The sequence below is a fragment of the Microbacterium wangyouchuni genome (genome assembly GCF_051546305.1).
GTDB lineage: Bacteria > Actinomycetota > Actinomycetes > Actinomycetales > Microbacteriaceae > Microbacterium.
In genome coordinates, this window is record NZ_JBPTMA010000001.1 from 449,249 (window position 1) to 503,766 (window position 54,518).

General features: G+C 65.6%; 58 protein-coding genes (2 of these 58 running past the window's edge). 27 read left to right on the forward strand and 31 right to left on the reverse strand.

From position 1 onward, the window contains the following. The 5 genes from ACSS7Z_RS02200 to ACSS7Z_RS02220 form a co-directional block, all read right to left on the reverse strand. Nucleotides 1-660, reverse strand: the 5' portion of a protein-coding gene (locus ACSS7Z_RS02200; protein ID WP_438252801.1) for a M23 family metallopeptidase. The gene continues 195 nt to the left of window position 1, outside the view; the window shows 660 of its 855 coding nt (coding positions 1-660); the start codon lies at nt 658-660; the stop codon falls past the left edge of the window. Beyond that, nucleotides 657-1,190, reverse strand: a complete 534-nt coding sequence (locus tag ACSS7Z_RS02205; protein WP_438252802.1) for an ArsR/SmtB family transcription factor — start codon at nt 1,188-1,190, stop codon at nt 657-659. Before ACSS7Z_RS02205 ends, ACSS7Z_RS02200 begins: the two co-directional genes overlap by 4 nt. Before the next feature lie 24 nt (nt 1,191-1,214). Continuing rightward, entirely contained in the window at nt 1,215-1,628 is a 414-nt protein-coding gene (locus tag ACSS7Z_RS02210) for an MmcQ/YjbR family DNA-binding protein (protein ID WP_438252803.1), read from the reverse strand. After that, the gene (locus tag ACSS7Z_RS02215; protein WP_438252804.1) at nt 1,628-2,341 is read right to left on the reverse strand and encodes a phosphotransferase; all 714 of its coding nucleotides are present in this window, start codon (nt 2,339-2,341) and stop codon (nt 1,628-1,630) included. The genes ACSS7Z_RS02210 and ACSS7Z_RS02215 overlap by 1 nt, the downstream gene beginning before the upstream one ends. Before the next feature lie 115 nt (nt 2,342-2,456). Continuing rightward, the gene (locus tag ACSS7Z_RS02220) at nt 2,457-2,816 is read right to left on the reverse strand and encodes a DUF488 domain-containing protein (RefSeq protein WP_438252805.1); all 360 of its coding nucleotides are present in this window, start codon (nt 2,814-2,816) and stop codon (nt 2,457-2,459) included. Nucleotides 2,817-2,912: 96 nt separating this feature from the next. Between ACSS7Z_RS02220 and ACSS7Z_RS02225 the strand changes: the two genes are divergently transcribed. Next, a complete protein-coding gene (locus tag ACSS7Z_RS02225) occupies nt 2,913-3,704 on the forward strand; it encodes an SDR family NAD(P)-dependent oxidoreductase (RefSeq protein WP_438252806.1) in 792 nt (263 codons plus the stop codon). Between the two features lie 98 nt (nt 3,705-3,802). Continuing rightward, nucleotides 3,803-4,633: an SDR family oxidoreductase gene (locus ACSS7Z_RS02230; protein ID WP_438252807.1), complete on the forward strand. Its 831-nt coding sequence runs from the start codon at nt 3,803-3,805 to the stop codon at nt 4,631-4,633. 141 nt (nt 4,634-4,774) lie between these two features. Here the strand turns inward: ACSS7Z_RS02230 and ACSS7Z_RS02235 are convergent, their stop codons facing one another. The 5 genes from ACSS7Z_RS02235 to ACSS7Z_RS02255 form a co-directional block, all read right to left on the reverse strand. Next, nucleotides 4,775-5,524, reverse strand: a complete 750-nt coding sequence (locus tag ACSS7Z_RS02235) for a sulfite exporter TauE/SafE family protein (protein ID WP_438252808.1) — start codon at nt 5,522-5,524, stop codon at nt 4,775-4,777. Nucleotides 5,525-5,536: 12 nt separating this feature from the next. Then, nucleotides 5,537-6,175 (reverse strand): bifunctional 4-hydroxy-2-oxoglutarate aldolase/2-dehydro-3-deoxy-phosphogluconate aldolase, encoded by a 639-nt coding sequence (locus ACSS7Z_RS02240; RefSeq protein WP_438252809.1) that lies wholly within the window; start codon nt 6,173-6,175, stop codon nt 5,537-5,539. Between the two features lie 64 nt (nt 6,176-6,239). Then, nucleotides 6,240-7,322: a Gfo/Idh/MocA family protein gene (locus ACSS7Z_RS02245; RefSeq protein WP_438252810.1), complete on the reverse strand. Its 1,083-nt coding sequence runs from the start codon at nt 7,320-7,322 to the stop codon at nt 6,240-6,242. Further along, nucleotides 7,295-8,002 carry a ThuA domain-containing protein gene (locus tag ACSS7Z_RS02250; RefSeq protein WP_438252811.1) on the reverse strand — a complete coding sequence of 236 codons (708 nt, stop codon included), beginning with the start codon at nt 8,000-8,002 and terminating at the stop codon, nt 7,295-7,297. Before ACSS7Z_RS02250 ends, ACSS7Z_RS02245 begins: the two co-directional genes overlap by 28 nt. Continuing rightward, entirely contained in the window at nt 7,999-9,180 is a 1,182-nt protein-coding gene (locus ACSS7Z_RS02255; protein ID WP_438252812.1) for a Gfo/Idh/MocA family protein, read from the reverse strand. Before ACSS7Z_RS02255 ends, ACSS7Z_RS02250 begins: the two co-directional genes overlap by 4 nt. Before the next feature lie 85 nt (nt 9,181-9,265). Between ACSS7Z_RS02255 and ACSS7Z_RS02260 the strand changes: the two genes are divergently transcribed. Both ACSS7Z_RS02260 and rlmN read left to right on the forward strand, forming a co-directional pair. Next, nucleotides 9,266-10,318 (forward strand): LacI family DNA-binding transcriptional regulator, encoded by a 1,053-nt coding sequence (locus ACSS7Z_RS02260; protein WP_438252813.1) that lies wholly within the window; start codon nt 9,266-9,268, stop codon nt 10,316-10,318. After that, complete coding sequence (gene rlmN / locus ACSS7Z_RS02265; RefSeq protein WP_438252814.1) at nt 10,315-11,556, forward strand: dual-specificity RNA methyltransferase RlmN; 1,242 nt, start codon at nt 10,315-10,317, stop codon at nt 11,554-11,556. Before ACSS7Z_RS02260 ends, rlmN begins: the two co-directional genes overlap by 4 nt. Nucleotides 11,557-11,674: 118 nt before the next feature. Here the strand turns inward: rlmN and ACSS7Z_RS02270 are convergent, their stop codons facing one another. The 4 genes from ACSS7Z_RS02270 to ACSS7Z_RS02285 are packed head-to-tail and all read right to left on the reverse strand — an operon-like array spanning nt 11,675 to nt 16,087. After that, complete coding sequence (locus tag ACSS7Z_RS02270; protein WP_438252815.1) at nt 11,675-12,565, reverse strand: carbohydrate ABC transporter permease; 891 nt, start codon at nt 12,563-12,565, stop codon at nt 11,675-11,677. Further along, nucleotides 12,562-13,512, reverse strand: coding sequence for a carbohydrate ABC transporter permease (locus ACSS7Z_RS02275; RefSeq protein ID WP_438252816.1), 951 nt, complete (start codon nt 13,510-13,512; stop codon nt 12,562-12,564). The genes ACSS7Z_RS02270 and ACSS7Z_RS02275 overlap by 4 nt, the downstream gene beginning before the upstream one ends. 3 nt (nt 13,513-13,515) lie before the next feature. After that, on the reverse strand, nt 13,516-14,832 hold the full coding sequence (locus ACSS7Z_RS02280; RefSeq protein ID WP_438252817.1) for an ABC transporter substrate-binding protein: 1,317 nt from the start codon (nt 14,830-14,832) through the stop codon (nt 13,516-13,518). Between the two features lie 37 nt (nt 14,833-14,869). Continuing rightward, on the reverse strand, nt 14,870-16,087 hold the full coding sequence (locus ACSS7Z_RS02285) for an aminotransferase class V-fold PLP-dependent enzyme (protein WP_438252818.1): 1,218 nt from the start codon (nt 16,085-16,087) through the stop codon (nt 14,870-14,872). 127 nt (nt 16,088-16,214) lie between these two features. On the opposite strand from ACSS7Z_RS02285, the gene ACSS7Z_RS02290 reads away from it, so the two are divergent. Beyond that, the gene (locus ACSS7Z_RS02290; RefSeq protein WP_438252819.1) at nt 16,215-16,898 is read left to right on the forward strand and encodes a FadR/GntR family transcriptional regulator; all 684 of its coding nucleotides are present in this window, start codon (nt 16,215-16,217) and stop codon (nt 16,896-16,898) included. 113 nt (nt 16,899-17,011) lie between these two features. After that, nucleotides 17,012-18,025: an aldo/keto reductase family protein gene (locus ACSS7Z_RS02295; protein WP_438252820.1), complete on the forward strand. Its 1,014-nt coding sequence runs from the start codon at nt 17,012-17,014 to the stop codon at nt 18,023-18,025. 33 nt (nt 18,026-18,058) lie between these two features. Here the strand turns inward: ACSS7Z_RS02295 and ACSS7Z_RS02300 are convergent, their stop codons facing one another. From ACSS7Z_RS02300 to ACSS7Z_RS02325, 6 genes are read right to left on the reverse strand one after another with little or no spacing between them, the layout of a single operon-like run. Then, a complete protein-coding gene (locus tag ACSS7Z_RS02300) occupies nt 18,059-18,565 on the reverse strand; it encodes a glycine cleavage system transcriptional repressor (protein WP_438252821.1) in 507 nt (168 codons plus the stop codon). 23 nt (nt 18,566-18,588) lie between these two features. Beyond that, nucleotides 18,589-19,650, reverse strand: coding sequence for an L-cysteine desulfhydrase Cds1 (gene cds1 / locus ACSS7Z_RS02305; protein WP_438252822.1), 1,062 nt, complete (start codon nt 19,648-19,650; stop codon nt 18,589-18,591). Continuing rightward, on the reverse strand, nt 19,647-19,859 hold the full coding sequence (locus tag ACSS7Z_RS02310; RefSeq protein ID WP_438252823.1) for a hypothetical protein: 213 nt from the start codon (nt 19,857-19,859) through the stop codon (nt 19,647-19,649). The genes cds1 and ACSS7Z_RS02310 overlap by 4 nt, the downstream gene beginning before the upstream one ends. Nucleotides 19,860-19,889: 30 nt before the next feature. Further along, complete coding sequence (locus ACSS7Z_RS02315; RefSeq protein ID WP_438252824.1) at nt 19,890-20,714, reverse strand: GntR family transcriptional regulator; 825 nt, start codon at nt 20,712-20,714, stop codon at nt 19,890-19,892. Next, nucleotides 20,715-21,113 carry a D-ribose pyranase gene (gene rbsD, locus ACSS7Z_RS02320; protein WP_438252825.1) on the reverse strand — a complete coding sequence of 133 codons (399 nt, stop codon included), beginning with the start codon at nt 21,111-21,113 and terminating at the stop codon, nt 20,715-20,717. It abuts the gene before it with no gap. A 12-nt stretch (nt 21,114-21,125) separates the two neighbouring features. Further along, nucleotides 21,126-22,082, reverse strand: coding sequence for a ribokinase (locus tag ACSS7Z_RS02325; protein ID WP_438252826.1), 957 nt, complete (start codon nt 22,080-22,082; stop codon nt 21,126-21,128). Between the two features lie 95 nt (nt 22,083-22,177). Between ACSS7Z_RS02325 and ACSS7Z_RS02330 the strand changes: the two genes are divergently transcribed. After that, nucleotides 22,178-22,849 (forward strand): transaldolase family protein, encoded by a 672-nt coding sequence (locus tag ACSS7Z_RS02330; RefSeq protein WP_438252827.1) that lies wholly within the window; start codon nt 22,178-22,180, stop codon nt 22,847-22,849. 144 nt (nt 22,850-22,993) lie between these two features. Here ACSS7Z_RS02330 and ACSS7Z_RS02335 read toward each other — a convergent pair whose 3' ends face one another. Further along, nucleotides 22,994-23,674 carry a FadR/GntR family transcriptional regulator gene (locus ACSS7Z_RS02335; RefSeq protein WP_438252828.1) on the reverse strand — a complete coding sequence of 227 codons (681 nt, stop codon included), beginning with the start codon at nt 23,672-23,674 and terminating at the stop codon, nt 22,994-22,996. 48 nt (nt 23,675-23,722) lie between these two features. Between ACSS7Z_RS02335 and ACSS7Z_RS02340 the strand changes: the two genes are divergently transcribed. Continuing rightward, nucleotides 23,723-24,589 (forward strand): amidohydrolase family protein, encoded by an 867-nt coding sequence (locus ACSS7Z_RS02340; RefSeq protein ID WP_438252829.1) that lies wholly within the window; start codon nt 23,723-23,725, stop codon nt 24,587-24,589. A 133-nt stretch (nt 24,590-24,722) separates the two neighbouring features. Here the strand turns inward: ACSS7Z_RS02340 and ACSS7Z_RS02345 are convergent, their stop codons facing one another. Next, entirely contained in the window at nt 24,723-25,487 is a 765-nt protein-coding gene (locus tag ACSS7Z_RS02345; RefSeq protein WP_438252830.1) for an SDR family NAD(P)-dependent oxidoreductase, read from the reverse strand. Beyond that, the gene (locus tag ACSS7Z_RS02350) at nt 25,484-26,344 is read right to left on the reverse strand and encodes a fumarylacetoacetate hydrolase family protein (protein ID WP_438252831.1); all 861 of its coding nucleotides are present in this window, start codon (nt 26,342-26,344) and stop codon (nt 25,484-25,486) included. The genes ACSS7Z_RS02345 and ACSS7Z_RS02350 overlap by 4 nt, the downstream gene beginning before the upstream one ends. A gap of 126 nt (nt 26,345-26,470) precedes the next feature. On the opposite strand from ACSS7Z_RS02350, the gene ACSS7Z_RS02355 reads away from it, so the two are divergent. From ACSS7Z_RS02355 to ACSS7Z_RS02365, 3 genes are all read left to right on the forward strand, one after another. Then, nucleotides 26,471-27,766, forward strand: coding sequence for an L-fuconate dehydratase (locus ACSS7Z_RS02355; RefSeq protein WP_438252832.1), 1,296 nt, complete (start codon nt 26,471-26,473; stop codon nt 27,764-27,766). Continuing rightward, entirely contained in the window at nt 27,753-28,715 is a 963-nt protein-coding gene (locus ACSS7Z_RS02360; protein ID WP_438252833.1) for an aldo/keto reductase, read from the forward strand. The genes ACSS7Z_RS02355 and ACSS7Z_RS02360 overlap by 14 nt, the downstream gene beginning before the upstream one ends. A gap of 107 nt (nt 28,716-28,822) precedes the next feature. Next, entirely contained in the window at nt 28,823-29,242 is a 420-nt protein-coding gene (locus tag ACSS7Z_RS02365; RefSeq protein ID WP_438252834.1) for an RbsD/FucU family protein, read from the forward strand. 92 nt (nt 29,243-29,334) lie between these two features. Here ACSS7Z_RS02365 and ACSS7Z_RS02370 read toward each other — a convergent pair whose 3' ends face one another. After that, entirely contained in the window at nt 29,335-30,207 is an 873-nt protein-coding gene (locus ACSS7Z_RS02370; RefSeq protein ID WP_438252835.1) for a sugar phosphate isomerase/epimerase family protein, read from the reverse strand. Between the two features lie 202 nt (nt 30,208-30,409). On the opposite strand from ACSS7Z_RS02370, the gene ACSS7Z_RS02375 reads away from it, so the two are divergent. The 3 genes from ACSS7Z_RS02375 (at nt 30,410) to ACSS7Z_RS02385 (ending at nt 34,024) form a co-directional block, all read left to right on the forward strand. Continuing rightward, nucleotides 30,410-31,912: a sugar ABC transporter ATP-binding protein gene (locus ACSS7Z_RS02375; protein ID WP_438252836.1), complete on the forward strand. Its 1,503-nt coding sequence runs from the start codon at nt 30,410-30,412 to the stop codon at nt 31,910-31,912. Beyond that, entirely contained in the window at nt 31,912-32,943 is a 1,032-nt protein-coding gene (locus tag ACSS7Z_RS02380) for an ABC transporter permease (protein ID WP_438252837.1), read from the forward strand. Before ACSS7Z_RS02375 ends, ACSS7Z_RS02380 begins: the two co-directional genes overlap by 1 nt. Before the next feature lie 76 nt (nt 32,944-33,019). Further along, on the forward strand, nt 33,020-34,024 hold the full coding sequence (locus ACSS7Z_RS02385) for an ABC transporter substrate-binding protein (protein WP_438252838.1): 1,005 nt from the start codon (nt 33,020-33,022) through the stop codon (nt 34,022-34,024). Nucleotides 34,025-34,110: 86 nt separating this feature from the next. Here the strand turns inward: ACSS7Z_RS02385 and ACSS7Z_RS02390 are convergent, their stop codons facing one another. After that, complete coding sequence (locus ACSS7Z_RS02390) at nt 34,111-34,641, reverse strand: adenine phosphoribosyltransferase (protein WP_438252839.1); 531 nt, start codon at nt 34,639-34,641, stop codon at nt 34,111-34,113. 143 nt (nt 34,642-34,784) lie between these two features. On the opposite strand from ACSS7Z_RS02390, the gene ACSS7Z_RS02395 reads away from it, so the two are divergent. The 6 genes from ACSS7Z_RS02395 (at nt 34,785) to ACSS7Z_RS02420 (ending at nt 41,449) form a co-directional block, all read left to right on the forward strand. Then, nucleotides 34,785-36,104, forward strand: a complete 1,320-nt coding sequence (locus ACSS7Z_RS02395) for an ABC transporter substrate-binding protein (RefSeq protein WP_438252840.1) — start codon at nt 34,785-34,787, stop codon at nt 36,102-36,104. 100 nt (nt 36,105-36,204) lie between these two features. Continuing rightward, entirely contained in the window at nt 36,205-37,245 is a 1,041-nt protein-coding gene (locus ACSS7Z_RS02400; RefSeq protein WP_438252841.1) for a carbohydrate ABC transporter permease, read from the forward strand. Then, nucleotides 37,242-38,132, forward strand: coding sequence for a carbohydrate ABC transporter permease (locus tag ACSS7Z_RS02405; RefSeq protein WP_438252842.1), 891 nt, complete (start codon nt 37,242-37,244; stop codon nt 38,130-38,132). The genes ACSS7Z_RS02400 and ACSS7Z_RS02405 overlap by 4 nt, the downstream gene beginning before the upstream one ends. Further along, nucleotides 38,129-39,571, forward strand: coding sequence for a GH1 family beta-glucosidase (locus ACSS7Z_RS02410; RefSeq protein WP_438252843.1), 1,443 nt, complete (start codon nt 38,129-38,131; stop codon nt 39,569-39,571). Before ACSS7Z_RS02405 ends, ACSS7Z_RS02410 begins: the two co-directional genes overlap by 4 nt. A 21-nt stretch (nt 39,572-39,592) precedes the next feature. Further along, nucleotides 39,593-40,588: a LacI family DNA-binding transcriptional regulator gene (locus tag ACSS7Z_RS02415; RefSeq protein WP_438252844.1), complete on the forward strand. Its 996-nt coding sequence runs from the start codon at nt 39,593-39,595 to the stop codon at nt 40,586-40,588. A gap of 189 nt (nt 40,589-40,777) precedes the next feature. Beyond that, nucleotides 40,778-41,449 carry an HAD family hydrolase gene (locus ACSS7Z_RS02420; protein WP_438252845.1) on the forward strand — a complete coding sequence of 224 codons (672 nt, stop codon included), beginning with the start codon at nt 40,778-40,780 and terminating at the stop codon, nt 41,447-41,449. A 5-nt stretch (nt 41,450-41,454) separates the two neighbouring features. Here the strand turns inward: ACSS7Z_RS02420 and ACSS7Z_RS02425 are convergent, their stop codons facing one another. Next, entirely contained in the window at nt 41,455-42,309 is an 855-nt protein-coding gene (locus ACSS7Z_RS02425; RefSeq protein ID WP_438252846.1) for a VOC family protein, read from the reverse strand. A 91-nt stretch (nt 42,310-42,400) separates the two neighbouring features. On the opposite strand from ACSS7Z_RS02425, the gene ACSS7Z_RS02430 reads away from it, so the two are divergent. Next, nucleotides 42,401-43,159: a LamB/YcsF family protein gene (locus ACSS7Z_RS02430; protein ID WP_438252847.1), complete on the forward strand. Its 759-nt coding sequence runs from the start codon at nt 42,401-42,403 to the stop codon at nt 43,157-43,159. After that, complete coding sequence (locus ACSS7Z_RS02435; RefSeq protein WP_438252848.1) at nt 43,159-44,703, forward strand: 5-oxoprolinase subunit B/C family protein; 1,545 nt, start codon at nt 43,159-43,161, stop codon at nt 44,701-44,703. Before ACSS7Z_RS02430 ends, ACSS7Z_RS02435 begins: the two co-directional genes overlap by 1 nt. Before the next feature lie 100 nt (nt 44,704-44,803). On the opposite strand, the gene ACSS7Z_RS02440 is transcribed toward ACSS7Z_RS02435, so the two are convergent. Beyond that, entirely contained in the window at nt 44,804-46,144 is a 1,341-nt protein-coding gene (locus ACSS7Z_RS02440; RefSeq protein ID WP_438252849.1) for a uracil-xanthine permease family protein, read from the reverse strand. A gap of 161 nt (nt 46,145-46,305) precedes the next feature. On the opposite strand from ACSS7Z_RS02440, the gene ACSS7Z_RS02445 reads away from it, so the two are divergent. Both ACSS7Z_RS02445 and ACSS7Z_RS02450 read left to right on the forward strand, forming a co-directional pair. Continuing rightward, the gene (locus tag ACSS7Z_RS02445) at nt 46,306-46,569 is read left to right on the forward strand and encodes a type II toxin-antitoxin system VapB family antitoxin (protein ID WP_438252850.1); all 264 of its coding nucleotides are present in this window, start codon (nt 46,306-46,308) and stop codon (nt 46,567-46,569) included. Then, the gene (locus ACSS7Z_RS02450) at nt 46,566-46,958 is read left to right on the forward strand and encodes a type II toxin-antitoxin system VapC family toxin (protein WP_438252851.1); all 393 of its coding nucleotides are present in this window, start codon (nt 46,566-46,568) and stop codon (nt 46,956-46,958) included. Before ACSS7Z_RS02445 ends, ACSS7Z_RS02450 begins: the two co-directional genes overlap by 4 nt. On the opposite strand, the gene ACSS7Z_RS02455 is transcribed toward ACSS7Z_RS02450, so the two are convergent. Beyond that, nucleotides 46,959-47,819 carry a phosphoribosylaminoimidazolesuccinocarboxamide synthase gene (locus ACSS7Z_RS02455; protein ID WP_438252853.1) on the reverse strand — a complete coding sequence of 287 codons (861 nt, stop codon included), beginning with the start codon at nt 47,817-47,819 and terminating at the stop codon, nt 46,959-46,961. Nucleotides 47,820-47,886: 67 nt separating this feature from the next. Here ACSS7Z_RS02455 and ACSS7Z_RS02460 point away from each other — a divergent pair, with 67 nt between their 5' ends. Together ACSS7Z_RS02460 and ACSS7Z_RS02465 are read left to right on the forward strand one after the other, a co-directional pair. Next, entirely contained in the window at nt 47,887-49,434 is a 1,548-nt protein-coding gene (locus ACSS7Z_RS02460; protein ID WP_438252854.1) for an MFS transporter, read from the forward strand. Nucleotides 49,435-49,442: 8 nt separating this feature from the next. Next, entirely contained in the window at nt 49,443-49,502 is a 60-nt protein-coding gene (locus ACSS7Z_RS02465) for a DUF2442 domain-containing protein (protein ID WP_438253063.1), read from the forward strand. A 147-nt stretch (nt 49,503-49,649) separates the two neighbouring features. Here the strand turns inward: ACSS7Z_RS02465 and ACSS7Z_RS02470 are convergent, their stop codons facing one another. The 3 genes from ACSS7Z_RS02470 to ACSS7Z_RS02480 all read right to left on the reverse strand — a co-directional run bounded on the left by ACSS7Z_RS02470 (nt 49,650) and on the right by ACSS7Z_RS02480 (nt 52,959). After that, entirely contained in the window at nt 49,650-50,654 is a 1,005-nt protein-coding gene (locus tag ACSS7Z_RS02470) for a sugar phosphate isomerase/epimerase family protein (protein ID WP_438252855.1), read from the reverse strand. A 31-nt stretch (nt 50,655-50,685) separates the two neighbouring features. Further along, nucleotides 50,686-51,825: a Gfo/Idh/MocA family protein gene (locus ACSS7Z_RS02475; RefSeq protein ID WP_438253064.1), complete on the reverse strand. Its 1,140-nt coding sequence runs from the start codon at nt 51,823-51,825 to the stop codon at nt 50,686-50,688. 81 nt (nt 51,826-51,906) lie between these two features. Beyond that, the gene (locus tag ACSS7Z_RS02480) at nt 51,907-52,959 is read right to left on the reverse strand and encodes a substrate-binding domain-containing protein (protein WP_438252856.1); all 1,053 of its coding nucleotides are present in this window, start codon (nt 52,957-52,959) and stop codon (nt 51,907-51,909) included. Between the two features lie 295 nt (nt 52,960-53,254). On the opposite strand from ACSS7Z_RS02480, the gene ACSS7Z_RS02485 reads away from it, so the two are divergent. Beyond that, nucleotides 53,255-54,518, forward strand: partial view of a sugar ABC transporter ATP-binding protein gene (locus tag ACSS7Z_RS02485; RefSeq protein ID WP_438252858.1) — the 5' portion only. It continues 221 nt past the right edge of the window; the window shows 1,264 of its 1,485 coding nt (coding positions 1-1,264); the start codon lies at nt 53,255-53,257; the stop codon falls past the right edge of the window.

Here is a 54,518-nt window from a genome sequence, read left to right on the forward strand (position 1 = left end):
CTCGCGCACCGTCTCGCCGACGCGAACGATCACCGACCCGCGTTGCAGGTGCGCGACCATGGCATGCACGCCATCCGCGCCGCGGACCGTGACGTGGTTGCCGATGGCGAACCCCGGCCCGCCCAGCTCCCGGAACGCACCTTCGATCATCATGTAGATCACTGCGAGCGCACTGGAGCGCGCTCGGTGATCCCGTCGCCAGTCGGAAGCGCGCACCACCACTCCGTCACACATGGCGAGCACCGGCGCGCCGAAGGCCGGATACTCCGACGGGTCACGCATCGCCGAGCCCTCGCCGAAGGTCGGACGGACCTCATCGACTGGCTCACTGACGAGATCGATTGCGTACGTCTGCCCGTATGCACGAACTCCGTGACTGGGGACTTTCGACGCGGGGCTGTTCATCGCGAGCCATCTCCCGTGTACCGGAGAGGAGACCAGCACCGTCGATGAGTCGGGGAGAAAGGCGGGGGCGACGAATGCGAGCACGATGCACAGCGCCAGCACGCACACCGCGATCAGCGACAGGATGCCGCGAGCCTGACGCACGGTTTCGCCCAGAGTTAAGAATGTGGACAGAGCGACGGCGAGGAGGGTTGCGGTCGCGGCGTAGTACCCGGGCACGCGAAAGCGATAGACCGCAGCGAGCGCGTGCCTCATCGCTCGGCTCCGAGCACGCACGCCAGCAGAGGGACGATCCGCGCCGCCGGGATCTCGTAGTTGCCGCGCCCACTCTGACGCACCCATCCGGCGCTGAGCAGTTGGCGCAGATGGTGGTGCAGCTGGCCCGTCGTCCCGAGTGCCTCGATTGACGCCAGGTCAGCTGTCGCATGCACGCCGGAGAGGATGTGCCGGAGAAGTTCCATCCGAACCGGATGCCCCAACGCCGCGAACGCCGCCGCGCGCTCCGTCCATTCCGTCTCCAGCATTCCCGTGGTTCCAACGCTCTGCTGCCATGACACCGGAGCGCCGGTGGGCAGAGTCAGCGACCCCACGAGCATCACGGCACCGTCCGCGGTCGAGGGAGCATCCGCGAGACGTGACTGCACTCCGGTCAGGGCCCAGAACGCATCGCCATCAGCAGGTGATTCATCGACCGCGTGAGCGGTCTGCTGCTGAGCGTCGAGAGTGTCGACTCGTTCCGTCAGGACACGCACCGCTTCGCGCAGTGCTGCTAGTTCGTCATCCATACCGCAATAATACGTTAATACGTACTACTGAACAATGTCGGGTGGCTGCAGCTCATCGAGCGCTCGGATCAATCGTTTCGATGCGGTGACCCGGTACGACGCATCGATGAGCTCTGCGATCTCCCGCCAATCGGTCGCCTCGTCGAGATCGATGCCGAGCCATCCAGACGGACCCAGATATGCCGGTACCCAGAAGCGAGCGTCTTGACGCAGCGCCGGCTCGTCGAGGGGATCCGGGCGCACCATGATCGCGGCATCATGAGCGATCCACTCGTCGTCGACGTGCTGCGAGCCACCGAAATAGCAGAACACCTTCTTCGTGAAGAACGCCGGGCGCCCGTGGCTGACCTTCTCGGCGGCCTCCGGAAATGCGAGCGCGATGGCACGCACCCGGTGCAGCAACGGGTCGCCGTCCGTGAACATGAGCGGATGAGCCATCAGCTCGCGTTCCACAGTTCTCGGTAGTAGGCCAGGCGTTCGCGGTCGGGTGCGACGCCGTATGCCTCGATGAGGGCCTCCTCCCAGCCGGGGCCATAGTTCCACAGTGTGCTCATCGAGGCCACGGCGATATCTGCCCAACGATCGGCGGTGCCCAGGGCTGCGAGATCGACGTGCGCAAGCGGAGTGCCGTCCTCGTCGAGGAGGGTATTGGGCGCGCAGGCGTCGCCGTGGCAGACGACGAGCTGGTCGACCGGCGGCGGGTCGCGCAACGCATCCGGAACGCGGATGCCCCGGGCCTCGGCCTTCGTGATGCGGGTGGGTACGCTCCAGCTCCACGGGCATTCATCGACCGGCAGCGCGTCATGCAGCATCCGCAGGCCTTCGCCGATTGCGCGCACGGCGCTGGCCGGTTCGGCGATCCACCGTGGGAAGGCCGCGCTCTCGCCAGGAAGAGCCACGGTGACGAGCCATTCGTGCGTCGCATCCTGTCCTTGCGCGATCACCTCGGGAACGCGCGTCCACCGGGAGGCCCACCGCATCCGTTCCGCTTCATCGCGCATGTTCGCCTCGGAGTCGTGCGGCCCCCACTTGATGAAGCGGCCGTCGTCGCTGCGGAACGTCAGCCCGCCGATGCTGTTCGCCCACACCGGGGTCAGTGCCGCGCCGCCCGCCAGGCGCATCACCTGCGCCGGCGCGGCCGGAATCGTCACAGTCCCACCTGCTTCCCGTTCATAACTCCTGAAGAATGGCCGCAGAAGCCGGGAAACACTGCCAGATCGGGCCGCTGCGCGTGGTTTCTCAGGAGTTGTGCGCGGGGGACGGCCATCACAGCAGCTCGCGCAGCGCCGCTTCGAGCACGATGGCGTGATTGTGCCGCTCGTCGTGGGCTGCGTAGACAAGGGTGACAACGTCGTGGTGCTTCAGCTCTGCTGCCAGCTCGCCCAGCGCCCCGGCGCTTTCATTCGCGAGTTCCGCTCGGTAATGCTCGGCGTAGACGCCCCAATCGTCGTCGGATGCCGCATGCCAGTCCTTTCGCAGTTCCGGACTCGGGGCGGTGTCCTTGGACCACAGGTCAATGGCTGCGTGCTCCTTCGAGACGCCTCGGGGCCACAGTCGATCGACGAGAACGCGGAATCCATCGGCCTGTTCGGCGGTATCGTAGGCTCGCTTGCGACGCAGTTCCATGACTACAGCCAACACCTCCCTAGGCGCAGCCGCCAGGGGTGACACTGAGAACTGCGTATGCTGGGACTCAGTTGCAAACGGTTCGAAGGAGAACGCATGCAGATCCAGGGAACTGGGGCATTGATCACCGGCGGGGCTTCCGGCCTCGGCCTGGCAACGGCTCGGATGCTTGCCGCTGCGGGCGCCCATGTCACACTGATCGACCTCCCCTCCTCTGACGGTGCGACCGTGGCCGCCGAACTGGGCGGCACGTTCGCCGCCGCCGACGTCACGAACGTTGATGAGGTGCAGGCTGCTGTCGCTACGGCGAATGAGAAAGCACCGCTGCGCATCGTCGTCAACTGCGCCGGCATCGCACCGCCCGCGAAGGTACTCGATCGTGACGGGAACCCTGCCGTGCTCGCCGACTTCGAGCGCGTCATCCGGATCAACCTCGTCGGCACGTTCAACGTGATTTCGCAGGCATCCGCAGTGATGGCCAAGAACGACCCTTCGACCCCGGAGCCGGTCGAAGGCTCAGGGAACGTCGACAGTGCGCGCGGCGTCATCGTGAACACGGCCTCCGTCGCCGCCTTCGACGGACAGATCGGCCAGCCCGCCTACTCGGCGTCAAAGGGCGGCGTGCACGCGATGACGCTTCCCATTGCGCGAGAGCTTGCCCGCCACGGCATCCGGGTCTGCACGATCGCGCCCGGAATCATGGAGACGCCGATGCTCGCCGGCCTCCCTGAAGCCGCGCAGGAATCTCTCGGGCAGCAGGTGCCGTACCCCGCGCGCCTCGGACGCCCCGGCGAATACGCCGCGCTCGTGCGGAGCATTGTCGAAAACGACTATCTGAACGGTGAGACCATCCGCCTGGACGGCGCGATCCGGATGGCCCCGAAGTAGACACTCGAACCCAGGTTCACGGAGCGCAAATGGCTCCGGATCCGGTCGAAACAGAACCATTTGCGCTCGTCGAACGGGTGCTGGGAAAAGGAGATCCGATGACACTGGCAGGAAAAACCATTCTGATGTCGGGCGGCAGCCGCGGCATCGGCCTCGCCATCGCGCTGCGCGCAGCAGCGGACGGCGCGAACATTGCGATGCTGGCGAAGACCGACACCCCGCATCCGAAGCTCGAGGGCACGATTCACACCGCCGCCGAGCAGATCCGCGCGGCCGGCGGCAATGCGCTGCCGATCGTGGGCGACGTGCGTGAGGATGACGACATCACCGAAGCGGTCATGAAGACTCAGGGCGAGTTCGGCGGCATCGACATCGTCATCAACAACGCCAGCGTCATCGACCTGTCGCGCTCTCTCGATCTCGGCGCGAAGAAGTATGACCTCATGCAGGACGTCAACGTGCGCGGGACCTTCATGCTGTCGCGCGCGGCGATTCCGCAGCTGCGTGAGGCCGAGAACCCGCACATCCTGTCGCTGTCGCCGCCGCTGAACCCGACGCCGGAGTGGCTCGGGGCACACACCGGATATTCGCTGGCGAAGTTCGGAATGACGATGGTCACGCTGGGGCTTGCTGCCGAATTCGGTGGCGACGGGATCGCGGCGAACACACTGTGGCCGCGCACGACGATCGCGACCGCCGCGGTGCAGAATCTGCTCGGCGGTGACAAGGTGATGGCCGCGAGCCGGACGCCGGAGATCTATGCGGATGCCGCGTATGCCGTTCTCACGAAGGAAGCAGCATCGTATTCGGGTCAGAGCCTGATCGTCGAGGACGTGCTCGAGGCTGCCGGTGTCACTGATTTCTCCGGCTACGCTGCGGTTCCTGGCACTCCCGACGACCGTCTGTTCCCCGACATTTTCCTCGGCTGAGGCCGCCTGGCCCGCCGGGCCGAGATTCGTGCGTGCCGAATCCCAGACGGGATCGGCGTGTCGAGCGACCGAGGCCGGCGACACGCCGCGACCCAGGCCGGGCGTCTGGGATCCGGCACGGCGCGGTCCGACAAGTGCGCTTCAGAACAACAGGTACGTCGCCCCCACGATTGTGAGAACGATCACGATGCGGTCGAACACCTGCTGATTCATCCGGCGTGCCAGCCGCAATCCGGCGAGGGCGCCGATGACCACGAGCGGTGCGAGGGCCGCATCCATCAACAGCACGGGCTGGGTGAACAGTCCGAGCCCTGCCAGGAACGGTACTTTCACGAGGTTCACGATCGCGAAGAACCACGCGGAGGTGCCCAGGAACACCTTGACCTGAGCCCGCGTGGCGATGAAGTACATCGACATCACCGGTCCGCCGGCATTGGCCACCATCGTCGTGAACCCGCCGAGTGCGCCGTACGCCGTCGACAGCAGCACGCCACCGTGAGCGGATGCCGGGGCATCCGTCTTCGCCTCGCGCCACCGTCGCCACAGCGTGAGCCCGATCATGATGAGCAGGATCACGCCGATCGCGCGACGGACGACTCCGTCTCCGGCGAGTGCGAGGAACCCGAACCCGGCGAGGAGCCCGGCGGCAACTGCCGGCGCGAGCCTGACCAGTGTCGGCCAGTGTGCGTGTCGACGGTAGGCGATCAGCGCGAACACGTCGCCGACGATGAGCAGGAGAAGCATCGCCGCGGTGGAAGTGCGCGCCGGCAACACCGCGGCGAACAGGGCTATGGCCAGGATGCTGCCACCGGGCAGCGCCGTCTTCGAGATGCCGATCGTCACAGCCGCGAGGGCGAGGAGTGCCCACGCCCAGGGCAGCAGATCAGGCATCGAACAGCGGGTTCAGCTGCGGGTGGCAGTGAACGCGGCGGCGAATCTCTCGGCCCGTCGGGTGAGGTCGGCCCAGTCCCCGGCCTTGATCGATGCGGAGTTTGCCAGGTCTCCGCCGGCGCCGACAGCCACCGCGCCGGCCGCGAACCAATCGGCGAGGTTGTCGGGGCTCACGCCGCCGGTCGGCATGAGCGGAGCGTCCGGGAACGGGCCGCGCAGCGCGCCGAGGTACGACGGCCCGCCGAGGGACGCCGGGAAGATCTTCACAACATCGACCCCCAGTGCCAGAGCGCCCATGACCTCGGTCGGCGTCATCGCCCCGGTCATTACCACCCGGCCGGTGTCGAGCATCGCGCGGGTGAGGTCGGGCAGGGTGCCGGGGCTGACGAGGAACGCGGCCCCGGCATCCGCCGCGGCAACGGCCTGCTCCACAGTGGTCACGGTGCCGGCGCCGACATAGGCCGCATCGCCGTGGCGAGCGATCAGTTCGCGGATGACGGCCGGAGCATCCGGGGTCGAATAGGTGACTTCGATGCCGGCGACACCGCCGCGAATGATCGCGTCGGCCGCGTCAAGCGCCAGTTCGGCGGAGGGTGCGCGGAGTACGGCGAGGACGCCGGTGGTGCGGGCGCGGGCAAGACGGTCGGTCATGAGGCTCCTTCATCGGGGTGCGCTCTCATTGTCCCGGATTCGCACCTGTAGTTACAAGTGCGAATTAGTGTCGCCACCGCTCTTCGTCCGTGAGAGGAACAAGCGTCGGTCGCTCCGCCGTCGTGGTCACCTCGACCCGCCGACCGATCCGAGCCGACTCCATGAGTGACGTCATGATCTCCAGCACGTGCAAAGCAATGGTGCCGTCTGCGCGCCCGCCACCCGCGACGAAATCGAGCAGCCCGATACCGCGGCCGCCGTTGACGTACCCGGCACGAGGTTCGACCGGCATCCATTCCTTCTCGCGGGGCCGGCGCAGCCGCACATCGCCGGAGAACTGATTCGGATCCGGCACCGAGAGTGAACCGGTCTCGCCGTGCACCTCGAGAGGCGCGGCACCCGTCGCTGCGCCGTCGAAGCTGAACGTCACGGTCGACACCGCGCCGCCGACATGCTCGAGCACACCGGTCACATGCGTGTCGATCTCCACGGGAATCTCTTCGCCCACCCGGGGTCCCGAGCCGATGCGTCGCACCGCCTTCGGCCGCGACGATACGCCGGAAACGCGCGCGACAGGGCCGAGGAAATGGAACAGCGAGGTGAGGTAGTACGGCCCCATGTCGAGCAGGGGACCGCCGCCTTCGCGGTAGTAAAAATCGGGGTTCGGATGCCACGACTCATGCCCTGCCGAAACCCAGGTCGCTGTCGCAGCGACAGGACGCCCGATCACACCCTCATCGATCGCGGCGCGCGCGGTCTGGATGCCGGTGCCGAGCACCGTGTCCGGGGCACAGCCCACCCAGGCCGAGCCCGCCGCGTCGATGATGTTCTGGGCTGCGGCAAGGCCCGGGGCGAGTGGTTTCTCGCCGTAGACGTTCTTGCCGCGTCCGAGAGCCGCCAGCGCGACCTCGGCGTGGGCGGCCGGCACCGTCAGATTCAGCACGGTCTGCACGTCGGGGTCGGCGACCAGTTCATCGACGGTCAGGGCGCGACAGCCCGGGATGCCCGCGGCGACTTCTGCTGCGCGTTCGACGTTCAGATCGGCGACGGCGATAATCTGCACACCGGGGTGCGCGCGGAGCGTTTCGAGGTACTGGGCGGAGATGACTCCGAGGCCGACTATTCCGATACCGTGCGGCTCGCCCACAGCATTCCCCTCTCGATGATCGTGCGTACGTTGTCGTCGCGCAGCACCGCGGGATCGTGTCCCGGGGTCGCGACGAAGATGCGTCCCTGCCCCCATTCGCGCGTCCACACGGCCGGTGACACGATCGGTCGGTGCCACGGGTGGTAAGGCTGCGCCGGATGCGTGGTCGTGGCAAGCACATCGTTGAGGTCGTCGGCGAGCACCCAGTACTGCTCAGTGTTCAGGGTGAAGTCGTCCAGCCCGGCCGTGATCTCATGCGCGCGGCCGAGTTCGGTCAGCTCCACCGTGTACGGGAGGAAGTTGTCTGCTTCGCCGCCTTCGCGGGCATCCGGATGCTTCGCTGGATGAGTGGCGAACTGGCCTCCGATCAGCTGCAGGTAATCGGAGCTGTTGCGGTAGGAATCAGCGATGCCCCCATGCCATCCCGCCAGGCCGGTGCCCCGCTCGACTGCCCGGCGCAGCCCCTTCAGCGCTTCGGCGGAGATCGTCGACATCGTGACGGACTGGACGATGAGGTCGACGGCATCCATCACCGCAGCATCCGCGTAGATTTCGTTGGACTCCTCGATCTGCACCTCGAACCCGTTCGCCGTCAAGAACGGCAGGAACAGCTCGGTCGCCTCGATCGGGTGGTGCCCTTCCCAGCCTCCGCGGACGACCAATGCCTTGCGCGTGCTCATGAGCGTGCTCCTTCTACAGGGGTGTATCGGCTTTCGGAAGCGGCGCTGGTCTCGACGGCTGCGAGAACCCGCTGCACCTGGGCGGCTTCTTCGAAACTCGGATGCGGGGTGCGTCCCTCGGTGACCGCCCGCACGAAATCGACGGCCTGATGGGTGAACAGGTGCTCGTAGCCGAGGCCGTGGCCCGCGGGCCACCAGGCTCCGGCGTAGGGATGCTCCGGCTCCGTGGCGTCAATGCGGCGGAAGCCCTGCTCGTGGCTCGGCAGCGTCGCGTCGTGGAACTGCACCTCATTCATGAACGAGAAGTCGAAAGCGACCGAGCCGCGGTCGCCGTTGATCTCGATGCGGTTGGCATTGCGGTGGCCTGCGGCCATCCGGGTTGCTTCGAAGACGCCGAGGGCGCCGTCCGCGAAGGTCGCGGTGAACGCTGCGGCATCGTCGACGGTGACGGCTTCGCGCGGCGCATCCGCACTTCCGTGTCCGCCGAGGCCCACACGCTCGTCCAGCCGCGGGCGTGAGGTGACGAACGTGCGCAGCATCGCCGAGACACCCGTGATCGTCGATCCGGTCAGCCACTGTGCGGTGTCGATGCTGTGCGCACCGATATCGCCGAGCGTGCCGGATCCGGCACGCTCGCGATCGAGGCGCCAGGTGAACGGGGCATCCGGACTCGTCAGCCAGTCCTGCAGATACTGGGCGCGTACGTGGCGGATCTCGCCGAGTCGGCCGGTGTCGATGAGCTGCTTCGCCAGGGCCAGCGCCGGGGTGCGACGGTAGCTGAAACCGCACATGCTGAAGACTCCGCGCCGGGTGGCAGCTGCCGCGGCCTCGGCCATCTGCTCGGCCTCGGCGACATCGTTGGCCAACGGCTTCTCGCACAGCACATGCTTTCCGGCGGCGAGGGCTGCGAGCGCGATCTCCGCATGCGTATGGCCGGGCGTGCAGATGTCGACGATGTCGATGTCATCGCGCGCGATCGCCGAGCGCCAGTCGTCGGAGGATTCCGGTATGCCGAACTCGGCCGCGGCGAGCGCGGTGCGCGCTGCGTTGCTGCCGACGAGGAGAGTAGCGGTCGGGGTCACCGGTAGGTCGAAGAATCGTGGTGCGGTCCGCCAGGCATGGGCGTGCATCCTGCCCATGAATCCGGTTCCGATGATCGCTACGCGCAGCGCCGCCATAGATGCTCCTTCGCCGTCGATGGTGTTTGCAAAAACATTGCCAGGTGCACTGGCAGAAGTCCCAGAATTTGCGCAAAATAGATGGATGCCCTCAACCGCCCGTGTCACGCTCGCTCGCGTGGCAGCGGATGCTGGCGTTAGCGTCTCGACCGCATCACGCGCGCTTCGCGGCCGAGGCGACATGGCAGCGGATACGCGAGCCCGCGTGCAGCAGGCGGCCCGCACGCTCGGGTACACGGTTGCCGGCGAATCGCGTGGCCGTCCGCGCGGGGGGATGTCACGCGTTTTCGATCTGGTGCTGAGCGGATTCCACGACCCGTACACGGACGAGGTCACCGCGGGCGCCCGCACGGCGGCGGCGAAACTGCGCTACGACCTCGTGCTGACGACCGAGCGCGACGACCCCGATGACGACTGGCCGCAGCGGATCCGCTCGCGCGGCACAGCTGGAGTGATCCTCGGACTCATCGTCCCGACCGCGGCCCAGCTCGCGCCGATGCGCCGAGCCGGCATTCCCGTGGTGCTGCTCGAACCGCGATCAGAGGCGCCGCTGAAGCTGCCCAGCATCCGCAGCACTGACCATGCCGGCGGTGCAGCCGCGGCCGAGCACCTCATCAGCCGGGGCGCTCGCCGCTTCATCCTCATCGGCGGAACGCCGTCATACCGGTACGGGCGCGGACGCGCAGAGGGTTTCCTCGAGACGCTGGCCAACCTCGCGCCCGGCGCCGAACGGGTGCGCGCCGACGCCGACTGGAGCGCGATGGGAGCATGGCGTTCCTGCGCCCGCGCACTGTCTCAGATCAGCGGGTCGGGTCCGATCGGCCTGTTCGCCTGCACGGATGAGATGGCTGCCGGAGCGTATCGGGCGATCGCCGAGGCCGGATTGTCGATCCCGAACGACGTGCTCGTCGTCGGCTTCGATGATGTGCGCGGTGCCCGGTGGATGCATCCACCGTTGAGTACTATCCGACAGCCGATTCGCGCGATGGCGGCTGCCGCTGTTCATGCCCTCGCGGCAGCGGTCGCCGGTGCCGAGATCGATGACGAACGGATCGAGCTTCCGACCGAGCTGGTTGAACGGGCATCCACCCGTACCCCAGCCGCTTCCCACCTGTCACCGCGTACCCTGGATACATGACTGAGTCCTCCGCCATCCGCTCAACGGGTCCCGCTAAACCGCAGGTGCGTCCGCGGACCGAGGGTTGGACGCAGAAGAAGGACGCCGAGGGGCGCCCGCTGCTGCAGTTCGCGAGCCCGAAGCGCGGCAAGCCGCCGGTTCACCTTGCGGACCTCACGCCTGCCGAGCGCACCGAGAAGGTCAAGGAGCTCGGACTTCCGGGCTTCCGTGCCAAGCAGCTCTCCACGCATTACTTCACGCACTACACGTCCGACCCCGCCGAGATGACTGACCTTCCCGCTGCGCAGCGGGATGAGCTCGTCGCCGGAATGCTCCCGCCGCTGCTCACCGAGGTGCGCCGGCTGGAGACCGACAAGGGCGACACGATCAAGTTCCTGTGGCGCCTCCACGACGGGGCCCTCGTCGAGTCGGTGCTCATGCGCTACCCCGGCCGCATCACGCTCTGCGTGTCGAGTCAGGCCGGATGCGGCATGAACTGCCCGTTCTGCGCCACCGGGCAGGCGGGGCTGACCCGCAACATGTCGACGGCTGAGATCATCGAGCAGATCGTCCGCGCGAACCGGCTGATCGCCGAGGGCGGCCTCGGGGGCAAGAAGAGCGACGACCACTCGATGGAGCGCGTCTCCAACATCGTCTTCATGGGGATGGGCGAGCCGTTGGCTAACTACAAGCGGGTGATGGATGCTGTGCGCATCATGGTCGGCGCGCAGCCGGACGGACTCGGTATGAGTGCCCGTGGCATCACCATCTCGACGGTCGGCCTCGTGCCCGCCATCCGCAAGCTCGCGGACGAGAACATCCCCGTCACGTTCGCGCTCTCACTGCACGCCCCCGACGACACCCTGCGCGACGAGCTCATCCCGGTGAACTCAAAGTGGAAGGTCGACGAGGCCCTGGATGCCGCGTACAACTACTACGAGAAGACCGGTCGCCGCGTCTCGATCGAGTACGCGCTCATCAAAGACATGAACGACCACGCCTGGCGTGCGGACCTGCTGGCGGAGAAGCTCAACCAGCGTGGCCGCGGTTGGGTGCATGTGAATCCGATCCCGCTGAATCCGACGCCGGAATCGGTGTGGACAGCATCCACGCGTGAAGTGACGAACGAATTCGTGCGCCGACTCAACGATGCCGGCGTGCCGACGACCCTCCGCGACACACGTGGCAAGGAAATCGACGGGGCCTGCGGCCAGCTCGTGGCGACGACCGAAGACGAAGTGGCGGCCGCGGCGCTGTAACGGCCCGCTCCACACCAACCCCCGCTCCACCACAACCCCTGCTCCGGTCGCACTTCGTGCTGCTAAAACGCGGGTTTAGCAGCACCAAGTGCGACCGGAACGGCCGAAAAGTGGCGCGCTACTCCTTCACTGCACCTGCGGTCAGGCCCTGCACGATCCACTTGCTGGCCAGAGCGAACATCACCATCGTCGGCAGGATCGTGATCACGGCCGCGGCAGACATCGAACCCCAGTCGACGTTGAACGTTGAGATGAAGCCGTTCAGCGCCGCCGGCACCGTGCGGTTCTCCTCCGAGTGCATGAGCACCACCGACAGGAACAGCTCGTTCCAGCAGTTCACGAAGTTGAAGATGAATGCGGCAATGATGCCGGGCGTCATGACCGGAACGAGCACACGGAACAGGGCGCCCAGGCGCGAGCATCCATCGATCATGGCGGCCTCTTCCAACGCCACCGGGACGTTCTCGAAGAACCCGCGCAGCATCACCGTCGAGAACGGGATGCAGATCGCGATGTACACCAGGATCAGACCGAATTTGTTATCGACGAGCCCGAGGTCGGCCATCATCGAGTACAGCGGGCCGAGCGCGATGAACGCGGGGATCATCTGCGTCAGGAGGAATGCGATCAGCACCGCACCCTTACTGCGGAACTCGAAACGCGCGATCACGAATGCGCTCAACAGTGCGATGAAGGTGCTCGTGACGCCGGCCACCAGTGCCACGATTGCGGAGTTCGCCAGGAACACCCCGAAGCTGCTCGTCTCGAACAGATTCACGTAGTTCTGCACCGACGGCTGGCTGGGCCAGTACTCGATCGGATAGACGTTGACGCTTGCGGGCTCCTTGAACGAGGTCAGGGCGATCCAGTACAGCGGGAACAGTGTGATCAGTAGCCAGATCGCCAGGCCGACGAAACGCAGGATGCTCAGGGCAGAGGGTTTGCGTCGGGCCCGGGGAGGCATCTGACGGACACCGGCCGGAACGACCAGCTGTGCGGTGGCGCTCATTTACTCGCCCTTCTCATCGCCATCAGGTAGAAGGCGCAGAACACGAACAGGAATCCGACCACGATCAGCCCGATCGCGCTCGCGATGCCGTAGTTGCCCTGCTGGGTGTAGTTGATCATCCAGGTGGTCACGATGTGGGTCTGGTTCGCGGGGCCGCCGCGGGTCATCGCCCAGATGATGTCGGGGAAGTTGAAGATCCAGATCACGCGCAGCAGGATCGTCAGCAGCAGCGTCATCCGGATGTACGGGATGATCACCGAGAACAACTGGCGGATGCGACCGGCGCCGTCGAGGCTGGCTGCCTCCAGCATCTCGTCGGGAACGGACTGCAGGGCTGCCAGGATCATGATCGCGAAGAAGGTCACGCCGTACCAGATATTGGCGATGATGACCGCGACCATAGCGAGCTTCGGATCGGCGAGCCACGGCAGCGGCGCGTCGATGAGCCCCGCCTTCATCAGCAGATCGTTCACGACACCGAACTCGGCGTTGAACATCCAGCGGAACAGCATCCCGATCAGAAAGCCGGATACCGCCCACGGGAAGAAGACCAGCGCCTGGTAGACGCCGCGGAAACGGAATCGCTTGCGCAGAGCCAGAGCGATCAGGAAGCCGATGACGAACTGCGGCACGAGAGAACCTACGACCCACAGCACCGAGTTCCAGGCGACCTGCGGGAAGACCGGGTCACTGAACACGCGGATGAAGTTGTCGAAGCCGACGAATGGTGTCGAGGTGAGGTCCCACAGGTTCCAGTCATGGAACGCCATGCGCACACCCTGGAGCATCGGGTAGTACGTGAACCAGCAGACGAAGAGGATGGCGGGGGCGAGGAAGGCGAGTATCGTCCAGGCGTGCCGGCCACGGAAGACGCGCTTTCCCGGCCGCGCCGGGGCGGCCCCACCGGATTCACCGGTGGAGCGCCCCGAACGCGTGAGGAGTGACATGGATCAGCCCTGTTCGCTGGCGTACTTCTCGACCCAGTACGCGTCCCACGACTCGAGGAGCTCGGTCGTCGTCATGTTGCCCAGCAGCACGTTCTGCACGTCCTGGTCGGACTTCTGGATCCATTCGGTCCACCAGCTCACACCGCGCGGCTGCTGCACGTTGACGTAGGTGTCCGGGTTCTCGGTCATGGTGACGTAGCTCGTCCACGGGCCGGTCGAGTAGAACTCGTCATCGGATGCCGCGGCGATGATCGGCACCAGGCTGTTCGCCTGGGCGAACTCAGTGGCGGGCTCGGCAGAAGACAGGTATTCGATCAGATCCACCGCCGCCTCCTTGTGCTTGCTTCCCTCTGCAACACCCCAGCCGGCGACGGCGAGGGGCTGCGCGGCCTTGCCGGACGGTCCGGTCAGCAACGGGGCGGTGTCCCACTGATCCTCGGTGAGGTTCGAGTCCTGAACGGTCGCGATGACCTCCGGGTCCTGCAGGAGGAACGCGGTGGAGCCGTTCGTGAAGCCGGCGACCATCTCCGGGTAACCCCATGAGACGGCAGAGGGCGGTGAACCCTGCTCGAACAGGTCGAAGTAGGTGTCGACGGCATCCTGTGCTTCGTCGGCGGCGAAGATGGTCGAGCCGTCCTGCATCAGGAACGCGTTCGAGAGGTCGAGGTCATCGACGACGTACGCCTCGATCGCCGCGACCACGTTCGTGTTGCCGTTCTGGCCGCCGCGGAACGCGTAGCCATAGATGTTGCTCGAGGGATCCTGGATCGCCGAGGCCTGTTCAAGCAGCTCTTCCCAACTCGCCGGAGGCCCGTCGAAGCCTGCTTCGGCGATGAGATCGGTGCGGTAGAACAGCGACAGGCCGTAGAAGCCGTAGGGCACGAAGTAGCTGGTGCCATCGCCCTCGGCGGCAGCCTTGGCGTTGTCGGTGAGCGCGTCCCAGCCGTCCCAGCTCTTCAGGTCGTCGGTCATGTCGTAGAGCCAGCCGTTGTTGGAGAACGGGCCGACGGTGATGTCGCGGACCTCGAGCACATCGACGCCCTTGCCGGACTGCAGCATCTGCTGGATGGTCTGGTCGGCCTGTTCAGTGGGCGGGGAGACGAGCTTGACGGTGACGCCCGGGTTGTCGGCCTCGAAATCATCGAGGAGGCCGCGCAGCAGGTCGGTGCGGGCGGGGTTGGTCAGGCTCTCGACCATCTGCAGCTCGACGTCGCCGCCTTCGCCGCCGGAGGATTCGGAGCCTCCTGCGGAGCACGCGGTCAGTCCCAGCAGGGCGACAGTGCCCAGGCCGACGGCTGTCGTCAGTCGGTTGCGCTTCATGACATACCTCTTTCTGTGTTTTTCGTTAGGGGAAGGGTCAGGATGCCGCGGCTGCGGCGCGCAGAATCTCGGGGATGCAGCGCTCGACGTAGGCTTCGAAGTCGCTCAGCTCGGTGTAGAGATGGACAGAGAGGCGGTAGTAGCCGCGGCCTTCGAAGCTCGTGAAGGCGGTTTCGACGCCGACGCGGTCGAAGAGTGTCATGCGCAGGGCATCCGCTTCTTCTCGGGTTTTGCCCAAGCCGTCGGGCAGGCGGATCAGCCGCATCGCGTCGACCGGTGTCGGCAGCTGCACGAGTGCGTCTTCGGCGACGTGGGGTTGAACGGCATCGGCGATCATCCGGGCGCCGACGTCGGCGAGTTCGCGCATGCTCTGGCGGGTGCGCTCCCAGGTGTACTCGCGCTCGATGAAATCGATCGCGGCCGGGGTGCTGAGGTAGGTGGTCGCATCGATCGTGCCCTGCGTGTCAAAGCGGCTCGGGAACGGCTCCGGAGCCCCCCATGAGTCGATCAGCGGCCACAGCTCCTGGCGGTCGGAGTTGGTGGTGACGAGCAGCGCCGACCCGCGGGGTGCGCACGGCCACTTGTGCATATTGCCGAACCACCAGTCGCCACCGCCGGCTGTGGCGGCATCCGGGATGAGACCGGGCGCGTGCGCTCCGTCGACGAGAACGCGGATGCCGCGCTCGTGAGCGAGGGCGGTGATCTCGGCGGTGGGTAGCATGCGCGCAGTAGGGGACGTGATCTGATCGACGACGATGAGTCGGGTGTTCGCGGTGAGCGACTGACGGAACAACTCCACGACTTCATCGGCCGAGGCGAACAGGGGGATGTGGACGGCGCGTACCTCGGCGCCGAAGCGACGTGCCAGGCGGGCCGCGCCCATAGTGATGGCCCCATAGCCATGGTCGGTGACGAGGATCTCGTCGCCGGCGTCGAGGCGCAGACTGTTGTAGACGACGGTGGCTGCGGCGGACGCATTGGGCACGAATGCGCTGTCTTCGGCGCGGGCGCCGACGAAGGGGGCGACGTGGGCGCGAGCATCCGCAACATACTCCGCGATGCGCGGGAACCAGCCGACGGGGCTGCGGTCGGCACGCTCGCGCAACTCGTTCTGGTGCTCGACGACTTCGCTGGGGACGGCGCCGAAGGAGCCGTGGTTGAGGTGGATGATCGTCGGATCCAGCGGCCAGGCATCGCGCGCTCGCATCCCCGAAACCAGACGCACGGGTGCGAGAGTGGGGGATGGATGCTGCATGCTGCCTCGTTCGGATAATGGGTGCGGCCGGAACTTGTTTTACAACATTGCCACATTCGGTTCATTGTGGCGAGTCTTATCGGTAGATTTTATAAAGTCGTAAGACAACTTAGGGAAAGGTGCGCGGATGGGCGCAATGGAGACGGCACTGCACGGGCTGCGCGCACTCATCGCCGATGGTGATCTGAAGCCGGGCGACCGGTTACCGAGCGAAGGGGAACTGTGCGAGAGGCTTGGTGTTTCTCGGGGACCGCTGCGAGAGGCGATCCGCACGCTCTCGGCGCTCGGGGTGATCGACACCCGACACGGATCCGGCAGTTACGTTTCAGAGCTGCACGCCGCCGATCTCATCAAGGGACTCGGACTGACGGTCGGCCTGCTGCCGCTGGACTCGGTCATCGAGTTGTATGAGCTGCGCCGTGCGCTGGAGGCGCATGCGGCGAGTCTGGCCGCCGCTCGCATCGATGACGACACGATCGCGCGGCTCGACGAGCTGCTGGTGCGACTGGAGGCGGTCACCGACGACGAGGAGCTTTCCGAACTCGACAGCCAGTTCCACTCTGCGATCGCCGACATCGCTAACAACGACGCGCTCGCCACACTGCTGGAGGTGCTGCGGGCCCGTTCACGCGCCTACCGGATCTTCACGACCGCAGATGCCGCTCAGATCAAAGTGCTCTCCGATGCCGGTCACCGTGCGATTCTGCGGGGGCTCGAGACGCGGGATCCGGTTGCCGCATCCGCTGCCGCCGCCGGTCACGTCGCCCAGACCGAGTACTGGCTGCGCAAGCATCAGCAGCCCGCGTCGTAACCCGGCCACCACGTCCGCTCGGCCGCTAGCCCCGCTCCGTCCCAACGACCGGAACGGCCGAAAAATGTGACCAGAGCGCCCGACGCCGCGCGCGGGGCCAGTAGCGTTGAGCCATGGTCAACTATCGCTACCTCGGAAACAGCGGCCTCAAGGTCTCTGAGATCACCTACGGCAACTGGGTCACGCACGCATCCCAGGTCGAAGACGACGCGGCCGTCAAGACCGTGCACGCCGCACTCGACGCTGGCATCACCACGTTCGACACCGCTGACACCTACGCGAACACGGCAGCCGAGGTCATTCTCGGCAAGGCGCTGCAGGGTCAACGCCGCGAGAGCCTGGAGATCTTCACGAAGGTCTACTTCCCGACCGGACCCAAGGGTGCGAACGACACCGGCCTGAGCCGCAAGCACATCTTCGAGTCGATCAACGGTTCGCTGGCGCGCCTGGGCACCGACTACGTCGACCTCTACCAGGCGCACCGCTTCGACTACGAGACGCCGTTGGAGGAAACCTTCCAGGCTTTCGCTGACATCGTCCGCCAGGGAAAGGCGCTGTACATCGGCGTCAGCGAATGGACCGCTGAGCAGCTGCGCGAGGGCCACGCGCTCGCCAAGCAGTTGGGCGTGCAGCTCATCTCGAACCAGCCGCAGTACTCGATGCTGCACCGGGTGATCGAGGGCAAGGTGGTTCCGGCATCCGAAGAGCTCGGAATCTCGCAGATCGTCTGGTCGCCGATGGCGCAGGGTGTTCTCAGCGGCAAGTACCTGCCTGGCCAGCCCGTGCCCGACGGCTCGCGCGCCACCGACCCGCACAGCGGTGCCGAGTTCATCAAGCGGTTCCTGCAGGATGACATCCTGACCGCTGTGCAGCGTCTCAAGCCGATCGCCGCCGACGCCGGGCTCACGATGCCGCAGCTGGCGATCGCCTGGGTTCTGCAGAACAAGAATGTCGCCGCGGCTCTGGTCGGAGCATCCCGTCCCGAGCAGCTCGCCGACACGGTCAAGGCGTCCGGTGTCACGCTCGACGCCGATACGCTCGCCGCTATCGACACGGCCCTCGGCGACGTCCCCAACCGCGACGCCGAGCACACCTACACGGTCTCGCCGAAGACGCGGCTGGTCTGAGGCAGCACCATCGCGAGAGCGGTGCGGGCGTGCTCAGTCCAGGGTGATGTCGACCTGAATCTCGGATGCCAGCCGCTCGAGGTCTGCGCGGAGGGCGTCGAGATCGGCGGATGCTGGAACCTCCGCCGTCACGGACGCTTCGAAGAGCCGGCCGCCGGCCATCGCTGCGTCCCGGGTCTGGGTGGTCATATCGTCGATGCTCAGGTGATGGCTGCTGAGCACCGCGGAGATCTCGCGAACGATCCCGGGGCGGTCGTTGCCGAGGATCTGCAGCGAGATCGGTCGCGCGGCGGCGGTGGCCGGGGCATCCGCACCCGTGTGCGCGACAACTCTCAGCCCGTCCAGCGACTGCACCGCCGCCGTCAGTTCCGCAATCCGCTCATCCGGCACCGAGACCTGGATGACGCCGGCGAAAACACCGGCGAGTTCAGCGAGCTGGCTGTTCTCCCAGTTGCCGCCGTGCGCGTCGACGACATCGGCGACGGATGCCACGAGGCCGGGGCGGTCGGATCCGACAACGGTGAGGATCAGAGTGGTCATGCCTGAAGCGTAGCCCGGCAGGCTCAGTCGTCCCAGACCCCGGTCTGCAGAAACCGATCCAACTGGGCGCGGTGCGGCGCGAGATCCCACCCCTGCTCGGCAATCCAGTCGTCCGAATAGTAGGTGCCGGCGTAGCGGGCACCGCCGTCGCAGATGAGGGTGACGACGCTGCCCTGCTTGCCCTCGGCGAGCATTCGGGCGATGAGGCGGAACGCCCCGACCAGGTTGGTGCCGGTCGAGCCGCCAGCCCAGTGCAGGGTGCGTTCCTTCAGCAGCCGGATCGCGGCGATCGACGCAGCATCCGGGATCTGCAGCATCTCATCGATCACACCCGGCACGAATGAGGGCTCGACACGCGGCCGGCCGATGCCCTCGATGCGGCTGGGGGTTCCGGTTGTGTAGTCGGCCGTTCCCGTGCTCCAGCCGCCGAAGAATGCCGAGCCTTCCGGGTCGACCACGGCGACGCGGGTCGGATGCTGGCGGTAGCGCACATACCGGCCGAAGGTCGCGCTCGTTCCGCCGGTGCCGGCGCCGACCACGATCCACTCCGGAACCGGATGCCGCTCCCGTTCCAACTGGCTGAACACGCTCTCGGCGATGTTGTTGTTCCCGCGCCAGTCCGTCGCCCGCTCCGCGTAGGAGAACTGGTTGAGGTAGTGCCCGCCGCACTCTGCGGCGAGCCGCGCGGCCTCAGGATGCATCTCCGGCGCCTGGTCGACGTAGTGGCAGCGGCCGCCATAGAACTCGATGAGCTCGATCTTCTCTGGGCTCGTCGACCGTGGAACGACTGTGACGAAGTCGAGTCCCAGCATCCGGGCGAAGTAGGCCTCCGAAACCGCCGTCGAACCGCTGGATGCTTCGACGAGCGTCGTCCCCTCGACGATGCGCCCGTTGACCAGCCCGTACAGCAGCAGCGAACGCGCCAGGCGATGCTTCAACGAACCGGTCGGATGCACCGACTCGTCTTTGAGATAGAGGTCGATTCCCCATGCGGGCGGCAGCGGGAAGACGTGCAGATGCGTGTCGGCACTGCGATTGGCATCTGCCTCCAGCAGTGCGATCGCGGTACTGGCCCAGGAGGTCACGCGAACAGTGGCGGCAGGAAGGCGATGGCCGCTGCGGCCGCGGCGAGCACCAGTACAGCGATGAGCAGAATCCGCCAGCGGGGCCCCTTCTGCGGCTTGATCGTCGGCGACGGCTTGGTCAGCGGACCGGGCGTCGGCTCGGGGCGACTGGTCAGATCGATCAGCGGAGGGGAGGAATTATCCGGAGAACTCGGACGTCCGTCGGTCATGTGCAACCCCTCTCTCAAGTGCGGCGCACTCTAGATAGAGACTGTACCGGCACGGGAGGTTCCGCCGGCACCGTCGACATGCAGAAGCGATGCCTGCGACTGCTCCTGGCGCAGCTGGAACTCGAAGCGCGAACGGTCACCGCGGTGCAGCGCGATGAAGTACTCGATAGGGGTGCCGGCAGCATCGCGACTGATGCTGCGCAGCCGCAGCAGCGCCGACCCTGCGCTGACGTCGAGATGCTGGGCCTGATCGTGCGTCGCGACAGTCGCTTCGGCCGAACGCACGCCGTCGGTCGCCTGGATGCCGTTGTCCGCGAGTAGCCGGTAAAGGGATGCCTCGGACAGATCAACTCCGAGGCTGACAGCGCCGATGTGCTCGGGCATCCACGTCGTCGAATACGACCACGGCTCCCCGTCGACGTATCTCAGGCGCTCGAGCGCGATCACCGCAGAGCCCACCGGAATCTCGAGGGCTGCGGCGATCTCGGCGTCAGCATCCTCTCGCTCATGCCGCAGGATGTCACTGCGCACATGACCGCCGCGCCGCTCCACATCGTCGTAGAGTCCGATCAGCGTGTGCACCAGCGCCTCACTCGTGCGCGGACGTGACACAAAGGTGCCCTTGCCCTTGACGCGCTCGACCAGGCCCTCGTGTTCGAGCTGTGCGAGAGCCTGCCGTACGACCGTGCGCGAGATTCCGTATCGCTCGCAGAGCCGGTGCTCGCCGGGGAGCGGGTCACCGGGCTGCAGCCCGTCGCGCTCAATACTGTCGATGATCAGCTGGCGCAGCTGGTCGTACATCGGCGCGGCGGAGCGCCGGTCGATCACGTCGTCGGAGGTCGCAGTCGGCTCCATTTAGTACGCCACCCCCGCGTGCAGGATGACGTTGGCGTAGGGCGTGAACTCGCCGGATCGCACGAATGCGCGAGCGGCGTGCGTACGCTTTTTGAACTCGACGTGCGGGATCAGCTCGATCTCGATGTCGGGCAGTCGCTCGCGCAGCGCGGCGAGCACCTCGGGGCTGTGTTCGGCGACTTCGGCCGACACCGTCGCACCCTCGACCACCATCTCTGCGAGCACGGTGTCGAGGACATCGAAGAATGCTGGAGCACCGGGGCGGTAGGCAAGGTCGATCCGTTCGGAGCCGACCGGGATCGGGAGGCCAGCGTCGGTGACGACGATGAGGTCGGTGTGTCCGGTTTCGCTGATGACGCGTGAGAGCGCGGGATTGATCGTGGTTGCGGTTTTGCGCATGGGGGCTCCTGGTCAGACCCGGGATGCCACGAAGGCATCGACGTCGCAGCGGAGGGGAAGACTGGGCGATGCGCCCTGCTTGGTGACAGTCAAAGCGCCGGCAGCAGTGGCCAGGCGCACGGCGTCGGTCAGCGAAGCGCCGTTCGCGAGGGCCGCACCGAGGTATCCGGCGTAGGCGTCGCCTGCGGCAGTGGTATCAACGGCTTCGACCGGAAACGGCGGGACGATCTGGGCGCCCTCGGCGGTGACCACGCACGATCCCTGCTCGGCGAGCGTGATGACAGCGGCTTTCACGCCCCGGGCGAGGAACCAGCGTCCGGCCTGCTCGGCGGTCGCGGCATCCGTCACGGTGATTCCACTGAGAACGGATGCTTCGGTCTCATTGGGTGTGACGATGTCGATGTTCTGCCAGACCTCATCCGCCAGGGGCGCGGCCGGGGCGGGGTCGAGGATCACCGTCATGCCGTGCTCGCGGCCCCGAGCGGTGATACGAGCGGTCAGCGTCGAGGGGGTCTCGAGCTGGGTGAGCAGCACCGATGTCGTCGGGGCGAGCGCTGCCAGGGCGGTGTCGATCTGAGCGGCGTCGAGTTCGGCGTTGGCGAGCGGAACCATCACGATGTCATTCTGCGCCGAGGCGTCGACACGGATGTGCGCGATGCCGGTGGGGCCGGCGACCGTTCGCAGATGGGTGAGGTCGACGCCCGCATCGGTGAGACCATCGACGACGAGGTCGTGGAAGAGATCGTCGCCGACGCATCCGACGAAGCTCGTCGCGGCCCCGGCACGACCGGCGGCGACGGCCTGATTCGCGCCCTTACCGCCGAGCATCAGCGTGAACTGGTCGCCGAGAATCGTTTCACCACGCGCGGGAAGGCGCTGAGAAAACGTCGTGACATCGGCGGTGACGCTGCCGACGATGACGACGCCGGTGCGCGCTGCTGAGGTCGCTGCGGAGGACGAGACGGTCATGGAGCTCCTGATCTTCTTTGACTTCGGTGAGTCCTGTCATTACATTAGCCGAATCCGCACCTGTAACGACAGGTTGCTCATCAGGAAGAGAACCCATGTCTGCTGTCGCTGCCATCTCCCCACGTCTGTACGTCGACAGCGCCGACGGCGAGCGGGTCTCCCGGCTCCTGGACGCTGGTGTCGTGCACGGCGTGACGACCAACCCGACGATCCTCGAACGCGGTGGCCGCACTGCGGCCGAGATCCCCGAGCTCTACGCCCGGTGGGAGGCGGAGGGTGCTCAGGAGATCTTCTTCCAGACCTGGGGTGCTGACCGCGCCGCCCTGCTGGGCAACGCCGAAATGATCCGCGCGCTCGGTGAGCGGGTCGCGGTGAAGGTTCCAGCGACCGCCGACGGCTTCGCCGTCGCGTCTACCCTGGTTCGCGACGGCGCGACAGTTCTCGTCACCGCGGTTTATTCGGTTGCCCAGGCGCTCGCCGCAGCCAGCATCGGCGCGCAGTACATCGCTCCCTACCTCGGGCGGCTCCGGGATGCCGGAGTCGACGGCGATGCGCTGATCCCCGAGATGCAGGCGGTGTGTGCGGGCAGCGCGACGAACGTGCTCGCGGCCAGTCTGCGCTCGGCCGATGACATCGTCTCGCTGCGTCTGGCCGGTGTGCCGTACTTCACGGCTGCCCCCGACGTTCTCGACGAGGTGCTGTTCCACCAGGTCAGCGACAGCTCGGCTTCGGAGTTCGAAGCGGCCATGGGGCGCATCGGGGCGTGAGCTCGGCTCGCGGGTGCGGGCGCGGGTTGCGGGTGCGGGCGCGGGTCGCGGGTTGCGGGTTGTGCGGGTTGCGGGTGCGGCTGTGGCCGCAGGCTGCGGGCGCGGCTGTGGCCGCAGGCTGCGGGCGCGGGCGCAGGCGAGATGTCAGGCCGTCGCGGCCTGACGCAACCAGCGCTCGACCCCGGCGATATGCGCGGTCGAGAGCGACGTGGCCAGGTTCGGATCGTGCTGTGCGATGGCGTCCGCGATCGCGCGATGCTCGGAGAGAGTGCGTTCGACCGCACCCTGCTCGGTGAGGCCGCGCCATACCCGTGCACGCACGGTCTGTCCGCTCAGACTCTCGATGAGACTGGCCAGGTAGCTGTTGCCTGCCATGCGCACGATCTCGCGATGGAAGCGGATGTCGTGCTCGACCAGCTCGTCAATGGTGACCTCAGCCCCATCGACGCTCTCGAGTTCCTCGTGCAGAGCGCTGACCGCCTCGGGGGTGCCGAGGGTTGCGGCAAGGCCCGTCGCCTGCGATTCCAGCATCCGCCGCACCGCGAAGATCTCCAAGAGCGAGTCGTCATCGTGCATGTCGGCGACGAATGAGATCGCCTCCAGCAGCAGGTGTGGCTCGAGGCTCGTGACATATGTGCCGTCGCCGCGACGCACATCGAGCACGCGGATGACCTCGAGCGCCTTGACCGCTTCGCGCATCGAGTTGCGGGAGAGTCCGAGGCGCTCGGACAGTTCCTTCTCCGGGGGGAGTCGATCTCCGGGGGAGAGCTCTCCGGAAACGATCATCGCCTTGATCTTCTCGATCGCCTCATCGGTGACTGCCATGCTCGTCATCATGGCACATAGGTCGGATGTCTGGGGCAGGATGGACGCATGCGTGTTCTCGATTCACATCTGCACCTGTGGGATCCGTCTCGTCTTGATTACTCCTGGCTTGAGGGGCCGCTGCGCGCACGGTTCGGACCCGAGGAACTCGCCGCCGCTGTAGGCGGCATCGATGAGTCGCACGGGTTCGTCTTCGTACAGGCCGGCTCCGCCGAGGACCAGTACCTCGACGAGGTCGCGTGGGTCTCGTCGGTGGCTGAGCAGGTGAACGTGCGCGGAATCGTCGCCGGCGCACGGCTCGATTTGGGAGAGGCGACAGTGCGGTATCTGGATGCTGCCGCCGAGCATCCGCTCGTGGTCGGAGTGCGTCATCTGCTGCAGGGGGCGCCGGTGGGCCTGGCACGGTCCGTGGAATTTCGTGCCGGGGCGGCCGCGCTTGCCGAGCGTGGATTGACCTTCGACGCCTGCGTTCAGACGGTGCCGCAGCTGCGGGACGTCATTGACCTGGCGGCCGAGGTGCCGGAACTGCGGATCGTGCTCGACCACCTGGGCAAGCCCGTGGTCGGAACCGCTGCGGACCCGGCTGCGCCGGCGACCGAGTGGGTGGACGCCTTGGCGGCTCTGGCGCAGCATCCGCAGGTCTTCTGCAAGCTTTCGGGACTGCCGGCCGAGGCAGGAGGCGACTGGTCCGCGGGTCAGATGGAGCCGTTCCTGGATGCTGCGGCTGCCGCCTTCGGAGTGGAACGGCTGATGTGGGGCAGTGACTGGCCGGTGTCTGCGGTGCGGGCATCCAAAATCGACTCCGTAGCCATCGGTGCGTGGACCGAAGCTGTGGCATCCTGGGCCGGCGCCCGTGATCTCGACGTCGATGCGATTCTCTGGCGCAACGCCGAGCGGTTCTACGGGCTGGACTAGCCTCAGCCCGGCCGTGAACGCGGCGGGGTGTCGCAAATGGCCGCTCCGCGTGCGCGTGAGCGGCCATTTGCGACACCTGCCACGTGAGTCGCGGCCACTTGCGACCCCTGCGGGGCGACCGGCGCGCGGAGCGCTACTCGGCGCGCAAGCGCAGCTGCGCCATACCGCCGTCGACCTCGATGAATGTTCCGGTGGTGGAACCGGCTGCCGGGGACACCAGATACGCCACGGCGGCGGCGACCTCATCGGGGGAGACGAGGCGCCCGTGCGGCTGGCGGGCCTCGAGCGCCGCGCGCTCCGCAGCGGGGTCATCGGCCTGACCGAGCAATCGGCCGACCCACGGGGTATCGGCGGTGCCGGGGTTCACGGCGTTGACACGGATGCCCTCACGCAGATGATCCGCGGCCATTGCACGGGTCAGTGCCGACACCGCGCCCTTCGACGCGCTGTACAGGGCGCGCTGCGGGAGTCCGGTGGAGGACGCGATGGATGCTGTGTTGCACACCGCGGCGGCAGGCGATTGCCGCAACCACGGAAGCGCCGCAGCTGTCACGCGTGCGATGCCGGTGACGTTGACCGACAGCACCCGCGCCCACTCGTCGTCGTCGTTCGCGCTGATGTCGCCGACCGCACCGATACCGGCATTGTTGACGACGATGTCGATGCGACCGAACTTTTCGGCGACAGCTGCGACCGCAGCATCCACGCTCGCGCGATCCGAAACATCCGCGGCGAACGCGGCGAAGCGCTCATCCGCACCGGAGGGGTCGCGGTCGAGCACCGCGATCTCTGCGCCGTCAGCGTGCAGACGCTGCGCGATCGATGCTCCGATTCCGGATGCGCCGCCGGTGACGATGGCGACGAGCCCGGTGAGGTCGCGACCACTGGACCCGGTCATTTCTGAGCCTCCCACGCGACGAACTTCTGCTGCTGGCCGCCGAGTCCGTCGATCGAGATGTCGACGACGTCGCCGTCCTTCAGGTACGGGTATTTTCCGGACAGCGCAACACCCTGAGGAGTGCCGGTGAGGATCAGATCACCGGGCTCAAGCGTGACGTACTGCGAGAGGTGGTGCACGATGACGCGCACGTCGAAGATCATGTCGGAGGTGTTCGAGTCCTGGCGGGGTTCGCCGTTCACGAAGCTCTTCAGATTTAGGTTGTCGACGTCGACCTCGTCCGGGGTGACGAGCCAGGGGCCGGTCGGGTTGAAGCCCGCCGCGATCTTGCCCTTGGACCACTGGCCGCCGGAAACCTCGATCTGGAATGAGCGCTCGGAGACGTCGTTGGCGACGACGTAGCCGGCGATGTGGTCATCCGCCTCATCCGGCGAATCGAGATACGCGGCGCGCTTGCCGATCACGATGCCGAGCTCGACCTCCCAGTCGGTCTTCTCGCTGCCGCGCGGGATCGTCACGTCGTCGTTCGGGCCGACGACCGTGTTCGGTGTCTTCAGGAACAGGATCGGGATCGTCGGCGGCTCGGAGCCGGATTCTGCCGCGTGCGCGGCGTAGTTCATGCCGATGCAGATGACCGCGCTCGGGCGGGCGATCGGGGCACCGATGCGCAGATCCGCGGCGCCTTCGAGCTCGGGGAGTTCACCGGCCGCGTGCGCGGCAGCCACCCGCGAGCGGAAGTCGTCGGCGAGAAAATCACCATTGACATCGGATGTCACCGCCCGTAGATCGAGGTGGCGATCACCGTCCACCAGGACGGGAATTTCGGATCCAGGGGCGCCAAGCCGCGCGAACTTCATGGTTCTCCTACCTCGTTGGGGAGCCGCCCGTGGACGGCACGTCTGATTGACAGTATAGACATCGGATGTTTACACTCCAAGAGGTCCGTGCAGAAACTTCGTGCTGCACCAGGAGAGGAATATCCCGTGAGCCGCATCGTCGCCCTCGACACCACCGACATTCGTTTTCCGACGTCGCTGAGCCTGGATGGCTCGGACGCGATGAACCCCGACCCCGACTACTCCGCGGCGTACGTCGTGATCCGCACGGATGCCGACGACGAGATCGCCGGTCACTCCTTCGTGTTCACCATCGGCCGCGGCAACGACGTGCAGGTCGCCGCGATCGATGCACTCGCTGATCACCTTGTCGGCCGCGAGATCGAACCGCTGCTCGACGACATGGGCACGACCTTCCGCGACATCATCGGCGACTCGCAGCTGCGCTGGCTGGGCCCGGAGAAGGGCGTCATGCACATGGCCATCGGCGCCGTGATCAATGCGCTCTGGGACATCAAGGCCAAGCGCGCCGGACTCCCGCTGTGGCAGCTACTGGCCCGTATGACTCCGGAGGAGATCGTCGACCTCGTCGACTTCCGGTACCTGACCAATGCCCTCACTCGTGAGGATGCCCTCGAGATCCTGCGTGCTGCCGTCCCTGGTCGCGCCGAACGCGAGGCCGAGCTGCTGGCCACCGGCTACCCGGGCTACACCACCAGCCCCGGCTGGCTCGGCTACTCCGACGAGAAGCTCGAGCGCCTAGCCCGCGAGGCGCTCGCAGACGGATTCACCCAGATCAAGCTCAAGGTCGGCGCCGACCTCGACGACGACATCCGCCGCTTCCGCAAGGCCCGCGAGGTGCTCGGGCCGGACTTCCCGATCGCGATCGATGCCAACCAGCGCTGGGAGGTCTCCGAAGCGATCGAGTGGGTCGGCGCGCTCGCCGAGTTCAACCCGGCCTGGGTCGAGGAACCCACGAGCCCCGACGACATCCTCGGGCACGCGGAGATCGCCCGCGGCATCGCCCCGATCCGTGTGGCAACCGGCGAGCACGCCCAGAACCGCATGATCTTCAAGCAGCTGCTGCAAGCGAACGCCATCGAGGTCATGCAGATCGATGCCGTGCGCGTTGCGGGCGTGAACGAGAACATCGCCAACCTGCTCCTGGCAGCGAAATTCGGCGTGCCGGTCTGCCCGCACGCGGGCGGCGTGGGTCTGTGCGAAGCAGTGCAGCACCTGTCGATGTTCGACTTCGTCGCCGTCACGGGCACGCGCGAGGGACGCCTGATCGAGTTCGTCGATCATTTGCACGACCACTTTGTCGTGCCGACCGACATTCAGGGCGGTTCCTACATGCCACCCACCGCGGCCGGTGCCAGCATGGAGATGAAGGCCGAGAGCATCGCGAAGTACGAGTGGAAGGGTGCGCATGTCACAGACTGAGCTGCGCATCCCCGCGCTCGGGTACGGGGCTGCGAACGTCGGCAACCTCTTTCGAGAGCTGACGGATGACGAGGCCTGGGCGGTGTTGGATGCCGCGTGGGACAGCGGTGTGCGGTACTACGACACCGCTCCGCACTACGGGCTCGGACTCTCCGAGCGTCGCCTCGGGGCCTTCCTGCAGACGAAGCCGCGCGACGAGTTTGTCCTCTCCACCAAGGCGGGGCGTCTGCTGCGCCCGAACCCGGAGTTCGATGGTGGCCTCGACACCGACAACGACTTTTTCGTGCCGAACACCCTGCAGCGGGTGTGGGACTTTTCGGATGCTGGCATCCGCTCATCCATCGAAGAATCGAAAGAGCGGCTGGGACTCGACCGGATCGATCTCGTTTACCTGCACGACCCGGAGCGCAATGACCTCGAGTTGGCGCTCGAATCGGCATTCCCGGCGTTGGAGCGGTTGCGCAACGAGGGTGTGATCGGTGCGATCGGCGTCGGTTCTATGGTCAGCGAGGCGCTGGCTCGATCCGTGCGCGAGGCTGATCTCGACATCATCATGATCGCGGGACGCTACACGCTGCTGGAGCAGCCGGCCGCGGCAGATGTGCTGCCCGCCTGTCGCGAGCGCGGCACCGGTGTGGTCGCGGCATCCGTCTTCAATTCCGGGCTGCTGGCCAAGACCGAGCCGACGCGCGACAGCCGTTACGAATATGGCGGCGTGCCCGAAGACGTCTGGGATCGACTGCAAAAGATCGTCGCGATCTGCCGGAACCACGACGTGGCGCTGCCCGCGGCGGCGATTCAGTTCCCGCTTCGCGACGAGGTGACGCATGCGGTTGTGCTCGGCAGTTCCCGCCCCGAGCAGGTGCGACAGAACGCCGAGCTCGCAGCCGCTGCGATCCCCGAGGCGTTCTGGCTCGAACTTGCCGCCGAGGACCTGATCCCGGCGTGAACTCTCCGCTCCGGTCGCAATCGCTCCGCCCCGGTCGCAATTCATGTCGCTATTTGTCGATTTGAGCAGCACCAATTGCGACCGGAGCGACAGGAAAGGAAAAGAACATGCTCGAAGGAATCAACCCGCTCCTCACCGGTGAGTTGCTGCTGCACCTGGATCGGATGGGACATTCGGATGCTGTCGTGATCGCCGACGCGCACTTCCCCGCGTGGGCGCTCGGCCGCAACGTGATCGACCTGCCCGGCACGACAACGCCCGAGGTGCTCGCCGCGATCCGCACGGTGATCCCCCTGGACGATGCGCCGGGGCTCGACCTGATGGAATCCGCCGACGCCGTGGTCCTCGACGTGCAGCGTGAGCTGATGGATGCTGCCGGAACGACTGTCGAGACCACCCGATTCGTCGAACGCTTCGCGTACTACGACCTCGCCGGGCCTGCGTACCTGATGGTGCGCACCGGAGAGACCCGCAAGTACGGCAACGCGCTGCTGCGCAAGGGCGTGGTCGGGCACGCGTCGGCGTAGCCGCAGGAGCGCGACAGCCCGGGTGAACCGCCCAGGCTCAGGCTCAGGCCCAGGCCCAGGCCCAGCCCTGGGCCTAGCCCTGGGCCCGCGACCTAGTGCTGGTCGATCGTTCCGACGGCGTGCAGGGCGTCGCGGATGTAGCGGTTCGCGTGGGCCGCGAGGTCATCCGAGTCCTGCCAGAGGTTGCGCCAGATGCCGAGGGTGTTGCTGAGCTCTGCGCTGACCACGGCCGACGAGAACGACTCGAACACGACCGGGCCGTCGTAGGCGACGTCGTGCAGCGCCCGGAAGAACGTCGCGAAGTCGACGGTTCCGGTGCCGAGGTATCCGCGGTGGCTGTCACCGATGTGCACGTAGCCGAGCTTTCCTGCGCGCGCGACGTCGTGCACGGGCTGGAAGAAATCCGACTCCTCGATGTTCATGTGGTAGGTGTCCAGGTGCACGCTGACGTCGCCGTCCACGCCATCGAGGAAGCCCAAGGCGCCGCGACCCGTGTTGAACACGTTCGACTCGTAACGGTTGACGACTTCGAGCGAGAGCCGGATGCCGCGCTCAGCGGCCTTCGCGGCAAGCCCCGAGATCGCGGCCTGGCTGTTCGCCACGCCCCGTGCGGTTACCGGTGCCATGTACTTGCCCATTGCGGAGTAGATGACGCCGCACAAGACATCGCCGCCCATCGTCGCCACATGATCCAGGCAGCGCTCCAGCGTCGAGACGCCCGCGGCGACGACTGAGGCGTCATCACTGGTCAGGTCGGTCGCGTTCGTCAGCCCGAGGGATGCTGTCACGGCGAGGTCGTTGTCGCGCAGCATCCGTCCGGCCAAAGCGGAGTCGAAGGAGGCGGCATCCATCAAGGGGATCTCGATCAGGTCGAATCCGGCGTTCTTGGTGCCTTCGATCGCGCGCCGCAGGCCCGCCTCTTCGAAGGTTCCCGTGAAGACCAGACCGTGCGCACCTATGAGCATTTCAATCCCTCTTTCTGCGCATGCGCGCATTTCCGTGACGAAGTTGTTATTACAGGTCTAGCATGATGAGACGACGTTAGGTACATTTAGATACAACTTGCATCACACAGGATGCTGGTACACAATTGATCCGATGTTTGACGGTAATCTCGGTGTCGACATCTTTTCAGAAATCACGACCTTCAAGGGAGCAGGTGAACATATGAGCGATCCGATCCTCCGAGTAGACGGCATCAGCAAAGGCTTCCCAGGTGTGCAGGCACTGAAGGATGTGCACCTCGAGGTGCGCGCCGGTGAAGTGCTCGTTCTCGTCGGCGAGAACGGCGCTGGAAAATCGACGCTGATGAAGATTCTCTCGGGCATCTACACCCGCGATGAGGGAACGATCACGTTCGAGGGGCAGCAGGTCGAACTGACCAGCCCGTTGCAGGCGCAGCAGCTCGGTATCACGATCATCCATCAGGAACTGAATATGATGCCCGACCTGACGGTTGCGCAGAATATCTTCATCGGACGCGAGCCCACATCTGGTCCGCTGCTGTCCGAGCGCAAGCTCAATAAGCAGACCACTGAGCTACTCAAGGGGCTCGGTATCAAGCTGAACCCGAAGCAGAGCGTGGGCGAGTTGACCGTCGCCGAACAGCAGATGGTCGAGATCGCCAAGGCGCTGTCGTTCAACGCCAAGGTGCTCATCATGGATGAGCCGACATCGGCGCTCACTGACACTGAGGTTGAGACGCTCTTCGTCCTCATCGAACAGCTCAAGGCCAACGGCACCGGCATCGTCTACATCTCTCACCGCATGGACGAACTCCGCCGCCTCGCCGACCGTGTCTCGGTGCTCCGAGACGGTCAATACATCGGATCACTTGAGAAGAACGAGATCAGCGTCCCGAAGATCATCGAGATGATGGTCGGCCGGGTGATCGACGAGGGAACGCGTCCCAGCGCCCGCGATCACGCGAACGATCCGGTCGTGCTCGATGTCGCGAACCTGTCGACCAAGGCGCTGCTGAAGGATGTCAGCTTCCAGTTGCACCGCGGTGAGATTCTCGGCTTCGCCGGCCTCATGGGCGCCGGTCGCACGGAGACCGCTCGTGCCGTGATCGGCGCGGACGCGCGCAGTGCTGGCACGATCTCGATCAACGGCCGCGACGCCAAGATCCGTCAGCCCGAGGATGCCGTCAAGCGCGGCGTCGGCTACCTCTCCGAGGACCGCAAGCAGCTCGGTCTCATGCTCGAGCAGGATGTCACCTTCAACACGGTGCTGGCATCCCTCGGCCGCTACGCGAACGCGATCGGCTGGATGGGTGACAGCAAGGCGAAGAATCAGACCAAGGACTACGTGCAGCAACTGCGCGTGAAGACCCCGTCGGTCAACCAGATCGTCAAACTGCTGTCCGGTGGAAATCAGCAGAAGGTCGTCATCGCCCGGTGGCTGATGCGCGACTGCGACATCCTCATTTTCGACGAACCGACGCGAGGCATCGATGTCGGCGCGAAGGAAGAGATCTACCGGCTCATGCAGCAGCTTGCCGATGCCGGCAAATCCATCATTGTCATCTCGTCGGAGCTTCCCGAGATCCTGCGCGTCGCCAACCGCATTGCGGTGTTCGCGAACGGCCGGATCACCGGAACTCTCCGCAATGAAGAAGCCAGCCAGGAGAAGATCATGCAACTCGCAGCCCACGGGGAGGAAGACTGATGAGCACCCCAAAGCAGTCCGGAGAGACGACTACTGTCATTCAGCAGGCCGTCAACGAGAACACCGACAAGCGTGATGTCGTCGGCTACCTGAAGCGTCAGGTCCAGCAGTCGCTGGCCTTCGGCACGCTCATCGTGCTGGTGATCTTCTTCTCGATCGCCAGCCCCAACTTCTTCACCTTTAGCAACATCGCAACGGTGCTGCTGTCGACAGCGGTGATCGGCATCCTCGCTCTCGGCACGACGTTCGTCATCATCACCGGCGGCATCGACCTCTCGCTCGGCACCGGTATGGCGCTGTGCGCGGTGATGACGGGTGTCTTCGTCACCAATATGGGCCTGCCTGTCTGGGTCGGCGTCATCGGCGGTATCGCCACCGGCGTCCTGATGGGGTTCATCAACGGCTTCAATGTCACGTTCCTGAACCTGCCGCCCTTCATCGCGACCCTCGCGATGATGATGATCGCCGGTGGCCTCGCCCTGGTCATCTCCGGTGTCGCCCCGATCTACTTCTCCAGCTCCGCACCGGACTTCAAGAAGATCGCGCTCGGCATGATCATCCCGGGCATCCCGAACGCCGTCCTCATCACCGCGCTGCTCGCGATCGTCGCGTTCCTCGTGCTGTCGAAGACGCTGCTGGGCCGGTACACCTTCGCGATCGGCTCGAACGAAGAGGCCACGCGCCTGTCGGGTGTGAACACCCGCCGCTGGACGATCCTCATCTACATGTTCGCGGGCGCCTTCACCGGTGTCGCGGGCATCATCATCGCCTCGCGCCTGGATTCCGCACAGCCGCAGATCGGCAGCGGGTACGAGCTACAGGCGATCGCCGCTGTCATCATCGGCGGCACCTCCCTGCTGGGAGGACGCGGTTCGATCCTGGGCACCGTGATCGGTGCACTGATCATGAGCGTGCTGGTCAACGGCCTGCGCATCCTGTCGATTCAGACCGAGTGGCAGAACGTCGTTGTCGGCGCTGTCGTGCTGCTGGCTGTTTTCCTCGACTCGCTGCGCAACCGCCAGCGAACCTGACCCTTCCCTTCCGTTCCCTTCCCCATCCACACCGTCGGTCATATGACCGACATCCACACAGAACAATGGAGTTTCCATGCGATTTGGCAAGAAGACCGCATTCGCGGCACTCGTGGCCGCATCTGCGCTCGTTATGGCTGGCTGCGCAGGCGGCGGCGGCGAGGTCATCGAAGAGGGCGCCGGCACTGACGGCGGCAGCAGCAGCGACGAGATGTACATCGCCCTGGTCTCGAAGGGCTTCCAGCACCAGTTCTGGCAGGCCGTCAAGACGGGTGCCGAGCAGAGGGCTGAAGAGCTCGGCGTCAAGATCACCTTCGAAGGCCCCGCGGCCGAGACGGAGATCGCGCAGCAGCTCGAGATGCTGACCGCAGCTATCGACAAGAACCCGGATGCCATCGCGTATGCGGCCCTTGACCCCGAGGCGTGCGTCGCACCGCTTGAGAAGGCAGCGGCCCAGGACATCCCGGTCGTGTACTTCGACGCGCCGTGCAACGGTGACGTGGGCCTGAGCCTGGCGGCCACCGACAGCAAGGTGGCCGGTGCGCTGGCTGCAGAGCACATGGCAGAGCTGATCGGCGGCGAGGGCGAAGTCGCCATCGTCGGTCACTCGCAGATCAACTCGACCGGTGTCGAGCGTCGTGACGGTTTCGTCGACAAGATCGAGTCGGACTACCCCGACATCGAGATCGTCGACATCCAGTACGGCGATGGAGATCACCTGAAGTCGGCTGACATCGCGAAGGCCATGATCGCCGCGCACCCCGACCTCAAGGGCATCTACGGCACCAACGAGGGCTCGGCCATCGGCGTCGTGAACGCCGCTAACGAGCTCAACCTCGAAAAGGGCAAGATCCAGATCATCGGCTTCGACTCTGGTGCAGCTCAGCTCAACGCCATCAGGGACGGCCTGATGGCCGGCGCCATCACGCAGGACCCGATCGGCATCGGCGCGCAGGTTGTCCAGGCGGCTTACGACGCTGCCAACGGCGAGGCTGTCGAGGAGTTCTACGACACCGGCTCGTACTGGTACGACGCTGACAACATGGACGACGAGAAGATCGCTGCTGTTCTCTACGAGTGATCTGATCTGACGCAAAAGCGGCTCCTCACCTTCGGGTGGGGAGCCGCTTTCGCGTGCTGTGCAGTGCGGATGCGTCCGCAGCGCGGTTAGGAGTGGAAGACGGTGTGCAGGTCGCCGACGAGTTCGCGACCGCCGAGGCCGTCGATCTCGAACAGCACCGAGATGCCGGCGACGTGCGAGCCAAGGCGCTCGATCAGCTGGCGTCCCGCCGCGAGTGTTCCGCCGGTGGCGAGCACGTCGTCGATGAGCAGCACGCGGGAGCCGGCGGGGATGTCGTCGTGCATCTCGATGGTCGCGGTGCCGTATTCGAGGGCGTAGTCGATGGATGCTGCGGGGCGAGGAAGCTTACCTGCCTTGCGAATCGGGACTAGACCAACGCCGGCGGCGAGAGCGGCGGCGCTGGCGATCAGGAAGCCGCGTGCTTCGATGCCGGCGATGACGTCGAACTGTCCGAGGAAGGGCTCGATGATCGCCTCGGTGGTCGCCCGCAGGGCGTCGGCGTCGGCGAGTAGCGGGGTGATGTCACGGAACAGGATGCCGGGCTGGGGGTAGTCCGGGATGCTGCGGATCAGGGACTCGGCGCGGGTAAGAGCAGGGGATATTTCGGCTGAGGGCACTGATCGATGCTACTTCACCGCGCTGAGGGTATCTTTCGCTTGACATTCGTGGGAGCGCTCCCATAAAGTAACTGAGCAATGCGTGGGAGCGCTCCCACGCAGTCGCATGACCGACCCGCACCATTTCGCACAAAGGAGTGACCATGAACACACGCGCCCGCCGACGGATGCTGGCCACAGCAGCTGTCGCCTCCATCTCAGCCCTCGCCCTTGCCAGTTGTTCGGCCGACACCGGCAACGCCGACGCCGATGCAGGTGCCTCGTCTGACGAACAGGTCACCCTGTCCGTCACGACCTTCGGCACCTTCGGCTACGACGACCTCTACAAGGAATACGAGGACCTGAACCCGAACGTCACCATCGAAGCGACGAACATCGACACCGGCGGTAACGCCCGTACCGACGTCTTCACGAAGATCGGCGCCGGCGGCGGGCTCAGCGACGTTGTCGCGATCGAAGAAGGCTGGCTCGGCGCCATCATGGACGTCTCGGAGCTCTTCGTCGACCTGCGTGACTACGGCATCGAAGACCGCAAGGGCGACTGGCTGGAGTGGAAGTACGACCAGGGAACCGACGCCGAAGGCCGCGTGATCGGCTACGGCACTGACATCGGTCCGAGCGGTATCTGCTACAACGGCCCTGCCTTCGAGGCTGCGGGTCTGCCCAGCGACCGTGAGTCAGTCGCAGAGCTGCTCACGGGCGACTGGGACAACTACTTCGCCGTCGGCGCCGAGTACACGGCGAAGACGGGTAAAGCCTGGTACGACCACTCTGGATTCGTCTGGAACTCCATGGTCAACCAGCTCGACGAGGGCTACTACACCGCAGATGGTGAGCTCAACATCGAGGGCAATGCCGAGCTCAAGAAGCGCTTCGAGACGCTCGGTGCAGCAACCGAGGGCGGCCAGTCCGCTGCCGAGGCCGCCTGGGACTGGAACGGTGGCAAGTCGTTTGTCGACAGCACCTTCGCCACCCTGGTCTGCCCCGGATGGATGCTCGGAAACGTCGCCGGCAAGCTGGAATCAGGCGGCGGTGACGCATCGACAGGGTGGGACTTCGCCGATGTGTTCCCCGGAGGAGCGACCAACTGGGGTGGCGCGTTCCTCACCGTTCCCGAGACCTCTGAGCACAAGGAAGCGGCTGCGGCACTTGCCAACTGGCTGACCCAGCCTGAGCAGCAGGTCAAGCAGTCCGCTGCTGCTGGCAACTTCCCGTCGACGGTCGCCGCACAGGAGGAGCTGGCTGCTGCCGCGACTCCGAACGAGCTCTTCAACGGCGCACCGACCGGTGCGATCCTTGCGGAGCGTGCCAAGGGCGTCGTTGCGCAGTTCAAGGGCGCGGATGACTCCGTCATCCAGGAGAACGTGTTCGGCCCGCCGCTGAGTGCTCTTGACCGTGGGGAGTTGGGCACTCAAGAGGCATGGGACAAGGCCATCGCGCTCCTGAACGAGCTCGTCGGCTGACCATCCCATCACGCTCAGGTCGCACTTTCTGTCGCTTCGGCGCTGCCTTAGCGACAGAAAGCGCGACCTGAACCGTGCAATCCCTCAGAGGTAGGAACACATGACTCTCACCGCCCAGCGCCGGGACACGGCATCCGCTGCGCCGAAGAAGCCAATCGACAAGGTCAAGCCCTCCTGGCGTCATCGCGCATCTCGGTTCGACCAGAAGGCCTCGCCCTACTTCTACATCTCGCCGTTCTTCCTGGTGTTCGGCATCATCGGGCTCTTCCCCCTCATCTACACCGTTTACGTCGCCGTGCACGACTGGGATCTGCTCAAGGGCGAGGGAGACTTCGTCGGATTCGCCAACTTCGTCGAGATCCTCGGCGACGGCATGTTCTGGAACTCGATCTCCAACACCCTGAGCATCTTTCTGCTCTCCGCGATTCCGCAGCTCGCGGTCGCGCTCATCGTCGCCTATCTCCTGGATCGCGGACTCCGCGCGCCCACGTTCTGGCGCATGAGCATCCTCATCCCCTTCGTCGTCACTCCGGTGGCTGTGGCGATCATCTTCTCCAGCATCTTCAGTGAGGCTGACGGCCTGGCCAACAACCTCCTCAACCTGCTCGGCATCGTCGACCAGGAGTGGAAGCACAACACCTTCCTCTCGCATATCGCGATCGCCACGATGGTCAACTTCCGCTGGACCGGATACAACGCGCTGATTCTGCTCGCTGCGATGCAGGCCGTGCCACGTGACCTCTACGAATCCGCTGCCATCGACGGTGCGGGCCCGATCCGCCGCTTCATCTCCATCACGATCCCGACGATCCGTCCGACGCTCATCTTCGTGATCATCACAGCGACCATTGGCGGTCTGCAGATCTTCGCCGAGCCGCGCCTGTTCGACGTCTCCACCGCCGGGGGTATCGGCGGCAGTGAACGGCAGTTCCAGACGACGGTGCTGTTCCTCTGGGAGATGGCGTTCTTCCGGCGGAACCTGGGCGAAGCATCCGCGGTCGCGATCCTGCTGTTCCTGCTGATCGTCGGCATCGGCGTGATCAACTTCCTCATCTCACGGGGCATCTCCACAGGTGACGCACCCCAGAACAGAGCTGCGCGTCGTCGCGCCCGCCGTACCGCGAAGGAGCTGAACCGATGAGCGCCACCCAAGCACTGAGCGTGCCTGAGAAGATCCGTCGCAGGCGAGGTATGACCGGCGGTGCAGCCGGCATCGGCAGCCGTCCCGGATTCCTCACCTACGGACTGCTGGCCGCGTTCATCATCGGCAGCGTATATCCGCTCTGGTGGTCCCTCGTCGTCGCCAGTGGCACCAACGCCACCCGTGGTGAGACCCTGCCGATGATCCCCGGCGGAAACTTCTTCGCCAACGCCGCCAAGGTGCTCGATGCCATCCCGTTCTGGCTGGCACTGGGCAACTCGGTCATCATCTCCAGCGTCATCACACTCTCGGTCGTGACGTTCTCCACGCTCGCCGGCTACGCCTTCGCGAAGCTGCGATTCAAGGGCCGTGACGGCCTGATGATCTTCGTCATCGTGACCATGGCGATCCCGACACAGCTCGGAATCATCCCGCTGTTCATGGTGATGCGCGAGCTCGGCTGGACAGGCTCGATCGGCGCCGTCATCGTGCCGACACTGGTCACAGCATTCGGCGTCTTCTTCATGCGGCAGTACCTCGTCGACGTCATCCCGGACGAGCTCATCGAGGCCGCACGCATGGACGGGGCGAACCAGTTCCGCACCTTCCTCACCGTCGGCCTTCCCGCTGCGCGGCCCGCCATGGCGATCCTCGGGCTGTTCACCTTCATGACCGCCTGGACCGATTACCTCTGGCCGCTCATCGTTCTCCCACCCCAGAACCCGACGCTGCAGACGGCGCTCAGCCAGCTGCAGTCCGGCTATTACGTCGACTACTCGATCGTGCTCACCGGTGCGGTGCTCGCGACCCTGCCCCTGCTCATCCTCTTCGTGGTGGCAGGCAAGCAGCTGGTCAGTGGCATCATGGCGGGCGCGGTGAAAGGATGATATCTATGACCCCCAGGCCGTTCCCGGACAACTTCCTCTTCGGCGCAGCCACTGCCGCCTATCAGATCGAGGGCGCCGCTCACGAGGATGGTCGTACGGACTCGATCTGGGACGCGTTCTGCCGCGTGCCCGGTGCCGTGATCGGCGCCGAGAACGGTGACGTGGCATGCGACCACTATCACCGGTACCCGGAAGATGTCGCGCTCATGACCGAGCTCGGACTGCAGACCTACCGCTTCTCGACGTCGTGGTCACGGGTGCGCCCCGACGGCGGGGCCGTCAATGAGAAGGGCGTCGACTTCTACAAGCGTCTGGTCGATGAGCTGCTCGGTGCGGACATCCTGCCGTGGCTGACGCTGTACCACTGGGACATGCCGCAGGCGCTGCAGGAGACCGGCGGCTGGACGAACCGCGACACGACCTCCCGTTTCCTCGAATACGCCGCCACCATGCACGACGCGCTCGGCGACCGGGTGAACGTGTGGACGACCCTGAACGAACCGTGGTGCTCCTCGTTCCTCTCCTACACCGGCGGCGAGCATGCCCCCGGGCACACGAGCGTCGCCGAAGGGCTGCTCGCCTCGCACCACCTGCTGCTGGCGCATGGCGCGACCGTGCGTGAACTGCGGTCGCGCGACGCGGACCTCAACCTCGGTATCACGCTGAACCACACCGTCGCTGACCCGGTGAACCCGCATGACCTGGCCGATGTCGACGCCGCCCGCCGCATCGACGGCCAGTTCAATCGCTGGTTCCTGGATCCGATCTACCGCGGCGAATACCCATCGGATATCGTCAGGGATATTCGCGCGGTCGATGCGGATGCTGTGGACCAGTTCGAATCCGCGATCCACGACGGCGACATGCAGACGATCTCGCAGAAGATCGACACCCAGGGCGTGAACTACTACCACGGTGACTTCCTCTCCGGCACGGCTCCTGCCGAGAGCCCCGTCGCGGGCGGTCCACCCACGGAGCGACGGGTGCGCAGCCCGTATCCGTCCAGCGAAGGCATCCATTCCGTCGAGCGAGGACTTCCGCGCACCGCGCAGAACTGGGAAGTGCAGCCGGAGGGCCTCACGCGTCTGCTGCGGCGGGTGTGGACCGACTATGCGGAGCCGGCCGGAACGGTGCTCTACATGACGGAAAACGGCGCCGCCTACGATGACGAGGCGGTTGTGGAAGACGGTGTGACGCGGGTTCACGATGCTGATCGCACCGAGTTCCTGCGCCTACACCTCGGCGCGGTTCTGGATGCGGCGGATGCCGGCGTCGACGTTCGTGGCTACTTCTACTGGTCGATGTTCGACAACTTCGAGTGGGCCTGGGGCTACGACAAGCGCTTCGGAATCGTGCGCGTCGACTACGACACTCAGCAGCGCGCTCTGAAGGACAGCGGTCGGGAGTACGCTCGCATCATCGCTGCACGTTCTCTCTGAGTGCGCGAAGAAGGGGGAGCCGTGCTTTCACGCGCAACCATCGAAGAGGTGGCTGCGGCCGCCGGAGTGTCCAGGTCGACGGTTTCTCGCGTGGTCAATGGCTCGACCGCGGTCAGTCCGGCCGCGCTCGAAGCCGTGCAGAACGCGATCGCGACGTTGCGCTATGTGCCCAACCGTGCGGCGCGTTCGCTCGCGTCACGACAGACGCACGCGATCGCGTTGATTGTTCCGGAGGACACCACGCGGTTCTTCGGTGAACCCTTCTTCGCATCGATCGTCGCCGGTATCACCGGTGCGCTCGGCGGCTCGGACTACCTGTTGAATCTGCTCGTCGCCAGTGACGATCCCGGGGCGAAGATGACGAGTTTCGTGCGCAACGGGGGAGTGGATGGGGCGCTGATCGTCTCGCATCACACCAGTGACGCGTTCATCGAGCAGATCATGGATGCTGTGCCTGTCGTGTTCGGTGGACGATCAGCGAACCCGCGGCCCGGCGACTATGTCGTCGACGTCGACAACGTGGCCGCCGCTCGCGGGGCAACCCAGCACCTCGTCGACAGTGGGCGCACGCGCATTGCGACGGTCTCCGGGCCCTCGACGATGCTTGCCTCGGTCGATCGTGTGCAGGGTTATCGTGAGGTGCTCTCCGAGTCAGGGCTCACCCCCTTCGCCGAGGTGGAGGGCGACTTCAGCGAGGAGAGTGGTGTCGAGGCCGCGCGGCAAATCCTGGAGATCGGGATGCCGGATGCGATTTTCTTCGCCAGCGATCTGATGGCGCGCGGGGCACTGACGGTGCTGCGCGGTGCGGGGATCCGCGTGCCGGAGGACATCGCCGTTGTGGGCTTCGACGACTCGGCGGTCGCGCTGAGCGCGGTTCCGCAGCTGACGACAGTACGCCAGCCGATGTATCAGATGGGCGAGACAATGACCGCGGTGCTGCTGTCGCGACTGAAGGGCGAGGAGCCGCCGCAGACGACGATCCTGCCGACGGAACTGGTGGTGCGCGCTTCGGCGTAGAGAAACGGTCCGTTTGTTCTGGTCCTCTATCCTGTGCCACGTGGTGAGAGTGAGGACAGTGCGATGACCCGGTATCCGGAGATCGCCGATGACCTGCGCCGCCACCAGACGCGCGGTTGATTCACCCCTGCTCGGCCTCGTGCACGGCTTCACCGCCTGCACGAGGCCGAGCGCTGAAACAGGAGCACCATGAGTAACAGACAGCCCGCAAACCGCCGTCCGGCCGCGGTTCTCTGGGATATGGATGGCACGATCGTCGACACCGAATCGCATTGGATCGCCGCCGCAGACGAGATCCTCCGATTCCATGGCATTCAACCGAGCGCAGAGGATCTGACCCCACTGGTCGGAATGGCACTGACCGACGGCGCTGCGCTCATGCAGCGGCTCGGTGCTGACGCATCTGTGGCGGAGCTGGTCGAGCGGCACTTGGAGTTGGCCATGCGCAACACCGCTCTGGCCGGTCTCACCTGGCGTCCCGGAGCGCTCGAGATGCTCGCGGCGCTTCGCGGTTCCGGCATCCGACTCGCTCTGGTGACCATGTCGTATCGGACCTATGCCGACACGATTATCGCCGCACTGCCGAAGGGCACCTTCGATGTCGTCGTGACCGGTGACGACGTCGAGCAGGGCAAACCGTTCCCGGACGCGTACCTGCGGGCGGTCGAACTGCTCGGGGTCGAGGCGCGAGACTGTGTGGCGATCGAGGATTCACTGATCGGTCTCGCGGCGGCTCGAGCCGCCGGGACGCAGACTCTGGGGGTGCCGCATCACATCGAGATTCCGACGGATGCCGCGGATGCTGTGTGGCCGACCCTCGCGGGCCGCCATCCTGCCGAGTTGCGCGTTCCGCTCGGCTGATTCGCTCAGGAAGCCGCCAGTTCTGCCTTCAGCGTGTTGTGCCACGGGTCGAGGAATGTGAGCGTCTTGCCGTCATCGGCGACCTGAGTGCCGAAGTGCTTCAGACGCTCGCCGAGGTCACCGAGGGCATCCGTGTTCGGCAGGGCGAGGTCGACCTGACCGAGCCCGAGTGCGGGCATCCGTGGGCCTGCTCCGCGCGAGTTCCATACGTTCATCGCCATGTGATGGTGATATCCGCCGGCGCTGACGAACAGCGCCTGATCGCCGAGCGAGGCGGTCGCGTCGAAGCCGAGCTGGTCGACGTAGAAGCTGCGCGCGGTTGCCGCGTCGCCGACGGAGAGGTGCACGTGGCCGATCTGGGCAGGGGCCGTGTCGGTGGGGGCCTCGCCGAGGTGCTCGCGCAGAAAGGTGTTGGGGTCGAGGTAGAGGGTGGCCATCTCGACCTGGCCGTGCGTCCAAGACCACTCCGAGCGGTCACGATCCCAGTACAGCTCGATGCCGTTGCCTTCGGGATCGGTGAGGTAGAACGCCTGGCTGACGAGGTGGTCCGCGCTGCCGGTGAACGTCTGGGGCGCATGCTGCGCGACCGACAGCAGTGCCGAGGCGAGAGCTGCCTGCGTTTCGAACAGGATGGCGGTGTGGAACAGACCGGCCGATCCGGCGGCCTGGTGCTTGAGTGTCGGCTCGTGCTGCAGGATGACGATCGGTGTTCCGGAGCGTCCAAGCACCACACTGTCGCGTTCGGTGCTCAGCACCTGAAGGGTGACGATGTCGCGGTAGAACGCTGTCATAGCATCGAGGTCGCCGACGAACAAAGTGACGGCACCCATACTTGTTGCCGCGGCAAGTTTTTCGTTCATGCTGGGGATAACCCCGGGCCCGTGCGAGATATTCCCGACCGGATCACGCCTACACTCGGGGGTGAATCGCCAGCTGACGAATCGGAGCGCCATGGGAAGCATCGACTTGAACTCCGACCTGGGCGAGAACGTCGCAGACCGCATCGTCAGCGATGACGCAAGCATGCTGCGCATCGTCACCAGCGCCAATATCTCCTGCGGATTCCACGCCGGGAGCCCGGAAGGCATCCGCGAAACGCTCACCAGAGCCGCACGGGGCGGCGTCACCATCGGCGCGCATCCGAGCTACCGCGACTACGCGAACTTCGGGCGCATCCCGGTCGATATCGACTCAGCGACGCTGCAGGCACACGTCGAATATCAGCTCGGCGCGTTGATAGGGCTCGCGTCCGCGGCTGGTACGACGGTCTCGTACGTCAAGCCGCACGGTGCGCTGTACAACGCGATCGCGCACGATGAGCGTCAGGCGAAGGATGTCGTCGCTGCCGTCCGGGCGATCGACCCGAGCTTGGTACTGCTGGGACTGGCCGGCGGCATCGCACTGGACGTCGCCCGACAGGCGGGGCTCGCCGTGGCCGCCGAGGCGTTCGCCGATCGTGCCTATGCGCCCACCGGTCAGTTGCTCGCGCGCACCCAACCGGATGCTGTTCTGCACGATCCGCGCGAGGTGGCCGATCGCATGGTGCGACTTGTGACCGAAGGGGTGATCCGCGCGGTCGACGGCTCGGACATCCGGGTGGATGCGCAATCGATCTGCGTGCATGGTGACAGTCCCGGTTCTGTGGCCATGGCGGCGGAGACTAAGCGGTCGCTACAGGGGGCGGGCGTGACGATAGCCCCGTTCGTCTGATGCGCATTCTTCAGGCATCCGATCGCGCACTTCTCGTCGAAGCCACCGATCTTGCTGAGGCGATGCGGATGAACCGCGCCTGGGAGCAGGTGCCGGGAATCATCGAGCGAATTCCCGCAGCACGCACGGTGCTCGTGAGATTCGATCCCGCGCAGGTCTCGGCCGCATCTTTGGCTGCGGCGTTGGAGGCGACCGGGACGGATGCCGCGCACAAGTCGACGAAGCACGAAGTCGTCATTCCCGTGCACTACGACGGTGAAGACCTTGCGGAGGTCGCCGCGCTGCTCGGCGTATCGCCTGAGGAACTGGTGACTCGACACCTGGCCGCGCACTGGGAGGTGGCCTTCTCGGGATTCGCGCCCGGGTTCGGATACCTCGTCGGCGATGATCCGTTGTTCCAGGTGCCGCGCAGGTCGTCGCCACGGACGCGTGTTCCGGCAGGGGCAGTGGCGCTTGCTGGCGAGTTCACCGGGGTGTATCCGCGGGAGAGCCCGGGCGGGTGGCAACTGATCGGCCGCACCGATGCCGTCATGTGGGACATCAACCGCGACCCGCCCGCGTTGCTGGCGCCCGGGGCCGCGGTGCGATTCGCGCGGGCGCGGCGGGACTCAGCCGCTGTCGTGGCTGTACCGGGACGGCGGGAGGTCCCAGATCATCCGGCAGTTGATCGGCGCGCGGGCGCCATCGAGGTCGTGCAGACTTCGCTGCAACTGCTGGTTCAGGATGCGGGCAGACCGGGCCATGCGGCGCTCGGTGTCTCAGCATCCGGAGCCGCCGACCGCAGAGCGCTGCGCGACGCGAATCGAGCGGTCGGAAATGAGCCTGGTTCCGCCGTTGTGGAGAGTGTCGGCGGTGTGGTGCTGCGCTTCCGTGGCGCTGGGGTCGCCGTGGTCACCGGCGCCATCGGAGCGCTTTCGCTTGTAGATGCCGTCGGCCCCCGCACTGCCGTGCACGGTGTGCCCTTCGCGACGGCCGACGGCGATGAGCTCACACTGGGGCATCCGACCAACGGCTTGCGCTACACGATCGGTGTTCGTGGCGGTGTGGATGTGGCATCCGCTCTGGGCAGTCGAGCGAGCGACACGCTCGCCGGTCTCGGTCCTGCGGCACTGCTGAGCGGAGATTCGATCCCGATCGGTTCGACCAGGCGCGGGGTGGTGGAGCCCATTGCCGCTGAGCGGATGCTGCCAGCACCCGGAGATCTCGTCGAGCTGCAGATCACGCTCGGCCCCCGCGACGACTGGTTCACCGCGAAGGCACGCGCGACGTTGACCGAGCAGGAGTGGCTGGTCACGTCCCGCTCCGATCGCGTCGGCATGCGGCTGCAGGGCGACGTGCCGCTGGAGCGCAGCATCCTGAGCGAACTTCCCAGTGAGGGCGCGGTGACGGGAGTGATCCAGGTGCCACCGGATGGGCAGCCGGTGTTGTTCCTGCCGGATCACCCGCTCACCGGCGGCTACCCGATCATCGGCGCCGTGACCGATCGGTGCTTGGACCTCGCCGGGCAGCTGCCGCCGGGCGTGCGCATCCGATTCCGCGTGTGAGGGGTGTTACGCACAGCGGAGCCTGTTGCATCTGTCGGAGGTTTCTCTAGAATTCCTCCGACGGATGCAACAGGCTCCGACAAGTGCAACAGGCGAGAGGCTACTCCGGGTCGCCGCCCAGCGGGCCGACGGCGGGAATGGGGCCGCCGTCATCGGCACCGGTCTTGCGAGCGCGAGCGATCGCGTTGCCCAGGTGGTAGATGAGGAGGGCGGCGACGGTGCCCAACACGATGGCGCCGAGCTCGAAGCCGTCCCAGTTCATGGCGTATCCGCCGATGGCGAGCACGAACGACACGGCCACCGTGTACTGGTTGACCGGCCGGGAGAAATCGACGCGGTTGTCGACCCAGATCTTGATGCCGATGACGCCGATGAGGCCGTACAGCGCCGTCGTGACGCCACCGAGGACCCCTGCGGGGATCGTGTTGAAGATGAATCCGACCTTGGGTGAGAAGGCGAGCAGGATGGCCGCTGCGCCGGCGACCCAGTAGGCCGCGGTCGAGTACACGCGAGTCGCCGCCATCACGCCGATGTTCTCGCCGTAGGTGGTCGTGGCCGAACCGCCGAATCCACCCGCAAGCGCCGTGGCGACACCGTCGGCGAGGAGTGCGCGACCGGTGTGCTTGTTGATTGACGGGTCGTTGGTCATGGTCGCGACGCCGCGGACGTGACCGACGTTCTCGGCGATGAGCACGAGGATAACGGGCAGGAACATCGGCACGTAGGCCCATGCCATCGGGTCGGTGATCGCGGCGAGGTGGAAGTCGGGCAGGCCGATCCACGCAGCATCCTCAATGCCCTCGAACCGCACCTGATCGGTGAAGATCGCCACGATGTAGCCGACGATGACGCCGAGGAAGATCGAGATGCGTCCGAGGAATCCCCGGAACAGCACGCTGAACAGGATCACCGCGATGAGAGTAATCGAGGCGAGCTCGGGCTGGGCGTTGAAGTTGTTCCAGGCTGCGGGAGCGAGGTTGAAGCCGATGAGGGCAACGATCGAGCCTGCCACCACCGGAGGCATGAGCTTGTCGATCCAGCCGATGCCGACGGCCTGAACGATGAAACCGATCGCCGCGAGCGCGACACCGACGACGAGGACGCCGACGAGCGCCTGGGTGATCTGCTGCGCCGTCTCGAGCGACTGGCCGGCGTTGATCGCCGTGATCGGCGCGAGGAACGCGAAGGACGAGCCGAGGTAGCTGGGCAGGCGGTTGCGCGTGATCAGCAGGAACAGCAGGGTGCCGATACCCGAGAAGAGCAGCGTGGTCGACACGGGGAAGCCGGTGATGATCGGCACCAGGAACGTCGCGCCGAACATCGCGACGATGTGCTGTGCGCCGATTGCGAAGGTGGCCGGCCAGTTCAGTCGTTCTTCGGGTTTGACGACAGAACCGGGTGCGACGGTGTGACCGTCACCGTGAATTTTCCACACGGGCATGCGGGAGCTCCTCATTTCGGGATGGCGGAAGTGCTGGAGTAACACTACCGATTCCTGAGGGTTAGCTGGATGCTGGCGCGGTCCTGCACTGGGCGCGGCAATGTCGGATGCCGAGGGTAGAACTGTGGCAGTAATGGTAGAAGGGTGCGAAAATGGGTGCCATGAGCCTGAACATCAAGAATGAAGAAGTGCACGCTCTCGTGCGCCGGCTCGCGGAACTCACCGGCCAGAGCCAGACGAGCGCGGTGGAGGATGCGGTGCGCCGAAGACTCGAAGAGGTGGACGGAGCGAAAGAGAAGCAACGCGCGGAGAAACTTGCGGGCATCGCCCGGATCGTGGAGGAGGCCAGCAGAGTTCGGTACACGTGGGCTGATTACGAAGCGATCATCGATGAGATGTATGACGAGAATGGATTGCCGCGATGATCGTCGACTCCTCGGCTTTCGTCGCCGTTCTGCTCGATGAGCCCGAAGGCAAAGCGTATGGCGCGCTTCTCGCGAGCGAACCCGTGAAGCTTTCGGCGGCGACTTTGACTGAATGCAGCATCGTGCTCGAAGGGAAGCGTGAGCGAGGACTCACCGAGCGCTTCGAAGAGCTGTTGCGCGTGACAGACGCCGAAGTCGTTCCCGTCAATGAGGCGATCGCCCGAACGGCGTTCGCCGCGCATCGTCGATACGGGCGCGGCTCCGGAAGCCCGGCGAAGCTCAACTTCGGTGACTGCTTCAGCTACGCTCTCGCGATCGCGCGCGACGAGCCGCTCCTGTTCAAGGGCGACGACTTCATCCACACCGACGTGCGAGTGGCTGCGCCCTGATTACGTGGTCAACCGGGTGATGAGCTCGCGGTAGCGGTCGGCGGTGCGCACGACGATCTCCTCGGGCAGCACGGGCGGCTCGCCCTGCTTGTCCCAGTTCGCGGCCAGCCAGTCGCGGACGATCTGCTTGTCGAAGCTTGCCATCCGCTCGGTGGGAGTCGTGCCGGCCTGCCAGGCCGCGGCATCCCAGTAGCGGGAGGAGTCGCTGGTGAGAACCTCGTCGCCCAGGCGCAGGGTGCCTTCGGCATCCGTTCCGAACTCGAACTTCGTGTCGGCGAGGATCAGACCGTGTTCTTCGGCGATTGCGGCAGCGCGTGTGTAGATCGCGATGGATGCGTCCCGCAATTCAGTCGCACGCGCTGCTCCGACGAGCTCGACGACCTTCTCGAACGTGATGTTCTCGTCGTGCTCGCCCATCGGCGCCTTGTAAGCGGGGGTGAACAGCGGCTCGGGCAGGCGGTCGCCGTTCTGGAGACCGGCGGGCAGCGGGATGCCGCAGACAGTGCCGTTCTCGACGTACTCGGCCCACCCCGTTCCCGTGATGTATCCGCGCACGACGCACTCGATCGGCAGCATTTCCAGCGACTGCGCGAGCATGGCGCGGTCGGCGACAGCATCCGGGACTTCACCCTCGGCGAGGTGATTAGGGAAGTCGAGCTGCGCGAACCACCAGCGACTCAGCTCGGTCAGCAGCGCGCCCTTGTCCGGGATGCCGGGGGACAGAACGAAGTCGAATGCGCTCACCCGGTCGCTGGCGACGACGAGGATGCGGGTGTCTGCCGGATCCTCGGAGGCGTAGAGGTCGCGGACCTTGCCCGAGTAGAGGTGACGCCAGTTGGGGATTCTCGTCGCTTCGCTCACGTGTTCATTATCCCGGGTGGGACGGATGCGGGGAACCAGCGTCCCCGGCCGGGTGTAGCGTGGCGGCGTGACCGAGCAGCGCCCATCATCGACAGCGTCCGCGCCCGCGCCCGAGCGCAGCCCATGGCCGGCGCTGTGGGCGCTCGTCATCGGCTTCTTCATGATTCTGGTCGACACGACGATCGTCTCGGTCGCGAACCCGGCCATCAAGGCAGCGCTGGATCCTACCTCGAACAACCTTGACCGGGTGGTGTGGGTCACCAGTGCCTATCTGCTCGCCTATGCCGTTCCCCTGCTCATTACAGGCCGCCTCGGCGACCGCTTCGGTCCGAAGAACATCTATCTCGCAGGACTCGCGATCTTCACGCTGGCATCGCTGTGGTGCGGTCTGTCGACGACCCTCGATGGGCTGATCTGGGCGCGCGCCGCGCAGGGCATCGGCGCGGCATTGCTGACGCCGCAGACGATGGCGGTGATCACCCGCACGTTCCCGCCCGAGCGGCGCGGAGCGGCGATGGGACTGTGGGGCGGAGCATCCGGCGTCGCTATGCTCGTCGGTCCGCTGGCCGGCGGATTCCTCGTCGACGGGCTCGGCTGGGAATGGATCTTCTTCATCAATCTGCCCGTCGGTGTCGTCGGGTTCGTGCTCGCATGGATGCTGGTGCCGAAACTGGAGACGCACAAGCACCGTTTCGACATTCCGGGTGTCTTCCTCAGCGCCGTGGCGATGTTTCTCATCGTCTTCGGCCTGCAGGAGGCGGAGGCTTACGACTGGGGAGTGATCTGGGGCCCGATCTCTGTGTGGGGTCTGATCATCGCGGGTGTCATCGTGCTGGGGCTGTTCCTCTGGTATCAGTCGCGCACCAAGAATGAGCCGCTCGTACCGATGGACCTGTTCCGAAACCGCAACTTCGCCTGGTCGAACATCACGATCGTCACGGTGGGCTTCACCGTGACAGCGCAGGGGCTGCCACTGATGTTCTTCCTGCAGACGGCGCGTGGACTCACACCGACCGAGTCAGCGCTGCTGCTGATTCCCATGGCGATCGCAGCCGGGGTCGTATCGCCGTTCGCGGGCCAGTTGCTGGACCGCATCGACCCGCGTCTCATGCTGGTTCCCGGGCTGCTGCTCGTATCGGTGTCGCTGTTCTTGTTCGCCGCGATGATGAACACCGAGATTCCGATCGGTTGGCTGCTCATTCCCTCGGCGCTGCTCGGCTTCGGCAACGCGGGAATGTGGGGGCCGCTCGCCACCACAGCAACGCGCGATCTGCCGATGCACCAGGCGGGTGCCGGAGCGGGCATCTACAACACCGCGCGCACGATCGGTTCGGTCCTCGGCTCCGCCGCCATCGCCGCGTTCATGCAGAATCGGCTGGTCGCGAATCTGCCGGGCTCAGAGGATGGATCGGGCAGCTTCGGTGGTGGCAAGCTGCCGGATGCCGTCGCCGCACACTTCGCAGATGCCATGGCGCAGACGATGCTGCTTCCGGCGGCCTTCATTCTGCTCGGCGTTGCCGCAGTGCTGTTCCTGCGGCGTCCGAAGCATCTGGCGCCGCGACGTAAGCGCGGCCAGGAGATGAAACGCACTCATTCTCCACGGAAATCGGCGTAGGCGAAGGCATCCATTGGCCACAGATCGACGAGGATATCTCGATAGCGGCGCTTCTTCGCGGCCGCTGAGCGGTGTCCGTTGAATTCTGCTTGCGCGAATGAAAGTGACACGCGCTGCAGAAAGAAATGCAGCGCGTGCCACGAACGACAGAGCGAGTAAGGGAACGACACCGCGAGCCGCAGTCGACTCAGCGGTTCAGCGGGTCGAGAAGGTTCTCACTTCGTAGAGAACGCCGAGTCGAACGCGGCATCCGACGGCCGGTACTTCGACAGCTTCCGCACGAACTCCAGTGCCTCTGGAGCTCCGACGAGCCGGTCCATGCCGGCATCCTCCCACTCCACCGACAGCGGCCCGGTGTATCCGATGGCATTCAGCATCCGGAAGGCGTCCTCCCACGGCACGTCACCGTGACCGGTGGAGATGAAGTCCCATCCGCGGCGCGGGTCAGCCCAGGGAAGGTGCGAGGAAAGGCGGCCGTTGCGACCGTTGCCCAGGCGCTTCTTCGTGTCCTTGCAGTGCACATGGTAAATGCGGTCCTGGAAATCCCAGAGGAAGGCAACCGGGTCGATGTCCTGCCACACCATGTGCGAGGGGTCCCAGTTCAGTCCGAACGCCTCCCGATGCCCGATTGCCTCGAGGGTGCGCTTGGTCGTCCAGTAGTCGTAGGCGATCTCAGACGGGTGCACCTCGTGCGCGAAGCGGACACCGACCTCATCGAACACATCGAGGATCGGGTTCCACCGATCGGCGAAGTCCTGGTAGCCGGCCTCGATCATCTCGTCGGTTGCCGGCGGGAACATTGCGACGTACTTCCAGATCGATGAGCCGGTGAATCCGGTGACCGTCTTCACGCCGAGCTTGGCTGCTAGCCGGGCTGTGTTCTTCAGCTCTTCCGCTGCGCGCTGACGCACGCCCTCGGGATCGCCGTCGCCCCAGACGTGGTCCGAGACGATGTTGCGGTGGCGCTCGTCGATCGGGTCGTCGCAGACGACCTGACCCTTGAGGTGGTTGGAGATCGTCCAGACTTTCAGGCCGTTGCGCTCCAGGATCGCGAGTCGGTCCTGGATGTACTCATCGTCATCCCAGCGCCAGGGGTCCAGGTGGTCGCCCCAGCAGGCGATCTCCAGGCCGTCGTAGCCCCATTCGCCCGCGAGGCGACACACCTCTTCGAACGGCAGGTCGGCCCACTGGCCGGTGAACAAAGTGACTGGTCGTGACATCGTCGTCCTCTTTCTCTTGTCTGTTTGTCGTTTAGACGTCGGTCCAGGCGGATCCGCCTGCCGCGCTGCGCGCAACCGCATCCAGCACCCGCTGCACGAGCAGGCCCTCGGCGAATCCCGGGTGCGGGTCGGTGCCGGATGCAACCGCCTCGACCAGGTCTTTCACCTGATGGGAGAAACCATGTTCGTAGCCGAGCATATGGCCGCTCGGCCACCAGCCCGAGAGGTAGGGATGCTCGGGTTCGGTGACGAGCACGCGGGTGAAGCCCTGCGTCGCGGTATCTGCGGTCGCGTCGTAGAACTCGAGCACGTTCATGTCTTCCAGGTTCCAGTGCAGCGCACCGGCATCGCCGGATATCTCGATGTCGAGGGCGTTCTTGCGTCCGGTTGCGAATCGCGTGGCCTCGAAGGATGCCAGAGCGCCAGAGTCGAGACGCCCGGTGAAGATGGCGACGTCATCGACGGTGACCCGGCCGCGACCAGCACCTGCGGTGCCGCCGAGGCCGATGCTCTCGCCCATCAACGGGCGTTCCTTGACGAGTGTCTCGAGCACACCGGACACACTGGTGACGTCCTGGCCGGTAACGAACTGCGCCATATCGATCGCGTGCGCACCGATGTCCCCGAGGGCGCCGGAGCCGGCGCGATCCTTGTCGAGGCGCCAGGTCATCGGGGATTCGGCATCGGCAAGCCAATCCTGTCGATAGCTCGCCCGCACCTGGCGGATGCTGCCGATCCGACCCGCGGCGATCATGTCGCGCATGAGGGTCACTGCCGGCACTCGCCGATAGGTGAATCCCACCATCGCGCGCACGCCGCGCTCAGCGGCTTCGGCAGCGGCCTGGGCCATCGCCTCCGCCTCAGCTACGGAGTTGGCCAGTGGCTTCTCGCACAGCACGTGCTTTCCGGCGGCGAGTGCGGCGATGGCGATCTCGGCGTGTGATTCGCCGGGGGTGACGATGTCGACGAGGTCGATGTCGTCGCGTTCGATGACAGCGCGCCAATCAGTAGAGGTCTCGGCCCAGCCCCATTTGCGGGCAGCGGAGGCGGTCTTGTCCGCGTCGCGGCCGACCAGCACGCTCATCTGCGGTGCGAGAGGCAGATCGAACGCGGCCGGTGCCTGGCGCCAGCCGACGGAGTGCGCCGCTCCCATGAATCCGTGGCCGATCATGGCCACTCGCAGCTCAGTTGTCATCTTTACTCCAAGAAATAGCGTGGGGCGAGCACGGAAGTGCCCGCCCCACAGAGGTGATCAGGACTCGAACGCGAGATCGATGAACTCGTCGACGTTGTCCTTGGTCACCACGGGGGCGTCCAGCACGATGCGGTACGGAACGCTCGGCGTGATCAGATCGCTCACCGTCTTGTCCTGAGCGATCAGTCGCGCCAGCGCGATGCCGTCGGCAGCCTGCGTGGACGGGTAGATGACGGTCGCCTTGATGACGCTGTCATCTGCCTTGATGCGATCCATCATGTTCACGCTGCCAGCACCGCCGACCATGAAGAACTCATCGCGGCCTGCTGATTCGATAGCGGCCATGACGCCGACGCCCTGGTCGTCATCGTGGTTCCAGATCGCATCGATCTGCGGGTTCGCCGAGAGCAGCTGCGAGGCTGCGGTCTCGCCGCCGGCGACGGTGAAGTCCGCGGCGACGCGCGGGCCGACCTCGAGGCCGCACACTTCGAGCGCGTCTGCGAAGCCCTGGGAGCGATCCTGGGTCAGCGGCAGTGAGTCGACGCCGGCGATCTCTGCGACCACAGCGTCGCTCTGGCCATCGAGCTCCTCGCAGATGTAGGTGCCAGCGCTGACGCCCATGCCGTAGTTGTCGCCGAGTACCGTGACGCGCGAGGCGAAGGTGCTCGAGAACTCGCGGTCGACGTTGATGACGGGGATGCCGGCGTCCATCGCCTTTTGGGCGACCTGCGTGAGAGCTGCACCGTCGGTCGGCAGGAGCACGATGGCGTCCACCCCGTCGTTGATGAACTGCTCCACCGCAGCGATCTGCTGGTTGGCATCGTTGGTGCCCTCGGCCTGGCGCAGTTCGACGTCGTCGAAGCCCTCCGCCGCGTTGATGGCACCGGTGTTGATCGCGCCGAGCCATCCGTGGTCGGCCTCAGGGCCGGACCAACCGATGGTGACCGTGTCGCCGGAGGCCTGGTTCTCCTCGCTGGTGGTGCCCTGGTTCTCGGTGTTCGCTTCGCCTTCGCTGCCGTCGCTGGTGCAACCGGCGAGCAGAGTGACCGCGAACAGTGCGGCCGCTCCTGCCATCAACGGACGAAGCCTGCGTGTGCGCATGCTGTGCATGTCTTTCCTCCTTGAAATGTGATGCAGATGCGTTCGATGCGCACGCGGAGCGGACTGCATTACTCACGGACGCACGAGCACTGACACCGTCAACGTAGCAGAAGCATGCGCAGGTTGGCCAGCTTTTGCATTGGTTTAGGCAAAAGATTATGCAACGTTGGAATCCAGTCGTTGAGCAGGGCCTCCGTGCTGTGCCGCGCCGATTTGGATCCAGCGGCGTGGTCTCGCATTCGCAAAGAGAGCGTGTTATGTTCCTGCTGTGATCAAAGATGACCAAACTTCGGCATTACTGGAAATGCGTGGAGTCGAGAAGACCTTCGGTGCTGTCCGAGCGCTGCGCGGGGTCGACCTCGCGATTCTCCCGGGCGAAGTGCACTGCCTGCTCGGGCAGAACGGCGCGGGAAAGTCCACGCTGATCAAGACGCTTGCCGGCGTCTACCAACCCGATGCCGGTGAGGTGCGCTGGAACGGTGAGGTCGTCACGATCGACAACCCACAGGCAGCCATCGATCTCGGTATCGCCACCATGTACCAGGAACTCGATGTCGTCGACGATCTCACGGTGGCCGAGAACATCTTCCTCGGGCACGAGCTCTCTCGTGGCGGATTCACTCGCCGCAGCGAGACCACCGCTCAGACGCGGGCGCTGCTGAAGCGGCTCGGGCACGAATCGCTGTCGCCGCACGCCGAGGTGGGTTCGCTCAGCGCCGCGCAGAAGCAGATCGTGAGCATGGCCAGGGCGCTGTCGCACGACATCAAGCTGATCGTGATGGATGAACCATCGGCCGTTCTCGACTCCGAAGAGGTGCGCAATCTCTTCCACATCGTGAAGGACCTCACAGCTGAGGGCATCGCCGTGATCTACATCACGCACCGCCTTGAGGAGATCCGCACGATCGGCGACCGGATCACCGTGCTCAAAGATGGCGCGAGCACTGCGAGCAACCTTTTGGTCGCAGATACGTCGACCGCCACGCTCATCAAGCACATGACCGGCCGAGTCGTGGAGAACGTCTTCCCCGCAGCCGTGCCGATCGCCGCCGACGCCCCCGTTCTGCTCGAGGTCGAGGACCTCAGCCTGGACGGCGTCTTCGATGACGTGTCGTTCTCGGTGCGAGCCGGCGAGATCATCGGACTCGCGGGGCTTGTCGGATCTGGTCGGTCCGAGATTATCGAGACCGTCTACGGTGCTCGGTCCGCGACCTCGGGCAGCGTCCGAGTCGAAGGCAAGCCGCTGCGGAAGGGTTCGGTGTCGGCCGCCGTTCGGGCAGGGCTCGGCCTCAGCCCGGAAGAGCGAAAATCACAGGGGCTGGTTCTCGGTGAACCGATCTTTCGGAACATCACACTGTCCTCGTTCACCCGGGAGGCGAAGGCCGGCTGGCTCGATGAGCGGGCCGAGCGCACCATCGCTCGCGAGCAGATCGCGGCGATGGAACTGCGCCCCGCAGACCCTGATCTTCCCGCCGGAACCCTCTCCGGCGGCAACCAGCAGAAGATTCTGCTGTCGCGCTGGCTCGTGCACGGCAGTCGTATCCTCCTGTTGGATGAGCCCACGCGCG

Bases quoted from the DNA above. Each gene is read 5' to 3' on its own strand.
- rbsD (WP_438252825.1), bottom strand. From the start codon at position 21,113: ATGCGCAAAACCGCAACCACGATCAATCCCGCGCTCTCACGCGTCATC.
- ACSS7Z_RS02205 (WP_438252802.1), bottom strand. From the start codon at position 1,190: ATGGATGACGAACTAGCAGCACTGCGCGAAGCGGTGCGTGTCCTGACG.
- ACSS7Z_RS02255 (WP_438252812.1), bottom strand. From the start codon at position 9,180: ATGGCGGCGCTGCGCGTAGCGATCATCGGAACCGGATTCATGGGCAGG.
- ACSS7Z_RS02295 (WP_438252820.1), top strand. From the start codon at position 17,012: ATGGTCAACTATCGCTACCTCGGAAACAGCGGCCTCAAGGTCTCTGAG.
- ACSS7Z_RS02315 (WP_438252824.1), bottom strand. From the start codon at position 20,714: ATGGAGCCGACTGCGACCTCCGACGACGTGATCGACCGGCGCTCCGCC.
- ACSS7Z_RS02440 (WP_438252849.1), bottom strand. From the start codon at position 46,144: ATGCCCGTGTGGAAAATTCACGGTGACGGTCACACCGTCGCACCCGGT.
- ACSS7Z_RS02260 (WP_438252813.1), top strand. From the start codon at position 9,266: ATGCCCTCAACCGCCCGTGTCACGCTCGCTCGCGTGGCAGCGGATGCT.
- ACSS7Z_RS02275 (WP_438252816.1), bottom strand. From the start codon at position 13,512: ATGTCACTCCTCACGCGTTCGGGGCGCTCCACCGGTGAATCCGGTGGG.
- ACSS7Z_RS02370 (WP_438252835.1), bottom strand. From the start codon at position 30,207: ATGCTCATAGGTGCGCACGGTCTGGTCTTCACGGGAACCTTCGAAGAG.
- ACSS7Z_RS02395 (WP_438252840.1), top strand. From the start codon at position 34,785: ATGAACACACGCGCCCGCCGACGGATGCTGGCCACAGCAGCTGTCGCC.
- ACSS7Z_RS02410 (WP_438252843.1), top strand. From the start codon at position 38,129: ATGATATCTATGACCCCCAGGCCGTTCCCGGACAACTTCCTCTTCGGC.
- ACSS7Z_RS02470 (WP_438252855.1), bottom strand. From the start codon at position 50,654: ATGTCACGACCAGTCACTTTGTTCACCGGCCAGTGGGCCGACCTGCCG.
- ACSS7Z_RS02340 (WP_438252829.1), top strand. From the start codon at position 23,723: ATGCGTGTTCTCGATTCACATCTGCACCTGTGGGATCCGTCTCGTCTT.
- ACSS7Z_RS02230 (WP_438252807.1), top strand. From the start codon at position 3,803: ATGACACTGGCAGGAAAAACCATTCTGATGTCGGGCGGCAGCCGCGGC.
- ACSS7Z_RS02445 (WP_438252850.1), top strand. From the start codon at position 46,306: ATGAGCCTGAACATCAAGAATGAAGAAGTGCACGCTCTCGTGCGCCGG.
- ACSS7Z_RS02380 (WP_438252837.1), top strand. From the start codon at position 31,912: ATGAGCACCCCAAAGCAGTCCGGAGAGACGACTACTGTCATTCAGCAG.
- ACSS7Z_RS02300 (WP_438252821.1), bottom strand. From the start codon at position 18,565: ATGACCACTCTGATCCTCACCGTTGTCGGATCCGACCGCCCCGGCCTC.
- ACSS7Z_RS02310 (WP_438252823.1), bottom strand. From the start codon at position 19,859: ATGACCGACGGACGTCCGAGTTCTCCGGATAATTCCTCCCCTCCGCTG.
- ACSS7Z_RS02365 (WP_438252834.1), top strand. From the start codon at position 28,823: ATGCTCGAAGGAATCAACCCGCTCCTCACCGGTGAGTTGCTGCTGCAC.
- ACSS7Z_RS02280 (WP_438252817.1), bottom strand. From the start codon at position 14,832: ATGAAGCGCAACCGACTGACGACAGCCGTCGGCCTGGGCACTGTCGCC.
- rlmN (WP_438252814.1), top strand. From the start codon at position 10,315: ATGACTGAGTCCTCCGCCATCCGCTCAACGGGTCCCGCTAAACCGCAG.
- ACSS7Z_RS02480 (WP_438252856.1), bottom strand. From the start codon at position 52,959: ATGCACAGCATGCGCACACGCAGGCTTCGTCCGTTGATGGCAGGAGCG.
- ACSS7Z_RS02385 (WP_438252838.1), top strand. From the start codon at position 33,020: ATGCGATTTGGCAAGAAGACCGCATTCGCGGCACTCGTGGCCGCATCT.
- ACSS7Z_RS02220 (WP_438252805.1), bottom strand. From the start codon at position 2,816: ATGGAACTGCGTCGCAAGCGAGCCTACGATACCGCCGAACAGGCCGAT.
- ACSS7Z_RS02430 (WP_438252847.1), top strand. From the start codon at position 42,401: ATGGGAAGCATCGACTTGAACTCCGACCTGGGCGAGAACGTCGCAGAC.
- ACSS7Z_RS02425 (WP_438252846.1), bottom strand. From the start codon at position 42,309: ATGAACGAAAAACTTGCCGCGGCAACAAGTATGGGTGCCGTCACTTTG.
- ACSS7Z_RS02325 (WP_438252826.1), bottom strand. From the start codon at position 22,082: ATGACCGTCTCGTCCTCCGCAGCGACCTCAGCAGCGCGCACCGGCGTC.
- ACSS7Z_RS02420 (WP_438252845.1), top strand. From the start codon at position 40,778: ATGAGTAACAGACAGCCCGCAAACCGCCGTCCGGCCGCGGTTCTCTGG.
- ACSS7Z_RS02375 (WP_438252836.1), top strand. From the start codon at position 30,410: ATGAGCGATCCGATCCTCCGAGTAGACGGCATCAGCAAAGGCTTCCCA.
- ACSS7Z_RS02330 (WP_438252827.1), top strand. From the start codon at position 22,178: ATGTCTGCTGTCGCTGCCATCTCCCCACGTCTGTACGTCGACAGCGCC.
- ACSS7Z_RS02225 (WP_438252806.1), top strand. From the start codon at position 2,913: ATGCAGATCCAGGGAACTGGGGCATTGATCACCGGCGGGGCTTCCGGC.
- ACSS7Z_RS02350 (WP_438252831.1), bottom strand. From the start codon at position 26,344: ATGAAGTTCGCGCGGCTTGGCGCCCCTGGATCCGAAATTCCCGTCCTG.
- ACSS7Z_RS02250 (WP_438252811.1), bottom strand. From the start codon at position 8,002: ATGAGCACGCGCAAGGCATTGGTCGTCCGCGGAGGCTGGGAAGGGCAC.
- ACSS7Z_RS02210 (WP_438252803.1), bottom strand. From the start codon at position 1,628: ATGGCTCATCCGCTCATGTTCACGGACGGCGACCCGTTGCTGCACCGG.
- ACSS7Z_RS02475 (WP_438253064.1), bottom strand. From the start codon at position 51,825: ATGATCGGCCACGGATTCATGGGAGCGGCGCACTCCGTCGGCTGGCGC.
- ACSS7Z_RS02235 (WP_438252808.1), bottom strand. From the start codon at position 5,524: ATGCCTGATCTGCTGCCCTGGGCGTGGGCACTCCTCGCCCTCGCGGCT.
- ACSS7Z_RS02360 (WP_438252833.1), top strand. From the start codon at position 27,753: ATGTCACAGACTGAGCTGCGCATCCCCGCGCTCGGGTACGGGGCTGCG.
- ACSS7Z_RS02290 (WP_438252819.1), top strand. From the start codon at position 16,215: ATGGGCGCAATGGAGACGGCACTGCACGGGCTGCGCGCACTCATCGCC.
- ACSS7Z_RS02285 (WP_438252818.1), bottom strand. From the start codon at position 16,087: ATGCAGCATCCATCCCCCACTCTCGCACCCGTGCGTCTGGTTTCGGGG.
- ACSS7Z_RS02435 (WP_438252848.1), top strand. From the start codon at position 43,159: ATGCGCATTCTTCAGGCATCCGATCGCGCACTTCTCGTCGAAGCCACC.
- ACSS7Z_RS02335 (WP_438252828.1), bottom strand. From the start codon at position 23,674: ATGGCAGTCACCGATGAGGCGATCGAGAAGATCAAGGCGATGATCGTT.
- ACSS7Z_RS02400 (WP_438252841.1), top strand. From the start codon at position 36,205: ATGACTCTCACCGCCCAGCGCCGGGACACGGCATCCGCTGCGCCGAAG.
- ACSS7Z_RS02240 (WP_438252809.1), bottom strand. From the start codon at position 6,175: ATGACCGACCGTCTTGCCCGCGCCCGCACCACCGGCGTCCTCGCCGTA.
- ACSS7Z_RS02270 (WP_438252815.1), bottom strand. From the start codon at position 12,565: ATGAGCGCCACCGCACAGCTGGTCGTTCCGGCCGGTGTCCGTCAGATG.
- ACSS7Z_RS02450 (WP_438252851.1), top strand. From the start codon at position 46,566: ATGATCGTCGACTCCTCGGCTTTCGTCGCCGTTCTGCTCGATGAGCCC.
- ACSS7Z_RS02345 (WP_438252830.1), bottom strand. From the start codon at position 25,487: ATGACCGGGTCCAGTGGTCGCGACCTCACCGGGCTCGTCGCCATCGTC.
- ACSS7Z_RS02405 (WP_438252842.1), top strand. From the start codon at position 37,242: ATGAGCGCCACCCAAGCACTGAGCGTGCCTGAGAAGATCCGTCGCAGG.